General features: G+C 66.5%; 50 protein-coding genes and 1 pseudogene. 24 read left to right on the top strand and 27 right to left on the bottom strand.

Translation table 11 applies throughout. The annotated features are described in order from the left end of the window. Positions 1–511 precede the first annotated feature (511 nt). On the bottom strand, positions 512–1,024 hold the full coding sequence (locus AC30CM_RS20260) for a nuclear transport factor 2 family protein (RefSeq protein ID WP_490118698.1): 513 nt from the start codon (positions 1,022–1,024) through the stop codon (positions 512–514). Between the two features lie 147 nt (positions 1,025–1,171). Here AC30CM_RS20260 and AC30CM_RS20255 point away from each other — a divergent pair. Further along, a pseudogene (locus tag AC30CM_RS20255) lies at positions 1,172–3,505 on the top strand (FdhF/YdeP family oxidoreductase). A gap of 486 nt (positions 3,506–3,991) precedes the next feature. After that, positions 3,992–4,936, top strand: coding sequence for a LysR family transcriptional regulator (locus AC30CM_RS20250; RefSeq protein ID WP_490118697.1), 945 nt, complete (start codon positions 3,992–3,994; stop codon positions 4,934–4,936). On the opposite strand, the gene AC30CM_RS20245 is transcribed toward AC30CM_RS20250, so the two are convergent. The 3 genes from AC30CM_RS20245 to AC30CM_RS20235 all read right to left on the bottom strand — a co-directional run bounded on the left by AC30CM_RS20245 (position 4,933) and on the right by AC30CM_RS20235 (position 7,556). After that, a complete protein-coding gene (locus tag AC30CM_RS20245; protein WP_490118696.1) occupies positions 4,933–5,559 on the bottom strand; it encodes an isochorismatase family protein in 627 nt (208 codons plus the stop codon). The genes AC30CM_RS20250 and AC30CM_RS20245 overlap by 4 nt on opposite strands. Positions 5,560–5,638: 79 nt before the next feature. Then, positions 5,639–6,262 (bottom strand): MspA family porin, encoded by a 624-nt coding sequence (locus AC30CM_RS20240; protein WP_490118704.1) that lies wholly within the window; start codon positions 6,260–6,262, stop codon positions 5,639–5,641. 658 nt (positions 6,263–6,920) lie between these two features. Then, positions 6,921–7,556 carry a cutinase family protein gene (locus AC30CM_RS20235; RefSeq protein WP_490118703.1) on the bottom strand — a complete coding sequence of 212 codons (636 nt, stop codon included), beginning with the start codon at positions 7,554–7,556 and terminating at the stop codon, positions 6,921–6,923. Between the two features lie 333 nt (positions 7,557–7,889). Here AC30CM_RS20235 and AC30CM_RS20230 point away from each other — a divergent pair, with 333 nt between their 5' ends. Together AC30CM_RS20230 and AC30CM_RS20225 are read left to right on the top strand one after the other, a co-directional pair. After that, positions 7,890–8,345, top strand: coding sequence for a DUF1348 family protein (locus AC30CM_RS20230; RefSeq protein WP_490118702.1), 456 nt, complete (start codon positions 7,890–7,892; stop codon positions 8,343–8,345). Continuing rightward, positions 8,342–9,403 (top strand): multidrug effflux MFS transporter, encoded by a 1,062-nt coding sequence (locus tag AC30CM_RS20225; RefSeq protein ID WP_490118695.1) that lies wholly within the window; start codon positions 8,342–8,344, stop codon positions 9,401–9,403. The genes AC30CM_RS20230 and AC30CM_RS20225 overlap by 4 nt, the downstream gene beginning before the upstream one ends. A 249-nt stretch (positions 9,404–9,652) precedes the next feature. Here AC30CM_RS20225 and AC30CM_RS20220 read toward each other — a convergent pair whose 3' ends face one another. Further along, positions 9,653–12,355, bottom strand: a complete 2,703-nt coding sequence (locus AC30CM_RS20220; RefSeq protein WP_490118701.1) for a helix-turn-helix transcriptional regulator — start codon at positions 12,353–12,355, stop codon at positions 9,653–9,655. Between the two features lie 189 nt (positions 12,356–12,544). On the opposite strand from AC30CM_RS20220, the gene AC30CM_RS20215 reads away from it, so the two are divergent. Beyond that, positions 12,545–12,676, top strand: a complete 132-nt coding sequence (locus tag AC30CM_RS20215) for a hypothetical protein (RefSeq protein WP_490118694.1) — start codon at positions 12,545–12,547, stop codon at positions 12,674–12,676. A 28-nt stretch (positions 12,677–12,704) separates the two neighbouring features. On the opposite strand, the gene AC30CM_RS20210 is transcribed toward AC30CM_RS20215, so the two are convergent. Beyond that, on the bottom strand, positions 12,705–13,217 hold the full coding sequence (locus AC30CM_RS20210) for a MarR family winged helix-turn-helix transcriptional regulator (protein WP_490118693.1): 513 nt from the start codon (positions 13,215–13,217) through the stop codon (positions 12,705–12,707). 204 nt (positions 13,218–13,421) lie between these two features. Here AC30CM_RS20210 and AC30CM_RS20205 point away from each other — a divergent pair, with 204 nt between their 5' ends. From AC30CM_RS20205 to AC30CM_RS20185, 5 genes are all read left to right on the top strand, one after another. Further along, positions 13,422–14,504: an alkene reductase gene (locus AC30CM_RS20205; protein ID WP_490118692.1), complete on the top strand. Its 1,083-nt coding sequence runs from the start codon at positions 13,422–13,424 to the stop codon at positions 14,502–14,504. Between the two features lie 23 nt (positions 14,505–14,527). Next, positions 14,528–15,301, top strand: a complete 774-nt coding sequence (locus tag AC30CM_RS20200) for an SDR family NAD(P)-dependent oxidoreductase (RefSeq protein WP_490118691.1) — start codon at positions 14,528–14,530, stop codon at positions 15,299–15,301. A 43-nt stretch (positions 15,302–15,344) separates the two neighbouring features. After that, the gene (locus tag AC30CM_RS20195; RefSeq protein ID WP_490118690.1) at positions 15,345–15,740 is read left to right on the top strand and encodes an ester cyclase; all 396 of its coding nucleotides are present in this window, start codon (positions 15,345–15,347) and stop codon (positions 15,738–15,740) included. A gap of 132 nt (positions 15,741–15,872) precedes the next feature. Beyond that, complete coding sequence (locus AC30CM_RS20190; protein WP_490118689.1) at positions 15,873–16,874, top strand: NADPH:quinone reductase; 1,002 nt, start codon at positions 15,873–15,875, stop codon at positions 16,872–16,874. Between the two features lie 107 nt (positions 16,875–16,981). Then, entirely contained in the window at positions 16,982–17,872 is an 891-nt protein-coding gene (locus tag AC30CM_RS20185) for an LLM class flavin-dependent oxidoreductase (protein WP_490118688.1), read from the top strand. A 136-nt stretch (positions 17,873–18,008) separates the two neighbouring features. Here the strand turns inward: AC30CM_RS20185 and AC30CM_RS20180 are convergent, their stop codons facing one another. From AC30CM_RS20180 to AC30CM_RS20125, 12 genes are all read right to left on the bottom strand, one after another. Beyond that, the gene (locus tag AC30CM_RS20180; RefSeq protein ID WP_490118700.1) at positions 18,009–18,626 is read right to left on the bottom strand and encodes a class I SAM-dependent methyltransferase; all 618 of its coding nucleotides are present in this window, start codon (positions 18,624–18,626) and stop codon (positions 18,009–18,011) included. A 380-nt stretch (positions 18,627–19,006) separates the two neighbouring features. Continuing rightward, the gene (locus AC30CM_RS20175; RefSeq protein ID WP_490118699.1) at positions 19,007–19,600 is read right to left on the bottom strand and encodes a TetR/AcrR family transcriptional regulator; all 594 of its coding nucleotides are present in this window, start codon (positions 19,598–19,600) and stop codon (positions 19,007–19,009) included. A 340-nt stretch (positions 19,601–19,940) separates the two neighbouring features. Further along, complete coding sequence (locus tag AC30CM_RS20170; protein WP_490118687.1) at positions 19,941–20,672, bottom strand: maleylpyruvate isomerase family mycothiol-dependent enzyme; 732 nt, start codon at positions 20,670–20,672, stop codon at positions 19,941–19,943. A gap of 6 nt (positions 20,673–20,678) precedes the next feature. Then, the gene (locus tag AC30CM_RS20165; RefSeq protein ID WP_490118686.1) at positions 20,679–21,500 is read right to left on the bottom strand and encodes a fumarylacetoacetate hydrolase family protein; all 822 of its coding nucleotides are present in this window, start codon (positions 21,498–21,500) and stop codon (positions 20,679–20,681) included. Positions 21,501–21,502: 2 nt separating this feature from the next. After that, entirely contained in the window at positions 21,503–22,576 is a 1,074-nt protein-coding gene (locus tag AC30CM_RS20160; protein WP_490118685.1) for a cupin domain-containing protein, read from the bottom strand. Further along, entirely contained in the window at positions 22,573–23,493 is a 921-nt protein-coding gene (locus AC30CM_RS20155; protein WP_490118684.1) for a VOC family protein, read from the bottom strand. The genes AC30CM_RS20160 and AC30CM_RS20155 overlap by 4 nt, the downstream gene beginning before the upstream one ends. Before the next feature lie 30 nt (positions 23,494–23,523). Continuing rightward, complete coding sequence (locus AC30CM_RS20150; protein ID WP_490118683.1) at positions 23,524–24,630, bottom strand: quinone oxidoreductase family protein; 1,107 nt, start codon at positions 24,628–24,630, stop codon at positions 23,524–23,526. Beyond that, the gene (locus AC30CM_RS20145) at positions 24,627–25,517 is read right to left on the bottom strand and encodes a fumarylacetoacetate hydrolase family protein (RefSeq protein WP_490118682.1); all 891 of its coding nucleotides are present in this window, start codon (positions 25,515–25,517) and stop codon (positions 24,627–24,629) included. The genes AC30CM_RS20150 and AC30CM_RS20145 overlap by 4 nt, the downstream gene beginning before the upstream one ends. Positions 25,518–25,572: 55 nt before the next feature. After that, on the bottom strand, positions 25,573–26,325 hold the full coding sequence (locus tag AC30CM_RS20140; protein ID WP_490118681.1) for an SDR family NAD(P)-dependent oxidoreductase: 753 nt from the start codon (positions 26,323–26,325) through the stop codon (positions 25,573–25,575). 16 nt (positions 26,326–26,341) lie between these two features. Continuing rightward, positions 26,342–27,106, bottom strand: a complete 765-nt coding sequence (locus AC30CM_RS20135; RefSeq protein ID WP_490118680.1) for an SDR family oxidoreductase — start codon at positions 27,104–27,106, stop codon at positions 26,342–26,344. Further along, the gene (locus tag AC30CM_RS20130; protein ID WP_490118679.1) at positions 27,099–27,458 is read right to left on the bottom strand and encodes a nuclear transport factor 2 family protein; all 360 of its coding nucleotides are present in this window, start codon (positions 27,456–27,458) and stop codon (positions 27,099–27,101) included. The genes AC30CM_RS20135 and AC30CM_RS20130 overlap by 8 nt, the downstream gene beginning before the upstream one ends. Positions 27,459–27,470: 12 nt before the next feature. Further along, positions 27,471–27,941 (bottom strand): SRPBCC family protein, encoded by a 471-nt coding sequence (locus tag AC30CM_RS20125; RefSeq protein ID WP_490118678.1) that lies wholly within the window; start codon positions 27,939–27,941, stop codon positions 27,471–27,473. 223 nt (positions 27,942–28,164) lie between these two features. Between AC30CM_RS20125 and AC30CM_RS20120 the strand changes: the two genes are divergently transcribed. The 5 genes from AC30CM_RS20120 to AC30CM_RS20100 are packed head-to-tail and all read left to right on the top strand — an operon-like array spanning position 28,165 to position 33,785. Next, positions 28,165–29,253, top strand: coding sequence for an aromatic ring-hydroxylating dioxygenase subunit alpha (locus AC30CM_RS20120; RefSeq protein WP_490118677.1), 1,089 nt, complete (start codon positions 28,165–28,167; stop codon positions 29,251–29,253). A gap of 11 nt (positions 29,254–29,264) precedes the next feature. Then, on the top strand, positions 29,265–30,263 hold the full coding sequence (locus tag AC30CM_RS20115) for a PDR/VanB family oxidoreductase (RefSeq protein WP_490118676.1): 999 nt from the start codon (positions 29,265–29,267) through the stop codon (positions 30,261–30,263). Then, positions 30,260–31,759, top strand: a complete 1,500-nt coding sequence (locus tag AC30CM_RS20110; protein ID WP_490118675.1) for an aldehyde dehydrogenase family protein — start codon at positions 30,260–30,262, stop codon at positions 31,757–31,759. Before AC30CM_RS20115 ends, AC30CM_RS20110 begins: the two co-directional genes overlap by 4 nt. Further along, on the top strand, positions 31,756–33,000 hold the full coding sequence (locus AC30CM_RS20105; protein ID WP_490118674.1) for a flavin-dependent oxidoreductase: 1,245 nt from the start codon (positions 31,756–31,758) through the stop codon (positions 32,998–33,000). The genes AC30CM_RS20110 and AC30CM_RS20105 overlap by 4 nt, the downstream gene beginning before the upstream one ends. A gap of 5 nt (positions 33,001–33,005) precedes the next feature. After that, positions 33,006–33,785 carry an SDR family NAD(P)-dependent oxidoreductase gene (locus tag AC30CM_RS20100; protein WP_490118673.1) on the top strand — a complete coding sequence of 260 codons (780 nt, stop codon included), beginning with the start codon at positions 33,006–33,008 and terminating at the stop codon, positions 33,783–33,785. 19 nt (positions 33,786–33,804) lie between these two features. On the opposite strand, the gene AC30CM_RS20095 is transcribed toward AC30CM_RS20100, so the two are convergent. Both AC30CM_RS20095 and AC30CM_RS20090 read right to left on the bottom strand, forming a co-directional pair. Next, on the bottom strand, positions 33,805–34,554 hold the full coding sequence (locus tag AC30CM_RS20095; protein WP_490118672.1) for a GntR family transcriptional regulator: 750 nt from the start codon (positions 34,552–34,554) through the stop codon (positions 33,805–33,807). A gap of 262 nt (positions 34,555–34,816) precedes the next feature. Then, positions 34,817–35,671 carry an SDR family NAD(P)-dependent oxidoreductase gene (locus tag AC30CM_RS20090; RefSeq protein ID WP_490118671.1) on the bottom strand — a complete coding sequence of 285 codons (855 nt, stop codon included), beginning with the start codon at positions 35,669–35,671 and terminating at the stop codon, positions 34,817–34,819. Positions 35,672–35,881: 210 nt separating this feature from the next. Here AC30CM_RS20090 and AC30CM_RS20085 point away from each other — a divergent pair, with 210 nt between their 5' ends. Further along, the gene (locus AC30CM_RS20085; RefSeq protein ID WP_490118670.1) at positions 35,882–36,451 is read left to right on the top strand and encodes a TetR/AcrR family transcriptional regulator; all 570 of its coding nucleotides are present in this window, start codon (positions 35,882–35,884) and stop codon (positions 36,449–36,451) included. A 333-nt stretch (positions 36,452–36,784) separates the two neighbouring features. On the opposite strand, the gene AC30CM_RS20080 is transcribed toward AC30CM_RS20085, so the two are convergent. Continuing rightward, the gene (locus AC30CM_RS20080; RefSeq protein WP_490118669.1) at positions 36,785–37,927 is read right to left on the bottom strand and encodes a hypothetical protein; all 1,143 of its coding nucleotides are present in this window, start codon (positions 37,925–37,927) and stop codon (positions 36,785–36,787) included. A gap of 658 nt (positions 37,928–38,585) precedes the next feature. Here AC30CM_RS20080 and AC30CM_RS20075 point away from each other — a divergent pair. From AC30CM_RS20075 to AC30CM_RS20065, 3 genes are all read left to right on the top strand, one after another. Then, positions 38,586–39,467 carry an alpha/beta fold hydrolase gene (locus AC30CM_RS20075; RefSeq protein WP_490118668.1) on the top strand — a complete coding sequence of 294 codons (882 nt, stop codon included), beginning with the start codon at positions 38,586–38,588 and terminating at the stop codon, positions 39,465–39,467. Between the two features lie 323 nt (positions 39,468–39,790). Beyond that, entirely contained in the window at positions 39,791–40,432 is a 642-nt protein-coding gene (locus AC30CM_RS20070; protein ID WP_490118667.1) for an SGNH/GDSL hydrolase family protein, read from the top strand. Positions 40,433–40,487: 55 nt separating this feature from the next. Continuing rightward, complete coding sequence (locus tag AC30CM_RS20065; RefSeq protein WP_490118666.1) at positions 40,488–41,843, top strand: dihydrolipoyl dehydrogenase family protein; 1,356 nt, start codon at positions 40,488–40,490, stop codon at positions 41,841–41,843. Positions 41,844–41,895: 52 nt separating this feature from the next. Here the strand turns inward: AC30CM_RS20065 and AC30CM_RS20060 are convergent, their stop codons facing one another. Then, positions 41,896–42,831: a LysR family transcriptional regulator gene (locus tag AC30CM_RS20060; RefSeq protein ID WP_490118665.1), complete on the bottom strand. Its 936-nt coding sequence runs from the start codon at positions 42,829–42,831 to the stop codon at positions 41,896–41,898. Positions 42,832–43,013: 182 nt separating this feature from the next. On the opposite strand from AC30CM_RS20060, the gene AC30CM_RS20055 reads away from it, so the two are divergent. Then, on the top strand, positions 43,014–43,631 hold the full coding sequence (locus AC30CM_RS20055; RefSeq protein WP_490118664.1) for a TetR/AcrR family transcriptional regulator: 618 nt from the start codon (positions 43,014–43,016) through the stop codon (positions 43,629–43,631). A 415-nt stretch (positions 43,632–44,046) separates the two neighbouring features. Here the strand turns inward: AC30CM_RS20055 and AC30CM_RS20050 are convergent, their stop codons facing one another. The 4 genes from AC30CM_RS20050 to AC30CM_RS20035 form a co-directional block, all read right to left on the bottom strand. After that, entirely contained in the window at positions 44,047–45,552 is a 1,506-nt protein-coding gene (locus tag AC30CM_RS20050; protein WP_490118663.1) for a hypothetical protein, read from the bottom strand. Between the two features lie 13 nt (positions 45,553–45,565). After that, positions 45,566–45,742 carry a hypothetical protein gene (locus AC30CM_RS20045; RefSeq protein WP_490118662.1) on the bottom strand — a complete coding sequence of 59 codons (177 nt, stop codon included), beginning with the start codon at positions 45,740–45,742 and terminating at the stop codon, positions 45,566–45,568. A gap of 131 nt (positions 45,743–45,873) precedes the next feature. After that, positions 45,874–46,782, bottom strand: coding sequence for an ImmA/IrrE family metallo-endopeptidase (locus AC30CM_RS20040; RefSeq protein ID WP_490118661.1), 909 nt, complete (start codon positions 46,780–46,782; stop codon positions 45,874–45,876). A gap of 16 nt (positions 46,783–46,798) precedes the next feature. Next, positions 46,799–47,137, bottom strand: coding sequence for a helix-turn-helix domain-containing protein (locus tag AC30CM_RS20035; RefSeq protein ID WP_490118660.1), 339 nt, complete (start codon positions 47,135–47,137; stop codon positions 46,799–46,801). 132 nt (positions 47,138–47,269) lie between these two features. On the opposite strand from AC30CM_RS20035, the gene AC30CM_RS20030 reads away from it, so the two are divergent. The 4 genes from AC30CM_RS20030 (at position 47,270) to AC30CM_RS20015 (ending at position 51,293) form a co-directional block, all read left to right on the top strand. Beyond that, positions 47,270–47,695, top strand: coding sequence for a hypothetical protein (locus tag AC30CM_RS20030; protein WP_490118659.1), 426 nt, complete (start codon positions 47,270–47,272; stop codon positions 47,693–47,695). A gap of 2 nt (positions 47,696–47,697) precedes the next feature. Continuing rightward, entirely contained in the window at positions 47,698–48,072 is a 375-nt protein-coding gene (locus AC30CM_RS20025; RefSeq protein ID WP_490118658.1) for a hypothetical protein, read from the top strand. Between the two features lie 4 nt (positions 48,073–48,076). Beyond that, entirely contained in the window at positions 48,077–49,576 is a 1,500-nt protein-coding gene (locus AC30CM_RS20020) for a ThiF family adenylyltransferase (RefSeq protein WP_490118657.1), read from the top strand. A gap of 322 nt (positions 49,577–49,898) precedes the next feature. Next, positions 49,899–51,293 (top strand): FAD-dependent oxidoreductase, encoded by a 1,395-nt coding sequence (locus tag AC30CM_RS20015; RefSeq protein WP_490118656.1) that lies wholly within the window; start codon positions 49,899–49,901, stop codon positions 51,291–51,293. 250 nt (positions 51,294–51,543) lie between these two features. Here AC30CM_RS20015 and AC30CM_RS20010 read toward each other — a convergent pair whose 3' ends face one another. Further along, positions 51,544–52,368 carry a hypothetical protein gene (locus tag AC30CM_RS20010; protein WP_490118655.1) on the bottom strand — a complete coding sequence of 275 codons (825 nt, stop codon included), beginning with the start codon at positions 52,366–52,368 and terminating at the stop codon, positions 51,544–51,546. Positions 52,369–52,495 lie beyond the last annotated feature (127 nt).

Raw genomic sequence — 52,495 nt, 5'->3', positions numbered from 1 at the left:
CTGCACGAAACCCTCGGCTACGTTCCACCAGCTGAGTACGAGGCCGCCCTCACCGGCACCTCACACCCCGCGAGCCAGCCAACCCCGGCCCTCGCACCCGAGTAGGAACAAAACCTGGGGTAGTTCATTGTCCCGCGGACCTATTCGCCACCCAACTAGCCTCAGAAAGTCCGTCGGTGTTGCGACGTTGACTAGAACCCGCCCCGGAACCACCTGCTCACTTTTCAACCGGAGCCGACATTCGCACCGAAGTTACGTGACATAGCGATTGTGGAAAACACTCGTTATCCATATTTAGAGTCGTTCGGTTGAGTTGCTACCTAGCGGCAAGAAGCGTGTGGTTAGTCGGCGGGGTGTAAACGGGGCTGCGGAGGGCACGGCTGGTGGCGGGTGCGGTGGTAGGCGAGGCGGCTTGGGGTGACGGTGCGTTGAGGGTGGCGACGGCAGGAGGCGGACTAAAAGGTGGTGGACGACGAATGTGGCCGTGGTGTCGAAACAAACTCCCCCCTCCTCAGTCCAGGGGCGGTGGGAACTGTTGACTTCGGTGGATCAGTGTCCAGTCACCGCGGAAGATGGGATGGATTTGGTGAGTCCTCCACCGCCATATTCCGTCCAGGAGTTCGAATCCGTTGTCGAACCAGGACGCCGAGACCAGTTGCGCCACACCTGCACCGTCGAGGGCGGACAGGCTGAGGTAGTTGCGGACCCGCGCCGCGCCAGGGGCCTGGACATCGTCGAGTTCGATCGAAACGGTCGAGATAGCGTGCTGAGTGACTGCTGTGTCCTTGACTGTTGCTTCGCCCCAACGGATCACCGCCTCACTGCCGGGGGCATCGGCGAAGAAGAAGCGGCCGTGGGTGAACAGCTCGCCCAACCGCGGCCAGTCACCGCTGTCTGAGGCGAGTGCGTATTCGAACAGTTGCCTGCTGATCTCTTGATGAGCAGCCAGCGCCAAGTGGCTCGGGAGCATCCCGCCAGCCTGTGTTGCACCGCGGCGGCGTTGGCCGATATAGGTGATTATCACCGAGTCGACTGGAACTGCGAGGCGCCGCCTCGGCGCTAGGCTGCAGTGAAGACGGGGCTGTCTTGATCTGCCTTCGGGACTATTCGCACCGCTTCGGCTTGGGAGGTCGATACGCCTGTGATACAACGCGTTTCACCTGGCGACGACTTGGGTCGCGGTGCGCCGGGCTCGCCAGCGGCTGGCCGAGCGCCGAACCGGGGTGGTGCGTTCGCCCAGAAGGACGACGACGCGCCGGCTGCCGGTTGGGGAGCTGCCCGCAGCGTCGCGCGTGTCGTCGCGCGGGCGCGGGAACCGTTTCGTGGACCACGCGCGATGCTGCAGATGAACCATGAGGACGGTGGATTCGATTGCCCCGGCTGTGCATGGCCCGACGACCGCAACGGGCTGCACCTCGACATCTGCGAGAACGGCATCAAACACGTGACGTGGGAGATGACGCGCAAGAAGGTCGACCGGGAGTTCTTCGCCGCCCACACCGTGACCGAGCTGTCGAGCTGGACCGATTTTCCCTCGAAGACCAGGGCCGGCTGACCGAGCCCATGAGCTACGACGCCGACAGTGACACGTACGTGCCGATCTCCTGGCACGACGCGTTCGCCATGGTGGGAGAGCACCTCAGAGGCCTGGACAGTCCGCACGAGGCGGCGTTCTACACCTCGGGCCGCCTGTCCAATGAGGCAACCTTCCTCTATCAGTTGTGGGTGCGTGAGTTCGGTACCAACAATCTGCCGGACTGCTCGAACATGTGCCACGAGGCGACGGGTCGGGCGCTGCAGGCGTCGCTTGGAACAGGCAACGGCACCTGCGACATCGGCGACTGGAATCGCGCGGACCTGTTGATCGTGATGGCGGTCAACGCCGCGTCGAACGCCCCGCGGATGCTGACCGCATTGGCCGACGCATACCGTCGCGGCGCGCGCATCGTGCACGTGAACCCGATGGTCGAGGCGGCGTCACGGCGCACCATCGTCCCGCACGAGTTCCTCGCGATGGGCACCTTCCACGCGACCAGCACCGGAACGATGAACGTGCAGCCGCGTATCGGCGGGGATCTGGCGCTCCTGCGTGGAGTGGCCAAGGCGGTTCTCGAGCGGTCACAGGACGATCCCACGGCAATCGACCGGGACTTCATCAGGAATCACACCGCCGACTTCGGGTCGTACCGCGATCTTGTGATGGGCACGCAGTGGCCGGAACTCGTTGAGCAGTCGGGGGTTTCGGAAAGTGACATCCGAGCGTTGGCCGACACGTACATGGCATCAGACCGGACCGTGATCAGTTGGTGCCTCGGCCTGACACAGCAGGAACACGGTGTCGACACCGTACGCGAGATCGTCAACCTTCTTCTGCTGCGCGGCAATCTGGGACGCGAGGGCGCCGGGCCGTCGCCGGTCCGCGGGCACAGCAACGTGCAAGGCAACAGGACATGCGGCATCGACCACCGGCCGACTGCGGCGTTCCTCGATCGACTCGACGAGGTCTGCGGGATCTCCTCGCCCAGGGAGCACGGCCTGGACACGGTCGCCACGATCGAGGCGATGCGGACGGGCCGAGTCAATATGTTCGTCAGCATGGGCGGCAACTTCAGCCTCGCCGCACCCGACACCGCCGCCACGTTCGAAGGTTTTGCGCAACTGCGAGTTGACCGTTCAGGTCAGCGCCAAGCTAAACCGCAGCCATCTCGTGCACGGCCGCAAGGCCCTCATCCTGCCGTGCCTGGGCCGAACGGAGAAGGACGTCCAACACAGCGGCGAGCAGGGCGTCAGCGTCGAGGACCTGATGAGCATGGTTCATCTGTCCCGCGGCAGCCGGAAACCGCCGTCGCCGGATCTGGAGTCCGAGTGCGCGATCCTCGCGGGCATGGCCAGGGCGACACTGCCGGAGTCGACCACTCCATGGGAATTCTACGTGCAGGACTACGACCGCATCCGAGACACCATGGCGGCGGTCCTCGACGGCTTCGAAGACTTCAATCGTCGGGTCCGAATGCCGTTGGGATTCCGCATCCGCCAACCCGCGCGAGAGCGGGTGTTCCTCACCCCTTCCGGCAGGGCCGAGTTCGCGGCGTCGCCGCTGCCCGACGCGTGCCCGCCGCCGGATCGGTTGATGCTGTCGACGGTGCGATCCCACGATCAGTGGAACACCACGATCTACTCCGACGACGACCGCTACCGCGGGGTGCGCAATCTCCGAACCCTGCTGTTCATGAACAGCGCCGATATGACCGATCGAGGACTCGCCGAGTTCGACCTCATCGACATCACCAGCTACGCCCGCGACGGCAGCACCCGCACCGTGTGGGGGTACCGGGCGGTCGAATACGACATCCCCGCAGGCAACGTGTGCGGCTACATGCCCGAGCTGAACGTGCTCTGCGCGTTAGGCGACTTCAGCGCTCAGAGTGAACAGCCGCTGATGAAGCATCAGATCGTCTCGGTGACCAAGTCCACTACGGATGACGCGCGAATCGCGCCCGAGTGACTACGGGTGAACGGAAGTGGGGGTTCGGGTCTTCAATCGGTCGAGTGCAGACCGTAGTCGGCGACGGTTGCGCCACCACCGATCGCGCGTGATCACTCGGCTCGATCGTGGTGGGTAGGTGGACCGCTCCACTCGCTCGGCGCGGTAGCCCTGAGGCCGTCGCAGTGAGTCGGCTGACGGTGTCGGGGAGGTTGTCGGCCTTTGGACGCCCGCCGGGTTCCCTTCGGGTGCGCGACGCTGTCCGACGCGGCGGATGAGGGCGCGATCCTGGGGCCCAGATTGCTATGGACTCAAACGCTCACGGAATCTACTCACCGACGGCGGGATGGAACCGTCGACTTCGGCGGGCCAGACGACGGCATCGAGCAGGCGCGGCGGTTCCACGGGCGGTGGTGCCCGCAGTAGGCACTAATGCTGTCGAACGTCACCCCGCGGCACCGCCACCAACGTGAAAGTGATCTGCGCTGGCTTATCTACGATGGGGGCGTGGAGTTGCGTCAACTGGAGGCCTTCGTGGCCGTTGCCACTGAACTGCACTTTGGACGGGCGGCCGAGAGGTTGGGCATTGGGCAGCCGACGCTGAGTGACATGATGCGGCGGCTGGAGCGGGAGATGGGGACCGCGCTGCTGACACGGAACACCCGGCGCGTGGCGCTCACTGCGGCAGGCGCCGATCTGCTCGATCGAGCGAAGATCATCCTCAACGAGGTCGCTGTTGCCGGGGCTGCGGTGCAGCGCATTGCGCAGGGCGAGGCAGGAACGGTCAGATTGGGGATCACGCCGCTGGCTGCCCCGATCCTGGCGAAGCATCTGCGGGAAGTGCTGCACTCGCACGCCCCAGATGTCGAGGTGATCGTCACGCGGATGTGGCTGTTCCATCTGCAGGAAGCGCTGGTAGATGAGTCGGTCGATGTCGCCATTACCTGCGGGGTCGTTCCCGATCCTCCGTACGCCACTAGCGAGGTCATCTGCGCTGAGCCGCTGCTCGCCAGCGTCCGGCCCGAACACCGGCTCGCGCACCTGCCGCAGCTGGACCTGACTGAGCTCGCCCACGAGACTATGGGCATCCAGAGTGACTTCCTCTTCCCGGCATGGGTGCAGGCGCAGCGGCAGGCACTCGCAGCAGCGCGGATTTCGCCACGTACGGTCGAGCTGGACGATAACCACGTCTCGGCGGCGACGTGGCCGGCGCAGACCGACGTCGACTGGATCTTGACGACCGGTTCGATTGTCGATGAGGGTATGGCCGCCGTGGTGCGTCCGGTGACGATGCCGCGTTTCGTGCCCTACACACTGCAGTGGATTCCGGATCGCGCACCGACCCAGGCGGTCAACCGCTTCATAAGCATGGCACGCGATGACCCCGCTGCGATTCCACCCGGTTGGGCCAAGTCGGGCGATCCGAATGACGCGGGGCCATCGCCGGGCTAGGCGCCGGTGAAGGCGAGCAGTGACGAGTACGCAGGGATGGCGTACTTGCCGAAGATTCCCGCGATAGCCTCGCCGCCCTCGGTCCGCCAATCGCCGAGCAGTTCTGCGGCGACGGCGACCGTGCTCGTCAGTGTTACGCCGGCGCGCGCCATCCGGTCGCAGGCGGCGTCGGCTGCCAGGGTGCTCCACGTGCCCGAGGCGTCGGTAACCGCCCACGCACCATATCCCGCTGCCACGGCCGACTGGGCCACGAACGACACGCAGACGTCGGTGCTGATGCCCGAGAGAATCAGTTGATCGCGACCGCTATCGCGCAGCGCCGCAGCGAAATCGGGATTGTCCATGGCGTCGATCTCTCCGGGTCGGCGTACGATCACCGCGTCGGGGGCCGCATCGGACAGGTCGGCGATGATCGGCCCGTTGGGGCCGTCGTCGGCACTGGTGGTCATGATGACGGGCACGTGGAACGCCTTGGCGATGAGCGCAAGGGCGATCACGTTGCGGCGCAGCTCCTCCTTGTCGTGATCCTGTACTCCGAGTAACAGACCGGCCTGGTGGTCGATGAACACCATTGCCGCGCGGGTGCGGTCGAGTCGTACGGCTGGATACGAGGTGCTGGACATTGCTGCTCCCATCATTGCTTCCCATGAGGTATGGGGACTTCGAGTCACCACTGTGGTGAAACGTATTTTCGGTGGCTGTTTAGATCTGTACGGGGTCGCCGTATACGGCGAATTCGGAGCGTTCGACATCGGTGCCGATGCGGACGTAGGCGAACGATCTGATCGTGACCGGGCCGCCGCACGCGTCCGCCTTGACGTGCACGTTGGTCACGTCGAGCATGCCCAGACCTCCGGGACTCAAGGGCATGCTGGCCATGGGAAGGTCGAGGATCACCCCGGGTTGGAGATTGGTCTGCAGATACCCAGTGAGGCCGCCGCCCAGTCCGGCGTTGACGCCGGGTCCGGCGGCGGTGAGTCCGACGGAGCCGGTCGGCGCGATGGCACCCGCACCGCCGAGCTGCAATCCGCTGGAAACATCGGTCTGACAACCTAATTGGTAGCCAGCCACGAAGAAGCTGTCAGTGATGGGCAATTGCCCGGCGCCGACATTGGCCGTGGCCTCGTACGAGACGAATGCTTCTCGGGAGTTGGCGGCCGCCGCCAGGTTAGGCACGGAGTTCACTGTCTCGTTGGCCAACGTCAGCGTCAAGCTGTTGCCGCCACGTGTCAATTTGGAATCGGTCTTGGACGCCATCGTCTTGACTTCGGCTCGCGCTGGGCCGGTCGCAACTACCGCGCCGGCCGAAATGATGGCGATCGCCATGACGGTTACAGTGCAGCGTATTGCGATCGCGATCGACGCGGTCATGTGCCTGATCCGATCGCGACGGGCGGCGATTGCGGTCCCGCCAGGTCGACACCTACCGAGGGTCCCAATGACGGGCGCTCGGGCTGGGCGGGCGCCACCGGAGCTAAGGCGCCGGGGTCGAGGTCGGAAAGTGTGGTGCCGCCGACGGCGCCCTGGGGTCCCGCGAGGCCTACAGCGATCCGGACGGCCGGTACCGGTCGCTCGTTGGGCATCCCGGCGACCGGCCCACCCAAATCCGAAAGAGCGCTGGCCGCGACGCCCCCTGGACCGGACCAGAGTCGGGGCGGGCCGTTGACAAAGGCCGGCGTCGTTGTCTGCAGTGGCCCGTATGGCGCGCCCTGGCTGCCGGGGACGCGAGGCTGCGATGGCGGCAGTGGTGGCGGTTCGGCGGCGGCTCCCGTGGCCGAAAGGAGTGGCGCGGCAATGCAAAACAAGGACACCGTGAGTGTGCCTGCGACTGACCGGCGTCTGATGGAGACCGAACTCGTTGACACACCGACAGTGTGGAACACCCTGCGACCGAGCGGAAGACACAGATTCACATGGCTGCGATCGAGTGCGCCGATGAATCCCTTCAAGGTGAATGCCGTCCTTCGATCGAGTCTCATCACGTTCAGATGGCCCGCGCGGCGAAATCCGCGCCTTGGTCGATCATGCCGTTGTCCAGGTAGGCGTGGTGTGCCGCGCGGTCGAGGCCTCCGGCGTCGCAGATGGGATCGCGGGGTGCGCAGAGTTGGAGCATCTTGGCGGTGTAGTCGGGACCGATGCTCATGGGGGGCGCTTGACTGGCCAGGAGATTGACCACCCACGGCTTCGGTGTCCCGAACATCACCACTGCCGCCACGTGCGGCGCGACCGTCGGCGGCATCGGACCCGTAAGGCCTTCAGGCAGAACGAATCCGGGAGGAAGTGAATCGATGACCGTGTAGCCGGCGACCGCGGCGCCTTGGGAGTATCCGCCGAGGACGATCCGGGATTGCGGGCATGCGGCGACGGTTGACTCGATACGGTGGCTGGCGTCGATGACTCCCTGCACACCCGTCGCGAAATCGTATGACGCTGGGTAGTCGACACCGTAGACGTCGACCGTTCTGCCCTGTAGTCGCGTTCGCAGGGCGTCGACGAACGCCTGCCCGACCTCGCCGACGCCCGGTGCCTCGTTTGTACCCCGTGCGAAGACGACGGCTACGTCGCTGCAGTCGGGTTCGCTCGCCGCGGACGGGACGGCTGTGACGCACGCCGCGGCCATGAGTGTGGCGAGGAGGAACCCACCGCGGCGGGTGTGTCTCCGAGGAGCCGGGTTGTTGGGGAGCTTCTCGCTACTGCCGCTGCGCCGTTGCACGAATCGTGACCCTAGGCCAGGGCGCGGCGGCTGACGGGTCGCCGACGCCGAACGTAGGTGATTTCTACCGAGTGGCCGACCGGTTGCGGTGTGTGACGGCTCCCATCGATCGTCACCACCGATTGCAGTTATCTGAACTTCGTCGTTTCCGGGACGTGGTCTTGGCGGCGACACTTGCCGTGTTCGGCCGCTGACGAGCGCGGTCGGTCATATGAGGAGGTCGTCGCCGTGCCCGTCGATGTGTCCCGCCCGCCATTCCCGCCGTTCGACGAGCACTCGGCGTTGGTGAAGGTGCAGGCAGCCGAAGACGCCTGGAATAGCTGTGACCCGGACCGAGTGAGCAGGTCGTACACGCCGGATTGTGTGTGGCGCAACCGAAGCGAGTTCGTGACCGGCCGCGACCAGATCGTCGCGTTCTTGACCGAGAAGTGGCGGCGCGAGCGTGACTACGCCTTGCGCAAGAGTCTGTGGGACTTTCACGGCAATCGCATCGCGGTGCGCTTCCAGTACGAGTGCCGGGATGAGTCGGGGCAGTGGTGGCGAAGCTATGGAAACGAACTGTGGGAGTTCGACACCGTCGGGCTGATGCGCCGCCGCGAGGCCAGCATCAACGACGTGCCCATCGAGGAGTCCGAACGGCGGTACTTCGGTCCCCGCACCGAGGCCGAGCGCGGGACGGTCATCCCGCTCGAATGAGTGGCGACGACCGCGTGCCGGCCGCGGTGCCGGCGTCCTGGTTGGCGGTGCTGGGCCTGCTCACCGCCGTAGGCCCGTTGTCCGTGGACATGTACCTGCGGTCGTTTCCTGCGATGGCCGATGAACTCGGCACATCCGCATCGGCGCTGCAGCTCACTTTGACCGCCTTCATGGTCGGCTTGGCCCTCGGCCAGTTGGTCGGGCCGCTGTCGGATCACCGGGGTCGGCGGTCGCTGATGCTGGCGGGTAACACGCTGTGCGTCGTGGCGAGCGTTGCGTGTGCACTGGCGGTGTCGGTGGAGATGCTGACGGTGTGCCGATTCCTGCAGGGGCTGGGCGGCGCGGCCGGTGTCGTGCTCAGCCGGGCGGTGGTCGCGGATCGGGCCGAGGGGCCGGCGGCCGCCCGCGTCTTCAGCCTCATGATGATGATCAACGGCACTGCGCCGGTGCTCGCGCCGTTGATCGGCGGTGCGACGTCGAACCTGATCGGCTGGCGCGGCGTGTTCTGGATTCTGTCGGGTCTGGCCGTGGTGATGCTGGTGGGCTCCACCGCGGTGCTGACCGAGACGCTTCCGGTCGAGCGCAGGGTGCGGGGTGGCTTCGGGGCGCTGCTGCGCGATGGTCGCACGGTCCTGCTCGATCGGGCGTACCCCTGGTATGTGGTGACGTTCGGTTTCGCGTTCGCGACGATGTTCGCCTTCATATCGGCGTCGCCGTTCGTGATGCAGCACGTACTGGGTCTGTCTCCGCTGGCGAACGGAATCGCGGTAGCCGCCAACGCGATCGGGCTCCTCGGGGCCAACGCTCTCAACGCCAGGATCGTCGGGCGGTTCGGGCAGGTGAGGTTGCTGTCGGTCGGGGTGGCACTGCTGGTGTTCTTTTCATCGTTGGTCCTGCTGGTGATCGTCACCGATCCGGTCATCGAACTGGTGCTGCCGGTGTTGTGGTGTGCTGTTGCCAGCCTGGGGCTGATCCTGGCGAATGCGACGTCGCTGGCGCTCGATCGGACCCGACAGACCGCCGGAACGGGTTCGGCGCTCATCGGATTGGTGCAGTAAGCGTTGGCGGCCGTAGTGGCGCCGTTGGTGGGGTTGGCCGGCGATGCGACGGCCGTACCGATGGCGGTGGTGATGACGGTGTGCGCGCTGATGGCGGCGGCGGCTCTGCTGTGGGTGAGGACACGGCCCGAGCAGCGATCCGATGGTGGGCCCCGATAACCAGGCGCTAAAACACCACGTGGAGGAGAAGGGGGGGACGTGTACTCATCGGCACCGTCGACGGCACTTCGAAGGACAGCTGACATCTCGTCACGTCATGCGACTGCGCCGAATTGACTCCAGCGCGCCGCGGATTTCGCGGCGGGATCTGATCTCCAGCTTGGCGAAGATGTTGCGCAGATGCGCGTCGACGGTGCGCGGGCTGAGCACCAACTCCCCGGCGACCTCCTTGGAGGTTTTGCCTTCTGCGACACGCTCCGCGATCGCGTACTCCTGTGCGCTGAGGGTGCCCGGCGTCGACTGTGGTTGTGGTGGGGAGATCCCGGCGGCCCGCAGTTCGCGCGCGGCGCGGTTGGCGAACAGCTCGGCACCGGCGGCCACGAAGATCTTGTAGGCGGGCCGCAGATACTCGCGTGCCTCGCCGCGTCGCTGGCGTCGTCGCAGCCACTCCCCGAACAGCAGTTGCGTACGCGCCAACTCCAGACGCGCCCGGCTGTCCGCGAGGTAGTTCACGGACTCAGCGAATCGGGCCTCGGCGTCGGCGGGATCCCCGACCAAGGCCGAGCATCGGCGCTCGATACCCAGTGCCCACGGTGTCGACGCCGCGACGGCGTGCACGCGCAATCGATCGAAGGCGGTGCGGGCCTGCTCCATTCGATCCTCGCGGACTGCCGCTTCGATCAGTTCCGGTGGCACGAAACCGTGGAAACCGGGCTCGTCCGCAGGTGGGTACGCGTCGACGGCGGCCAGCGCGGCGGCGTGGTTGCCCGTGCTGTTGTGCAGAACGAGTTCGGCGTAGACGCACCCGACGACGTGCCGCGGGTCGAACTCTCGTGCTTCCGGGGGACACAGCTCGTCGCGGGTGCGTGCCACGAAACGACGGTCGCCTCGCCAGGCTGCGATTCCGAGCTCGACCAGTACCGGTATCGACGTCGAGAACCCTCGGGCCTCCGCCACGCACTCCGCGGCCTGGTCGAGTTCGCCTCCCTGCAGATGAACCAGCGCACGCGAGGTCAGGGCCATCGGAAGCGCCGCGTTCCTGCCCGCCCGTCGCACGGCGGCCAGTTGGCGTTCGGTGATGTCGTGCAGTGCTTCGTCGTCCCACGCCAGCGATCCCACGATCCAGGCCCACGCCGGGTCGAATTGGTCGGGGTCGTCGGCGTGGTCGCGTAGCGACGCCAACGAGCTGCGGGCCGCGGGTACCACGGCTGCGCGCTCACCGGACAGTGCGCTGGCCAGCGTCGGCAATACGACGTCGACGGGTCTGGCACGCGTGGTGACATCGAGAACGAGCTCTTCGGCGCCGACGGTGCCGCTGGCCGATTCACCGGTCAGGTAGGCAGCCACCAACGCGCTGGAGTACGCGATCGTCGCCGCGGCCGGATCCCGCGTGGCCCAGCGGCGCGCGGCGGAGAGCAGCTCGCCGGCTGCTTCGGGGCGGCGGGATCGCGAGAACGCGACGCAGGCCTGGAACGCGTCCACTCTGGCGTTCTGCGTCTCGGTATCGGCGTGCAACCGGGCGGCGGCGCTCAGTTGCGCTGCGGCGTCGAGATTACCGACGTCACTGTTCGCGACAGCCGCCTGCATCGTGAGGGCGAAACGTCTGGACGGGTCCTCCGCGAGCGCGGCGCTGCGTTCGTAGAAGGCCGCCGCAGCGGCGACTCCGCCGCGGGCGCGTGCGGTTGGCGCGGTGCTCTCCAACAGCAGCGACACATCTGCGTCCGGTCCGGACGTGCTCTGACCGAGATGCCAGGCGCGCCGCTCGGGGAAGGATTCGGGTGTTGCGGCAGCCAGGGCGGCGTGAGCGGCGCGTCGCGCGGCGGGCTCGGCTCGCTGGTAGATCGCCGGTCGGAACAGCGGGTCCCGGAAAAGGACGCGAGCGCCGATGTCGAGCAGGCCTTCGTCGAGGAGGGCAACCGCGTCCGCTCGTGTGACGCTGAGCTCGCCCGCAGCTCGCCACAGGAGAACCGGATCTCCGGTGGAGTCCGCTGCAGCCAACAGGGCCAGAGTGCGCGCGGCAGACGAGAGCCTTGAAAGTGATGCCTCGACAGCGGCTTTGGACGCCGCGGGAACGTCGACGACCGCGGGGAGAAGGTAGCCTCCGGCTAGGTCGGACGGCCGGCGGATGCCCGCGGCCAACGTGGCGACGGCGGCCGGAACACCGCGCGACTCGGCGACGATCTGGTCGGTGACGCACTCGTCGAGCGGTATCGGCAGGACGGTTGACAGAAGCCGCCGCGTACCGGTGTCGGTTAGCGGAGGTAGGGACAGCGACGGCAGATCGTGCAGTGAGGCGAGCTGGTGATCGGGCCGCACAGCGAGAACGATGACCGCGGATTCCCCGTGGAGCCGACGAGCGACCAGCGCGAGGACACGGGCACTGTCCTCGTCGAGCCATTGGGCGTTGTCGATGAGGCACAGCGTCGGCTTCACCGAGCCGAGTAACGCCAGGACGGCGAGCCCGAGCCGGAGCTGATCCGGCCGTCCGGGTCGGGATCCGAAGGCCGTCTCCAGCGAGGCGCGCAACGGCGCCGGCAGGCTCGACGCCAGCGGCAACCTCGGCTTGAGCAGTTGGTGCAAGGCCGAGTAGGGCGACGAGGCCTCGAACTCCGATGCGCTGCCTCGCAGGACGGTGAAATCGCCCGATTTACCGGCTAATTCGTCGAGGAGTGCGCTCTTGCCGAGACCCGGCGCTGCGGTGATGATCAGCGTCCGCGCCGCTCCGGTGTCGGCGGCCAACAGCTTCTCGAGCGCGCTGATCTCGTCCGAACGCCCCAGAGACGCCGAGTCCACCGGCCCGAAGCGCGGTCCACGCCCGGCTCCCGGTGGGACCGCCGTGCGCACGAGCCCAAACTCTACCAGGGGGTCTCACTCGATGGAGATCGCACCGAGAGGTCTGCGGCTCGGTGAAAACCACCTAATTCTGGTTGCGTTTCGCCTCGTCGGCGGGGCGGATTCGGTGCCGCTTCGTAGGCTCCGGCCATGCCCTCACCTTCGGCGTCTGCGCCCGCCGCAGCAGCGTCTCCGCGACCGATGCCCCAGCTCGCCACGGAGCCGGGCACGGCGGCAGGCGGGGTGTCGATCCGCGTCGCCGACGGTGACGCAGGCGTGTGACGGGTCCGCGCCCCGGTGCGGTCGATGTCTAGCGCCCCAGGCCGTGTGCGGCGCGGCTCAGTCGTGTCTCCAACGTCAAGAGATCCTCCTCGATGGTCCGGCGATCCGCAGCCCCCAACCCGCCGACGGCGGCGTCTTCGAGCTGGGCCCAGATGCCCTCAACTCGCGTGCGTAGACCGATGCTCGCGGGGGTGGGTTCGATCAGCCAGGCCCGTTTGTCGGCCGGAGTGGGGACGCGGCGCACGAAACCGGCGGTCTCCAGGCGGCGAACCGTCCTGGCCATGGTGGCGGCGTCCGAGTCGAGCACGCGCACGAGGTCGGCTTGGCGTTGAGGCCCCGCCTGCCACAGGTGCATCATCACGATCTCCTGTCCGGGGTGCAGTCCCACCTCGCGCAACAGGTGTCCGGCGATCATCCGATGCAACCGCGCCACGCGGAAGATGGCGTGGCTGATGGGGCCGCTCTGCGCGGCCGCAGGGATGGGGACGCTGGAATCGAGGGGTGCGTCAATCGGGTCGCCTGGGCGGGACGCGCGTTCCATGTTCAGGCAGGTTACTTCGACGTCAAGCAAACGCTGCACAGATGCGTCCCATAAAACCGCTGAAACGTACTGCGGCGGGCGGTAGGGAATGAATGCGCGCTGATACCTGTTCGGACAGGTAACCGGGCGGCATTACCGAGCCGACGGTGAGTACGAGGTCACGAGCCCGTGGCCTGACCGACATCCAAGACAGAGGGAATGGCTATGAGCACTGTTTTCGACCCCATCGCGGTGGGGGGCGTCGAACTGAAGAACCGGATCGTCATGTCGCCGATGACGCGGAGCCGCGCCTACGGTCCCGGCGCGACCCCGACCCCGAGCATGGCCGAGTACTACGGCCAACGGGCGGGCGCCGGACTGATCATCACCGAGGGCACGCAGCCGTCGGTGATCGGCCAGGGGTATCCGAACACCCCCGGCCTGCACTCCGACGAACAGGTCCAGGCGTGGAGGGTGGTCACCGACGCGGTGCACGCCAACGGCGGTGTGATCTTCGCCCAGCTGATGCACACCGGCCGCATCGGCCATCCGAGCCTGCTCCCTGCGGGCAGGGTACCCGTCGGGCCGTCACCGGTCGCTGCGGCAGGTGAGGTGTTCACCCTCGACGGCATGCAGCCCTACGTGGTTCCCGAAGAACTCGACGAGGAGCAGATCACTCAAACGGTGCTCGACTTCGCCCAGGCGGCGCGCAACGCCGTTGCCGCCGGGTTCGACGGCGTGGAGGTGCACGGAGCCAACGGGTATCTGCTGCATCAGTTCCTGTCCACCAACGCCAATCTGCGCACCGACCGGTGGGGTGGATCAGTAGACAATCGCATCCGCTTGACACTGCGCGTCGTCGACGCCGTGACGGCCGCCATCGGCGCCGACCGCGTCGGTCTGCGCATCTCACCGGCCAACCCGCTCAACGACATTCACGAGGACGACTATCACGACACGTACCGCGCCCTGGTGGACGGCCTGGCGTCGAAGAACCTGGCCTATCTGCATGTCATGGAAGTGGGTGATCGCGACTTCACCAACGAGCTGCGCCGTCGCTTTGGCGGGACGTTCATCCTCAACCCGGCAACTCCCGGAAGTATCACCGGTCCCGGCGAGGTCGGCCTGGTCGAGGACGGCACCGCCGACCTGGTCGCATTCGGGGCGGCGTTCCTGGCCAACCCCGACCTGCCTCGCCGCCTCGCCGAAGGTGCTCCGCTCAACACTCCCGACCGCGCCACCTTCTACGGGGGCGACGAGCACGGCTACACCGACTACCCCGCGCTCGACGCGGTACCGACGGCCTGACATCGAAATCTGAGGAGACTGATATGAGTTCGACATTCGACGGCCGCGTCGCGCTGGTAACCGGCGGCAGCCGAGGCATCGGCGCCGCGATAGCGGCTCGACTGGCCGACGCCGGCGCCACGGTCGCGGTCAACTACCGCTCCAACGCCGGCGCCGCCCAGGAACTCGTCGAGGACCTGCGCTCACGCGGGCACCGCGCCGAGGCGTTCGGTGGGGACGTGACCGACCCGGCTCAAATCGCCGATGTGGTCGCCCACGTCGTCGAGGAGTTCGGTGCCCTGCATCTACTGGCCAGCAATGCCGGCGTCGAACACTTCGCCCCGCTGGCCGACATCACGTTCGACGATTTCGAGAAGGTGTTCCGCACCAACGTCGGCGGCCAGTTGTTCGCGGTGCAGGCCGCGGCGGCAGTGATGCCCGCGGGAGGTCGCATCGTGTTGACCTCGTCGGTCAGTGCCCGTATCGCCGTGCATCACCACACGCTGTACGCCGCCAGTAAGGCCGCGGTGTCCGCGATGGCGCTCAACCTGGCACCGGAACTGGCCGAGGCGGGCATCGCCATCAACGCCGTCGCTCCCGGTGGAACGGCCACCGACATGGCCGCCGAGAACGGAGCCGACTACGTCCATCCGGCCCTGGCGGACGTTGCGCCGCACGACGTGACTCGTTCGATGAACGCCCTGGGCCGGCTCGCGCGGCCCGAGGAGATCGCCGATGCAGTCTGTTTCCTGTTGTCGCAGCAGGCGTCGTACATCACCGGCTCCACCCTCGACGTCGCGGGCGGGTGGATGCGGTGATGCCGGATCCGTTCGCGCTCCGGCAGCGGAAAGGAGACGGTCGATGAGCACGCGCGCCGAGCTCGAAGAGTTGTACAGCGCGTATCTGGACGCGTGCAACGCTCATGACCTCGACCGGATGACGACCTTCTACGGACCGGCGATTCGGGTCAACGACATTGCGATTGAGCGCGATACCGTGGCGGCGCAGTTCGCTCCGATCTTCGCCGCGTTCCCGGACTGGCATTGGGACGTGCGCAATCTCGCGATCGACGGAGCCCTCGTCTCGCTGCACTTCACCGTCACCGGTACCCACCGCGGCACCTATCTCGGTGTGTCGGCGACGAATCGCCGCGTGGCGATCGCGCAGTTCACCGTCTACCGGGTGGAGAACGGCCTGTTCGCCGACGTGTGGGACCTGGCCGACATGGCCGCCATCCCCGCGCAGCTCGGCGTGTGAGCATCGCGTGTCCTGAGATCAGTGAACGGCTCAATCGGGCAGCGCGTTTGCGGTGACCACCGGAAATGGTGGGTCGACGAAGGCGCTGTCGCGGAGCCGTTTCAGAACACCGGATAGGGAGAGGGGAGTGGCGTGCGCGCCATCTACTACGACAGTCAGGGCCCGGCAGGGGATGTCCTGCGGTTCGGCGATCTGCCTCGTCCCCGAGCCGGCGCAGGCGAGGTGCTCGTCCGCGTGCACGTCTCGGCAGTCAACCCGAGTGATGTCAAGAATCGGACCGGGTTCACGGGGCCCATGCGGTACGCGCGGGTCGTCCCGCACCAGGACGGCGCGGGAGTCGTCGAGGCGGTCGGCGCGGGCGTCACGCCCGAGCGCATCGGCCAGCGGGTGTGGATCTACGAGGCTCAGACGGGCAGGGCGGCAGGCACGGCCGCGGTGTACGTGGCCGTGCCCGCGCAGAACGCCGTGCCACTGCCCGAGGGGGTCTCGTTCGAGGTTGGTGCCACTCTGGGGGTGCCGGCGATGACCGCGCACCGATGTCTGTTCGCCGACGGGGGGCTCGAAGGTCGGCGTGTTCTGGTGCACGGGGGAGCAGGGGCCGTGGGCACCGCAGCCATCCAGCTCGCGACCTGGAGGGGCGCCGAAGTGGTTGCGACGGTGCGCCGGGCCGAGCAGGTGGATGCCGCCCGGCGGGCCGGCGCCGAGTCGGTACTGGTCACCGCAAGTATGGACACGGCGAACCTGCGAACGGCGCTCGGAGGCCGCGGAGCCGATCGCATCGTCGACGTCGCCCTCAACGAGAATCTGGATGTCGATCTCGCCGCACTGGCCGACGGCGGTGTCATCAGCGCCTACGCCACCGCGTCCCCGTCGGACGAGGTCCGTCTCCCGATGGTGCGGGCGATGGTCGCCAACGCCGCGGTGCGCTTCGTCTACGTGTACACGGTGCCTGCGCAGGGAAAGGCGGCCGCCGTCTCCGACATCGGCGCCTGTCTGCGCGACGGGGGTCTTCGACCCAGGATCGGTCTGGTGGTTCCGCTCGCGCGGACCGTCGAGGCGCACCTGGCCGTGGAGGCAGGCGCCGCGGCCGGCAGGGCGCTGATCCGCGTCGCCGACGATCAGGCCGATGAGTGAACGTCGGTGCCGGCGCGATCAACGGTCGCAAGACGCGCACCGTGACGCGCAGCGCGAGGTCACGATCCCGTGGCCCGCAGAGACGAAGATGAGTGAAAGGACCAGACATGACCGACTACGGACGAGAACTGCAATTCGGGGTGTTCGTGACTCCGAGTCCGGACCTGCTCGCCAACAGCTATGCCATTGCCGAGATCGCCGATGAACAGCTGGATTTCATCGGCGTACAGGACCATCCCTACCAGAAGCACTTCTTCGAGGCGTGGGCGTTCATCGCCACCCTGCTGGCCCGCACCGAGCGGGTACGGGTGGTACCCGACGTTGCGAACCTTCCGCTGCACAACCCGGCGGTCCTGGCCAAGACGGCGGCGAGCCTGGACGTCATCTCCGGCGGGCGGGTGGAGTTGGCCCTGGGCGCGGGAGCATTCTGGGACGCGATCGTTGCCATGGGCGGGCCGCGGCGGACGCCGGGCGAGGCCGCCCAGGCGCTGCGCGACGCGGTGGAGGTGACCCGGCTCATGTGGTCGGGCGAGCGGTCGGTCAAGTACGCCGGGGAGATCTATGGACTGCACGGCGTGCACCCCGGACCCCAGCCCGCCCACGACATGCAGATCTGGCTCGGTGTGGGTGGGCCCAAGCTTCTGCGGTACCTCGGTGGGCACGCCGACGGCTGGCTGCCGTCGAACTCGTATTTCCCGCCGGAGGCACTGCCCGGCATGAACGAGCAGATCGACCGCGGCGCGGCCGACGCCGGGCGCGACCCGGCGTCAATCATCCGCGCGTACAACGTCTTCGGCGAGATCACCGAGCGAGAGTCCGGCGACCCGTTCAGAGGAACGGTCTCACAGTGGACCGACGAGTTGGCAACGCTGGCCGTCGACACCGGCATGGACACGTTCATCTTCGGCGCCCCCGACGACGACCTCACGCAGACCAGGCGTTTCGCCGAGGAAATCGTGCCCGCGGTACGTGCCGCGGTTGCGCAGAGCAGACGATAAGGCCGATCGTGACTGACCGATCGTGCCCCCGCACTGCCTGGCGTCACCACGACTGACCGAGCAGACCGTGTCACAGCCGAGGCCGCAGTTCGGGTTCTCGGCTGTGGGAGACGGCCGCCGTGGTGACTCGCCTGGGCTACGACTTGTGTGCGGCGAGAAGAAGTCGCGGCAGCTTCACGTGACCGTCCGCGGTGCTGTCGGCGCCGGCGACCCGGCTTCCGTCGAGACCGTTGGCGTAGAGCGCGGCCGACCGCACCCAGTCCACGGTCCACAGTGTGGCGACGGTGTCGCGCAGTTCGTCCTCGGTGAAGCTGTGGGGGCCTGGTTGGTCGGCGGCTCCTGGCCGCCGGGCGGCGGCGAGGACGTACAGTGCGGCGCCGGGGGCAGCAGCCCGGTGGATCGACTGCATGTACCGTCGCCGACGGTCCGCGGGCAGGGCGTGCAGCAAACCGCTGTCCATTACCGTGGTGAAGCGTTCGTCGTAGCCCGCGAAGTCGGTGACGTCGGCTCGGGCGAAGGACGCAGTGGTGAAGCCGCGTTCGGCCGCGGCCCTGGTAGCCGCGGCGATCGCGGTGCCGCTGGCGTCGAGGCCGACGACGGTGTAGCCACGTGCGGCCAATGCCATTGACAGTTCGGCGTGGCTACACCCGGCGTCGAGGACGTCCCCCCGAACCTCGCCCTGATCGATCAACGCGGCGAGCTCCGGCTGAGGGGCCCCTATGCTCCACGGCGGCAATACATCCCGTTGGTAGATGCTCTCCTAATCCATGTGCGCTTCTGTCACGGAGTCATCCCGTCTGATGTAGGTGAACGGCGGCCCGACCGACGCGGAACACTGTGCCCGATTTTCCAACGGTTGTCTACTTTTCTGGAGTAGGGCGCGGCTAGCGGGCCGGTGTCATCTGCGGCGCGGCAAGGAAATCCGACCTCGCCGTGCGGGCTCGGTCCCCTTCTCCTGGCCAGTCCGAAGCCACCCCTGGCGGTCTGGATGGGCCACAAGCAAGGTCTGGGCAAGAAGTGTTGTACGCCAAGGGGCGTGGGCGCGGAGCTGATGCGAGCATCGCGCCGCATCGGCCCCGCACTGGGCCCCTGGCGGCCGATGCTTCCTCGTCTGCGCCGGTGTCGCCCGGTTAGTTAGTCGACGTCGAGTAATGAGGTGAGAAGGGGAACAACGAGCCGAAGAATTGCGTCCACGTCGGCGGTGACGAGATCAGGCATACGCAGGATGAATCGCTGCGTGGCAATGCCCATCATCGCGGCGCCGGCCAAAGCCGCGCGAAGCCGCGCGTCCGGCGAATCGATGCTTGCGGCGATGACGTCGATGGCGTGCGAGGTGATGTGCCCGCGAAGTATCTCCGCTGCATCTTCGCTAGTCATGCTAGTACGCAGCAACACCGCCATCGGACTGTTCGGATCGGAAGCCCACGCAGTAAGCATGGACCGCGCGTAGTTCTCAGCGGTCGTGGCGCTGCTGGCCGTGGTCATTTCGACGATCGGAATGTCCCAGTGAACGGCCTCGATGAACAGTGCACGTTTGGTCCCGAAGTACTTGTTGATCGAGGACTTGTCGACGTCCGCCGCCTCGGCGATACCGCGGATCGTGGCGCGTTCGTAGCCGACCTCGGCAAAGACCCCGCGGGCGGCCTCGAGTATTCGCCGGCGAGTCCGCTGCCCCTTCCGTTCGGAGCCGTCGGCCACGGCGGAGGTTGGCGACGGGTCGTGTGGCACGGTGCCCAACGATCCCTCCTCGCCGTCTCGGGTCCCGTCATCGTATCTTCCGACAGCGTTGTGCACTGGGTCGCCAAGATCACTGGTCAACGGGCGCGATTCGTGACCCAGGGTCGCTGTGACATCGTCGCGACCGGCGCCACCGGACAACGCCGCCTTAGGACCGTCGGGCCGGCGAGGTATCCAACGGTTGCGTTATCCGCAGTGTTGGGGTCGGTCGCGCAGGCGGGGCGCACGACGCCGTTCCGGGTGTCGTGGACGCATCAATTCTCCCGCCCGCGCCGATATCGGCGAGTCGCAAAGTTCTCGTCCCATCGTGACCGCGGGCGGATCGCTCGGTTCACAGCCAGCGTGGTGCCGTGGGAACGACGTGAGGCGGCGAGCCTTCCGACTGAACGCCGATGGCGCCGCGTCCCGCGGCCCAGCGGACCACGGCGGGCAGCGTGCCGGTGATGGTCGTCGGCGCCGCAGTGGTGTCGCCTACCGGGATGGGTTCGCGGCAGTCGACCGCGAGGACCAGATTCGCGCCGTCGCCCCTGGTGCGCCACGTCCCCACGATGTCGGTCAGCAGCGATTCGAGGACAGGGGCTGGGAAATCCCCGAACCGGCCGCCGTTGTCCAGGTCGACGGCGTGAATCCACACTTCGCGTGTGCGCATCCACACCGTCTCCTCTGCGGGCACCTGTCGGCCCTGGGCGGTGCGCACGGTTTCCTTCCAGGCGGTGCTCGGGAGGTGGCGCCACTTCTCGTCCAGTCGGGCGCAGCTGTGCGCGAATAGGTTTCGCAGGGCGCCTGCGTTGAGAGTGGCTCCTTCGGCGATCTCGCGACTGCGCTGCTCGGCGGATGCGTACATCGGGGTTTCCTCGCCGGTTGCCGCCCAGTCGAGCAGACGGCACAGGGCCACCGCGTTGTAGGCGGTGTGGGCGATCAGGTGTCGTCGGGTCCATCCGTGGAGAAGAGTGGCGTCGTCGAAATCGGCGTCGGTCAGCTCGGCGATGCGTTGGGACAGGTAGGAGGTGCCCCGGCGTGCGATGAGGAGTCGTTCGGGGAGTGTGAGTGCGTGAAATGTCATCGGCGCTTACTTGATGATGGTGGTGTTGCGAACAGTGCCGATTCCGTCGATGCTCACCTCGACGGTTTCCCCGTTCTGGATGTAGCGCGCGGGTTTGCGGGCATGGCCGACGCCGCCGGTGGTGCCGGTGACGATGACGTCACCGGGCTGCAGGGTGACGATGTGGCTGATGTACTCGACGAGCTTCGTCGGACCGAAAACCAGGTCGTCGGTCCGGGCGCTCTGCATGACTTCGCCTTCCAGGCGTGCCTCGATGCGGGTTCCCAGGGTGTAGTCGGTGACCAGGTGCGGGCCGAATCCGCTGGTCTTCTCGAAGGTCTTGCCCTGGTCCCATTGCAGGGTGCGGTATTGGTAGTCCCGCATCGTGTAGTCGTTGATCGCCGAGTACCCCGCGATGTAGGCGTCGGCGTCCGTCTCGGCGACCTGGTAGGCCCGGGCTCCGATGACGACCGCCAGTTCGGCTTCCCAGTCGAGTTCGGCTGCCGCGTATCCGGGGACGACGACGTCGTCGTACGGGCCGGTGAGCGCTTCGGCGAACTTCGCGAACAGGGTGGGGTATTGCGGGAGGTCGCGGCCCATCTCGGCGATGTGGGTGGCGTAGTTCAGTCCGACGCAGATGATCTTGCCGGGCCGTGGTAGCACGGGGGCGTAGTCGGCACCGGTCAGGTCTACCGTGGCGCCGGCCGCGTCACGGGCCAGGGCCTCCCAGTTCGGATTGCTCAGCAGCGCCGACAGGTCGGGGAAGCCGTCGATGGTTGTGGCGGTGCTGGGATCGTCGATGCGGACGGCCGTGGTCGCGGTGGGTGTTCTGAGGGTGGCGAGTCTCATGGTCAGGCTCCTTGGCTGATGTGGCTGCGGTCGAAGTGCAGCCGTTCGACGATGGGGGCATCGGAGAAGGCGAACACGTCGAGGTCGGTGTCGGCTTCGATGGACCATTCCGTCCAGGACGGGACGACGACGAGGTCGCCGACGCCGACCTCGGTCGGGTGGTCTGCAAGGTGGAAACGTCCGGAGCCGTCGAAGACCTGGTAGACCGTGGACCCGACGTCGCGCCGTGCCCGTGTGCGGGTGCCGGCGCGCAGGCGGTGGAACTCTGCCCGGATGGTCGCCATGATGTCACCGCCGGTGGTGGGGTTGGTGAAACGCACTGCTGCGTGGCCGGGTTCGGTGGTGGCGGCGTAGCCTTCGTCTTCGAGCGCGAGCTGTTCGCGCAGTGCGGCGTCGGTGTGTTCCCACCGGTAGGCGGTGATGGGTGTGGTGGTCTTGCGGCCGAGGCCGACGAGGGGCCGCAGACCGGGGTGTGACCACAGGCGCTCAGCCCGCGAGATGTCGGGGGTGGATTCGTCGGTGACGCCGTCGGAGCCGAACTCGAAGAACCCGGTGTCGGTGTAGTTGACGAACGGGATGTCCAGACCGTCGATCCAGGCCATCGGGTGGTCGGTCTCGTTGTGGTGGCCGTGGAAGGCCCAACCGGGGGTGAGGAGCAGATCGCCTCGGCGCATCGCGACGGGGTCTCCGTTGACCACGGTCCAGACTCCATCACCTTCGACGACGAAGCGGAATGCGTTCTGACTGTGCCGATGCTCGGGCGCGGTCTCCTTGGGGCCGAGGTACTGGATGGCGGCCCACAGTGTCGGGGACGCATACGGCAGGCCGCCCAGGCCGGGGTTGGCCAGCGCGATCGCGCGTCGCTCACCGCCGCGACCGACGGGGACGAGATCGCCCGCGCGTTGGGCCAGGGGGTACAGGGTCGACCACTTCCACACGAAGGGAACAGCTTTCGGTGCCGGTGCCAGCGGCATCAGATCACCGAGTTGGGTCCACAGCGGGTTGAGGTGTTCGGCGGCGAAATCGCTGTACAGTCGGTCCAGCTCCGGACTGTCGACCTGGGTTTCGGTGCTCACCGTTCCAGCTCCGACTCGGTGACCGGACCCCACATGTTGATGGTGGCGATGTCCACCTCCCAGGTCCGGGGGTACTGCGGATAGCTCTCGTGCCACGGGCGGGGCTCGAAGTACCCCTTGGACTCGTCGTGGATGAGGTCCAGTTGGGTGAACAGTTCGATCGTGTTGCCGTCCGGGTCGCGGTGGTAGGTGAACATGTTGTGGCCGGGTCCGTGGCGGCCGGGGCCCCAGTGCAGCCGAAAGTCGTTCTTGGCCAAGTGGTCGACCATCGTGATCAGGTGGTTGGGGTCACGCATCTCGTAGGCGATGTGGTGCATGCCCGTCCTGTTGATGCTGCGCAGGAAGTTGGCGGCGTGGTGGTCGGCGTTGCAACGCAGGAAGACGAAGAAGTCGCCGATGGTGTCGGACCACCTGAAACCCAGCAGGTCCTGGTAGAAGCCCTGCAGCCGTTCGAGTTCGGTGGTGAAGGCGGCGACGTGACCGAGCTTGGTCGGGCGAAGTGTGGCCCGGCCGTCGACACCGCTGGGCGTTTGATTCTCGAACAGGTGCAGTTCGGCGTCGGTGGAGGGTTCGGCCATGACCAGGACGTCCGGCGTTCCCGGTGCGACGTCGGATCGGCGTTCGACGTCGTAGCCGGCGTCCTTGAGTCTGCGGTGGGCGTCGCCGAGTGGTCCCCACACCTCGTAGCCGACCGCCGAGCGGGGTTTGGCCTCGTCGGTCTTGCGGATCACCACGCAGTGGTGATCCGCGCCGGTGGTGAGGTAGGCGTAGTCGTGCGCCTGTTCGACCACCTCCAGGTCGAGCACCTGGGTGTAGTACCACGTCATCCGTTCCACGTCGGGCGTGTCGAAGGTGACATAGCCCAGCTTGGACACCGGGGCGGCGGGCTCGACTGGGGTCGTTGATGTTTCACTCATGGGGGGTCCCTTCTTGGAGGTTGGTGGCGCTCACGCGTCAGGTTCGGTCAGTAGGGCGACGCGGCCGACGTTGGCACTGGCCTCGACGTACTCGTGTGCCCTCGCCGCGTCGGTGAGTGCGAAGGTGCGGTCGACCACGCTGCGGAAACCCGCGGCGGCTTCGGCCCACAGCCGCCGGGCGGCGATGAGGTTGCCCGAGCGCACGCCGATGACCCGTTGTCCGAGCGAGTAGAGCCGCTGCAGATCGACCGGTACGGTCCTGCCGAGGAACGCCCCGGACGACACCATGGCGCCGCCGGTGGCCAGAGCGTCCATTCCGTGCGTCCACACCACGGGGTCGCCCAGGTTGTCGACCACGATGTCGGCGCCCTGGCCGTCGAACACGTCTCGGACGTCGTCGGCGAAGGTCGCCGTGGAGGCCTTGAGGACGGCGTCGAATCCCAGTTCGGCCAGGCGGGCGCGTTTGGACTCGTCGCGTGAGGTGACGATCACTCGGGCGCCGAGATGTCGAGCGAGCAGCGCCGTGGTGGACCCGAGCGCCGAGGACGCTCCTTGCACGACGACGCGTTGTCCCGCAACGAGTCCCGCGCGGGTGAACTGGTTCATCGCCACCACGCCGGCCAGGGCCAGCGCTACGGCGTCGGCCGGGGTCATCTCGGCGGGCACCGGCGAGACGTTGATGGCGGGCACGGCGATGTAGTCGGCGTACGCGCCCGACAGGTGGGTCCCGATGATGCGGGCGGTGGGGGAGAGTTCGGCGTACCCCGCGGCGACCATGGGGCAGTCGGGGTCGGTCAGCACGGGAAAGGTTGCCACCCGGTCACCGACGTGGAAATCGGTGACACCGTCGCCGACGGCTGCGACGATCCCGGCGTGCTCGGCGCCCAGTACGTGGGGGAAGGTGAACGTCGCGTAGGGGTGGCGGCCGGAGCGTGCGACGAGGTCGAGCAGGCGCCCGACGCTCACGGCGGCGATGCGGATGAGCACGTGACCGGGGCCCGGATGGGGGGTGGGCACCGCGTCGACGCGCAGAACCTCGGGTCCGCCGAACTCGTGGAACGCCACCGCCCGCATCGTGGTGGGGACCGGACCCGGACGCGGCCACCCCTGCGTGGTGGTGGCCGCGGGGGTCGTCATTTGGCGACGACCTTGTTCGAGATGCGGCCGATGCCCTCGATCTCCACGGTGACGACGTCGTCGGGGCGCAGGAAGTCCTTGCGGGGCATGCCGACGCCGGCGGGCGTGCCGGTGAGGATGACGTCACCGGGCTCGAGGGTGAACACCCCACTGGCCGCGGCGATCAGCCGATGCACGTCCACCACCATCTGCGAGGTGTCGGAGTCCTGCTTGACCACGCCGTTGACGTCGAGGCGGATCTTCAGCGCCTGCGGGTCGGGCACCAGCCACGCCGGGACCAGCCCCGGACCCAGCGGGCAGAAGCCGTCCTGACTCTTGTGCCCGAGCCAATCCCACTCGAACGGCGCTGCCACCGAGCCGTTTCGGTGGAAGACACCGCGGTCGGAGACGTCGTTGGCGACGAGGTAGCCGGCGATGAGCTCGGCGGCGTCCTCGGGCGCCACGTCGGCGCACCGGCGACCGATGACGACGCCGAGTTCGGCTTCCCAGTCGACCTGGGAGCGCCCGTCGTCGAAGATGGGAACCTCGCAGCTGGGCCCGACGACGGTCGTCGTCGGCGTCTTGAGGAAGAAGAAGGGCTCGGCGGTGGGGTCGGGTCGATCGACTCCCATCTCGTCGGCGTGATCGTAGTAGTTCGCGCCGGCGCAGATCACCTTGCTCGGATAGGTGACGGGTGCCACCAGGGCGGCGTCGGTGACCGGTGTCAGCTCAGTGAGGTCCAGGTTCTGCAGCTCTTCTGCCCAGCGATCCCATTGCGCCAGCAGATCCATCACGGCGAGCCCGCCGAGGGTGTGCGGCGCGGCGAAAAGCCGGTCGTCGCTGTAGATGCCGGTCTCGATGCCGCGGGCGGTGCGGTACTGCGCCAGCGCCCAGGGGGTTTCGGTCATGGTCGGTTCTCCTGTTGTCGGTGGGATCGAGGGGGTCGTGTGGTGGCCGGTGTCGTCATCCGGCCAGCCAGCCGCCGTCAACGGGCAGGACCGCGCCGTTGACGTAGGAGGAGGCCGGCGAGCACAGCCAGACCACGGCGTTGCCGACCTCCTCGGGTGTGCCGTAGCGAGCCGCGGCCGTGCGGCCGACGACTGCGTCCATGACGGCGCTGGGCACTGAGGCGGTCATAGCGGTGGCGATCGGACCGGGAGCGATGGCGTTGATGCGGACGCCGGTGGCACCGTAGTCCAGGGCGGCGGTGCGGGTGAGGCCGACCACGCCGTGCTTGCTGGCGCTGTAGGCCGCCTGGGTGGCCGCGCCGGCCTGTGACCACACCGACGCCGTGTTGACCACTGCGCCGGTGTTTCTCACGATGTGCGGGAGCTGGTACTTCATGCACAGGAAGACGCCGGTGAGGTTGACGTCGATGACCCACCGCCACTGTTCGACGTCAAGGTCCGCGGTCGGGGCCGGGCTGAACACTCCGGCGTTGTTGTGGGCGAAGTCGAGGCGCCCGAAGTGCTCGACGATCCGGGTGACCGTGGATTGCACCGACTCGGCGTTGGAGACGTCGGTGTGGAGGTAGACGGCCGACCCGCCGGTGGCGGTGATCTCGGCCGCGGTCTGCGCGCCGTCTGCGTCGAGGACGTCGCAGATGGCCACCGCCGCGCCGGCATCGGCGAGGGCGCGGGCCGACGCGGCGCCGATGCCGCGGGCGGCGCCGGTCACCATGGCGACCCTGCCGTCGAAGCCCTCGATGTCGCTCATTTTCGGTTCTCCTTGGTCATGCGGCGGTGTATCCGCCGTCGATGCTCAGTGCGGTTCCCGTGACGAACGCCGACGCGGACGAACTGAGCCACAGCACGCCCGCGACGATCTCGTCGACGGCGGCGATACGGCCGATCGGATGTGCGCGGTACATGTCGGACATGAAGTCGGGGTTGGCGGCGGCGACTTCGTCGATCATGGCCGTCTGCACCACTCCGGGGCAGACCGCGTTGATCCGTACGCCCAGAGCCGAGTACTCCAGTGCGGCGGCCTTGGTCAGTCCGATGACGCCGTGCTTGGATGCGACGTAGGACGCCTGCCGGGGTAGGGCGACCTGTCCCAGCGCCGAGGCGGTGTTCACGATGGATCCGCCACCGCGGGCGAGCAGCGCGGGCAGCTCCGCGCGCATACACTGCCACACTCCGGTCAGGTTCACGTCGATGACGCGGTGCCAGTCCTGGTCGGTCATGTCGGCGACGGCCCGGCCGGCGGCCTCGACGCCGGCGTTGTTGAAGGCGATGTCCAACCCGCCGAAGGCGTCCACCGCGACGCCGACCATCGCGGCCACCGAATCGGCGTCGGCTACGTCGGTGGCGACGAAGCGCGCCTTGGCGCCGGCGGGCAGGTCGTCGAGCGTGGCGGCTCCCGCCGCCGCGTCACGATCGGCGATGACGACCGACACGCCCTGTGCGACTAAGGCGCTGACACAGGCTCGGCCGATGCCGTTGGCGCCGCCGGTGACCACGGCGACCTTGCCCGCGAGTTCGGGGTAGTCAGGCATAGACCGGCGCCAGGTCGAAGTACACCCGGTAGTTGTCGATCTTGCCCGAGGGGTCGACGTGCCACATGGTGGCGACCGGGATGGTGACCTCGCCGCCGTCGTGACGGCGGTAGGTGACGCTCAGTTCGATGACGGTGTCCGCGCCGACCGTCCATTCGTTGACGATGGTGTGCTGCAACCCGGCGATGGTGTCGTAGAAACATCCCACGCCGTGGCGTATCTCGTCCGCGCCGACGAGGGCCGGCCGATTGGCGAAGACCAGCGATCCGCGTTCGGTGAACAGGTCGCCGAGGGACTGCAGGTCCATCGCGTCGACGATCGCGAAGACCTTCGCCGCTGTCGGTACCGTCATGGCGTCCACCGCCTAGCTCAGGACCGACGTGTCGGCGTTGACGATGCGCTCGCGCACGGCCTGCAGGGTGGTGTGGACGGCGTCGAGGTAGTCGGACTGCATCTGCTCGCCGAATGCCGCTTCCTCGGCGCTGCCCTCGGCGATCCCGTCGACGACGAGTCGGAAGCTGAACTTGAGGACGTCGTTGCCCGCCTCGTCGATGCAGATCTCGTTGTCGATCGTTCCGCGCGCGCTGCCGTGGGTCCGGACGAAGTGCACCAGCTTCTTCGGATAGAAGGTGACGACTTCGCGGACGGGACCCACGTGCTCGATGTCGCGGACCAGACCGCCCTCGAAGCGGTCGACGACCGTGCACGCACTGATCGCCTTGACGTAAGGCAGGGGGTTCTCGGCCTTTTCGACGAGCCCGGCCCACACGTCGTCCACGGTCAGAGCGGGTTGCAGGCCGTCGTCGAGGGGGATCGTGCGGCTGATGTCGATCATGGTGGCTCCTGGGTTCATAGGGTCGGTCCGGTGCGGCGCGCCGCTCGGGCGAGGTTGTGATGCAGGACACCGTAACCCACCTCACGCCAATGTGTCTACACTTTGGCGGGCCCGGATCCCGATTGGTCACGGCCCTTGTGCGATCGCGCTAATGTGTATACTCTTTGGGGCGGACGTGATCCGGCCCACATCGGCTGGACCCCCGAATCGGAAGGCTCAGACCATGACCACGGTCGAATCGCGCAGCTCCACCACCATCAAGACGCAACCCGCACCGGGTAACGGCTGGTATGCCGCCGCCTGGGACCGTGAGGTCGGCCGCACCCCAACCGCGCTGCGCGTCAACGGAACTCCGCTGGTGCTCTACCGGACGGAGGACGGTCGGGCGGTGGCGCTGGCCGACGCCTGCTGGCATCGTCTGGCGCCCCTGTCCTTGGGCAAGCTCGTCGGCCGCGACGGCATTCGCTGCCCGTACCACGGCATCGTGTACAACTCCGCCGGCCGCTGCACGTCCATGCCCGCCCAGGAGGTGCTCAACCCCAGCGCCACCGTGCCGTCCTACCCCGTGGTGGAACGGCATCGATTCGTGTGGGTCTGGCTGGGCGATCCCTACCTCGCCAAGCCCGACGACGTACCCGACATGCACCAGATGGACGAGTGGGCCGGTGACGGGGAAACCATTGCGCTGCAATGCAACTTCCAGCTCGTCCTCGACAACCTGATGGACCTCACCCACGAGGAGTTCCTGCACACCAGCAGCATCGGAGGCGAGAACATCAGCACCTCGGAGTTCGACGTCGTGCACGACGGTCGCAGCGTCACGCTCACCAGGTGGATGATCGACGTCCCCCCGGTGCCGTTCATGCGGGCTCAGATGCGCAACAAGTTCCCCGGCTTCGAGGGCAACGTCGACCGCTGGCAGATCATCCACTACCAGTACCCGTCGACCATCTGCATCGACGTCGGCGTCGCCAAGACCGGTACCGGAGCGCCGCAGGGGGATCGAAGCCAGGGCATCAACGGCTACGTGATGAACACCATCACCCCCGAGACCGACACCACGTGCCGCTACCACTGGGCGTGGATGCGCAACTACCTGACCGACAGCCAGCTGCTGACAACGCAGATCCGCGACGGCATCCGGCATGTGTTCACCGAGGACACCGCCATGCTGCAAGCCCAGCAGAAGGCCATCGACGCCAACCCCGACTACGAGTTCTACAACCTCAACATCGACGCAGGCGGCATGTGGATTCGCCGGCTGCTCACCCGCCAACTGGAGGCCGAAGGACGCCTCCACCCGCAGAACTGACGGGTCGACCCATGGCTACCACCAACAGGGAAGTCTGGCAAGTCGGCACCGTCGTCGAAACGCGCGACATCGCCACCGGCATTCGCCGAATCGTCATCGACGTCCCGAATCCGGTTCCCGCTCAACCCGGTTCGCACATCGACGTCGCCGTCCACCTCGACGGACGCCGCGACACCCGGTCCTACTCGGTGATCGAATCCCACGACGGCGGCAGGCGACTGGCCATCAGCGTTCTGCGGGCGCCGAACTCCCGCGGCGGATCGGTCCTCATGCACTCGCTGACGGTGGGCGCCTCCATCGAGCTGACCCAACCGCTGCAGAACTTCCCACTGCGCGTCGGCGCACCGAGCTACCTGCTCCTCGCCGGCGGCATCGGGATCACGGCGGTCGCCGAGATGGCGCGAGTGCTGCAACACCTGGGCGCCGACTACTCTCTCGTGTACGTCGGGCGCTCACGGCAGGCGATGGCCTACCTGTCCGCGCTACAGGAACGCCACGGCGACAGGCTCGTCGTCCACGTGGACGACGAAGGCACCTCCCTCGACACCGCTGAGCTGGTCAGCACCGTCGACCACGACACCGAGCTGTACATGTGCGGCCCGATCCGGTTGATGGACGCCGTCCGGCGGAGCTGGGCCGACGCCGACCTGCCCGCCTCGAACCTGCGCTACGAAACCTTCGGCAACAGCGGGTGGTTCGAGGCAGAGGAGTTCATCGTGCGCATCCCGCGCCTGCAGGTGGAAACCCGTGTGACGACGCATCAGTCGATGCTGCAGGCCCTCGAAGGCGCCGGCGTCGACATGATGTCGGACTGCCGCAAGGGGGAGTGCGGCCTGTGCGAGGTGAAGTTGCTCGGGGTGGACGGCGTCGTCGATCACCGCGACGTCTTCTACAGCGCCCGTCAGCGTGAGGCCAACCGCAGAATGTGCTGTTGCGTCTCACGGGTCACCCGGTCCTCGGCATCCGCGGCGGCCGGCGAGACGCCGGTCCTGACGATCGACGTCTCATGACCGCCGTCGACCAGGCCGCCACGGTCACGATCCCGCTGCTGATCGACGGACACGACGTCGACGGCCCGATCACCGAAGTCCGCAATCCGGCCCGGCTCACCCAGAGCGTCGGCGGCTACGCCACCGGAGACCGCACGACGGTCGACGCCGCGGTGGCCGCGGCCGCCGCCGCGTTCGCCGACTGGTCGGCACGGCCAGCGCACGACCGAGCCGCCGCCCTCACGGTGACCGCCGACGCCATCGACACCGACCTCACGGCCCTGTCCACGTTGCTCACCCGCGAGCACGGCAAGATCCTCGCCGACGCGAGCGCCGAGATCGCCAACACGGCGCGAACTCTGCGCTACTACGCCGGACTGGCCGACTACGCGTCTCGGGAATCGATCACCGAGGACCACCGGGGCCGCATCGTCGAACGCCGGGCCGCCATGGGAGTGGTCGCCGTCATCGTGCCGTGGAACTACCCCGTGCTCCTCGCAACACTGATGATCGCGCCGGCGCTGATGGCCGGCAACACCGTCGTGGTCAAACTGCCCGACAACTCGCCGCTGGCGCTGGCCCTGGTGCTGCGCCGGCTCGCCGCGGCCCTCGAACCCGGTGTGCTCAACGTCGTCGCCGGTTCCGGTCAGGACGTCGGAGCCGCACTGACCACCCACCCGTGCATACGCAAGGTCAGCTTCACCGGGAGCACCGCCACCGGCCGCGCCATCATGCGCGACGCCAGCGTCAACCTCAAGAACCTGAGCCTGGAGCTGGGCGGCAACGACCCCGCCATCGTTCTCGACAGCGCCACCGTCACACCGCAATTAGTCGACGAGCTGGTGCGCGGGGCCTTCACCAGCAGCGGACAGGTGTGCTACGCACCCAAACGGCTGTACGTGCACCGCGACCTGTTCGACGAATTCACCGAAGCCTTCACCGCCGCGACCGACACGCTGATCGTCGGAGACGGACTCGATCCCGCGGTCAGGATGGGACCGGTCAACAACGCCCAGCAACACCAGACCGTGACCGACCTGATCGAGGCGAGCCGTCGCGAGGGCGCCCGAGTCACCGAAGTCGGGCAGTTTCGCAGGTGCGACCCCGACGACGGCTACTTCCTCCGGCCCACCGTCGTAACCGGACTGGACCAGCAATCGCCACTGGTGCAACAGGAACAGTTCGGTCCCGTGGTGCCCATCCTCGGCTTCGACACCGAGGACGAGGCCATCGCCCTGGCCAACGACAGCGAGTACGGGCTCGCAGCCTCGGTCTGGTCCGACGACGCCGAGCACGCCTTCCAGGTCGGGAGGCGCATCCAGGCGGGTTCGGTCTTCGTCAACATCCACCGCGTCGGCGCATCGGACCCCTCTATGCCCTTCGGGGGTTTCAAGCAGAGCGGCATCGGCCGCGGTCACGGCGAGATCGCGCTCGACGAGTCCACCGAAGTGCAGATCCTCGCCGACCGAATCGACATGCACGCCAACACACCCCATCCGAAGAAGGCGCAGCCATGACCACGTCCACAAAGCCCATCACCATCATCGGAGCCGGAATCGGCGGCCTGACACTGGCCTTGGAGCTGCACGCCGCGGGTATCCCGTGCCGCATCTACGAGGCGGCACCTGAACTGCGCCCCCTGGGGGTGGGCATCAACATCCTGCCGCACGCCACTGCGGTGCTCGCCGAACTCGGCGCATTGGAACGGCTGGAGGCCATCGCCGTCGAAACGCGGGAGTCCTCGTTCTACAACCGGTTCGGTCAGCACATCTACACCGAGCCCGCCGGCCGGTACGCAAGCTATCCCACACCGCAGTTGTCGATCCATCGCGGACACCTGCAGCTGACACTGGCTGAGATCGTCAGGGAACGATTGGGCGCCGACGCCATCGTCGGGGACCATCAGTGCCTCGGCATCGAGCAGGACGGCTCCGATGTGACCGCTCGGTTCCGGTCGGTGGCGACCGGTCAGCCACGGGAGCCCGTCACCGGAAGTGCCGTGATCGGTTGCGATGGCGTGCATTCGGCGATCCGCAAACAGTTCCATCCCGACGAGGGCGCACCGCGCTACTCCGGCGTACTGATGTGGCGCGGAACGACGGTCGGTCAACCGTTCCTCTCCGGAGCGACCATGGTGCGCGCCGGCTGGTTGCGCGACGGCAAGCTCGTCATCTATCCGATCCGCGACAACCCCGATGGCACCCAACTGATCAACTGGGTCGCCGAGATCGAGCGCCCCTATTCCGGTGACCGCGACTGGGGGAAGCCGGGTGACCCCGCCGACTTCGCCCCCGCCTTCGCGGACTGGGCGTTCGACTGGCTGGACGTGCCGGCCCTGCTGCGCGGTGCCGATACGGTGCTCGAATACCCCATGGTGGACCAGGATCCCCTGGAGTCGTGGACCGTAGGACGGGCGACGCTGCTCGGCGACGCGGCTCACCCCATGGTGCCGCGAGGCTCCAACGGTGCCGGGCAGGCCATCCTCGACGCGCAATCCCTGCGCCGCGCGCTGCAGTCCGAGAAGGACATCCCCAGTGCGCTGTTGGCCTATGAAGCCGACCGCAGACCCAAGACGTCGGCCGTGGTGTTGACCAACCGCGCCACGCCACCGGACGCGATCCTCAAAGAGGTCTGGGAACGCACCGGCGACACACCGTTCGGCCACATCGACGACGTCATCACGGCGGCAGAGCTGGACGGCATCGCGGCGCGCTATCGGCAGGTGGCCGGCTTCTCCCTACCCGACGCGGCGCGGTGACCCCGATGACGAATCCCCACGACCAGGACTCCGTCACCGGATCGGTCATCATCGTCACCGGCGGCGCCCGAGGCATCGGAGCCGACCTGGTGTCCCACCTAGCCGGCCGGTGCGCCAGAGTCGTCGTGGCCGACGTGCTCGCAGACGACGGCGCAGCGCTAGCGGCCACACTTGGCGAACGCGGCGGGGAAGCGGTTTTTCACCGCACCGACGTCGTCGACCCGGACTCGGTGCGGTCCCTCGCCGAGGCGACGGTCGACAGGTACGGGCGGATCGATGCCCTGGTCAACAACGCCGCCATTTACGAAAGCCTCGGCGCCAAGCGGCATTTCGCGGACATCCCCGTCGACGAGTGGGACCGGGTGATGGCCGTCAACGCCAAAGGCGTGTGGTTGGCCACCGCCGCGGTGTATCCGGTGATGAAGGCGCAGGACTATGGCCGCGTCGTCAACATCGCCTCGGCCACCGTGCACGCCGGCGTTCCGTTCTTCGCGCACTACACCGCGTCCAAGGGTGCCGTCATCGCGATGACACGGTCCATCGCCAAGGAGGTCGGACGCGACGGAATCACCGTCAATGCCGTTGCACCCGGACTCGTCGACAACGAATCCTCAGCGGCACTCAACGACACGTCGTACTTTCCGACGCTGGAACGCCAACGCGCCATCCCCCGTGCGATGACACCGTCTGACCTCACCGGGTCCATCACGTTCCTGTGTTCCCCGGCCAGCGGCTTCATCACCGGCCAGACACTGATCGTCGACGGAGGCCTGGTCTTCTCGTGAGCGAGGTAGGTCGCGGGGCTTAGACGGAGCCGCCAGCGCACATCTTCAGTGACTCCGCCACCGTGAGTGCCTCGAACCCGTCGTCGAGATCAGCCAACACGGTTGTGGCGGTGTGCGCGAGATGGCGAGCCATCAGCGCACCTGCTGTGTCCGCCGCACCGGCGACCAGCGCGCCGAGTATCTGCTCGTGCTCGGCCTCTGCGACGGCGAAGGCGTCCGCGTGCGCCTGCTGACCGAAACGCACGTATCGTTCCGTGCGTTCGGAATAGGACAGGATGATTCCCGCTAACGGTGCGCCGGCTCGCGCGGTACACAGAGTGTGGAACCGCCTGTGCGCCGTAACCCATTCGGTCATGTCGGCTGCGCGCTTGGTTCTACGCATCCGCCGAAGGCACTCCTTCGCCTCTGCGACCTCCGTGTCGGTCAAGTGCCCCGCCGTGATCCGAGCCCCAAGCGCTTCCAGCGAGATCCTCACGCCGTAGAGCTGATCGACCTCACCGGCGTCCAACGCCCGAACAACCGCACGCTGATTGAGCGCAACGTCGATCAACCCCTCCTGCTGCAACATGCGGAAAGCCTCCCGCATCGGAATGCGACTGACGTTGAAGCGACGCGCCAGGTCGGCCTGGTTCAATTCGGTGCCCGGCGCAATGGCGCCGTCGTTGATGAGGCGACGCAGGTGGGTGTGCAACTGCGCGCTTGTCTCACGGGGATTCTCGAGGGCGGGAATCACCAGATCGTCGAGCGCCGCGTCAACGCGAACCGGCATGTCGATTCCTCCGAACGAGCCGTCACCGCAAGCGGCCCGGCCTACGATTGATAGTGTATACACAGTAGCAGCTCGCGTGTGTTGCCGCTGACTGTCGCCGTCGGCGACGACGCACCGTGACGGTCGACATGCGCGACGTGTGCCATCGCAGAGATGATCGTCAGCGACCGACTCCGGTGCTGCGCGCACCGATTCCCGCGGCGAGCTCGTACGCGCACCCCAGCTCCGACACCCGCCCACCGTCGAGCCGGCCCCCACCTGGTCAGGCGGGGTAGTCGACCGGATAGGGCTGCGAGAAATCCGCGGACCGGCCGACGTCCGCCCACTTGCGGTCCTCGGCGAGCAGGAACTCGTCCTGACGGATCGACCCCTCCACGGCGTTCACCCCCAGCGGCAGGTGATACGGCAGGTCGTCCCGGCGGGACAACCCGACCAGGATCGCCGCGGCGCGCGCGGGGTCGCCCGCGCTGATCGCCTCCGAACGGCGCCGCTCGTTCATCGCCCCCACCGTCTCGGCGTAAGCGTCGGGAACGTTGGCGATCTGCATCGACGAGCCCGCCCAGTCGGTGGCGAAGCCGCTCGGCTCCACCACCAGCACCCTGATCCCGAACGGCGCGGTCTCGGTCTGCAGCACCCTGGAGAACCCGTCGAGGGCGAACTTGGCCGCCTGATACGACGCGATGCCGGCGGACCCGCCGACCCGGCCACCCATCGAGGAGAACTGGATGATCAATCCGCCCCCCTGTGCGCGCAGCACCGGGATGGCGGCTTTCGAGACGTGGTAGACACCCCAGAAGTTCGTCTCGAACTGAGCGCGGAAGTCCGCCTCGTCGCCGGTTTCGATGGGCGCGACGTTAGCGTAGCCGGCGTTGTTGACCACGACGTCGATGCGACCGAAGTGCTCTCGGGCGGCATCGACGGCGGATGCCACGGCAGCGGCGTCGGTGACGTCCAGCGGCAACGCGATGATGCGTTCCCCGTACTCGGCCACCAGATCGTCGAGCTGCTCGGGGCGTCGGGCGGTGGCGGCGATGGTGTCACCGGCGCCGAGTGCTGCCCGTACCAGTGCGCGGCCGAATCCCCGTGAGGATCCCGTGATGAACCAGACCTTGCTCATGTCGTTCTCTCCATATCTGCGGATGGGTGGACCGGCGAGGGTGGCGGCGGTGCAGTGGGTTGCAGCCCCACGCGTCCGTCATGAGAACAGAAGATGCTTCCCCTGCGGGCTGGCCGCTGGGACAATAACTGAGAGTGAAACTATCATATAGTGTGGAACGGGTTGGCGGACACTCTATTCCCGTGCGTGCCCAGTCAGGGAGGGGTGCGTGTGCGCCGTGATGCCACGAACAACCGGGAGAGACTTATCGCCGCGGCCGAAGAGGTCTTCGCCCAACGGGGACCAACGGCAACGCTCGACGACGTTGCTGCGGCCGCCGGGGTGGGTCCGGCCACGCTGTACCGCCGGTTCGCCAACAAGGACGCTCTGGTCCGGGAGGTCCTCTCGGCGTTCTTTCAGCGCCTCATCGATGCCGCCGAGATCGCGGAGCAGGCACCCGCGGAAGACGGTGTGGAGCTCTTTCTGCGGACCGTCGGGGTCGAACTGGCGGAGAAGTCGGGGCTGTCGGCTCCGGTTTGGGGCGATCTCGCACCCCGCGACCTGGTGAAGGAACTGCGCCGCCGGGCAGCCGAGCTCCTCACTCGAGCTCAGACCGCCGGGGCGGTGCGCGCCGACCTGACGCCGGACGACATCACCATCGCCGTGTGGGCGTTGCGCGGGGTCGTGCAATCCGAACGGATCGACCCGGCGCACCGCGGCAGGCGGCGCTGGGAACGCCACCTGGACACCATCATGCGAGGGTTCAGCCCCGACAGCGCTGGGTCGTCGTCCGAGTCGTGAGGTGGACCGAGATTCAGCCATGTTGTCGGTCTCAGTCGAAAAGACCGCCGCCGCAGCCGTTCAACGACACAACCGGGTAGAGACGCCACGTGCGGTGGCGACGATGGCGCAGCCGCTGCGGATGGGCGCAGGCGGCCCTGTGTAGGTGTGCTCGCTCGGGCGCACGGTGACATCGGCACTCCTCTATCGGTCCGGGTGCGATCGTGTCGTCAATGAAAAAACCCACCTGCGCCCTGAGCCGGCACCCTCGGGTGATTCTCGGTGGCCACCGACCGTCGAACCATCCGCCCCGGCCCAGCGTCCTGGTGCGCCATGTGCTCCACCGGATCAAGCTCACACGAGGCATCGCCCCACAATCAGTACCGTCGCGACCAGTGTCGTCCCAGTGGTCATCGCGACGACGTTGCCGATGAACGGATGGAAGTCTGCGGGCAGTCGACGGGCGATCGCTGCTGCCAGCGGCGGTCCGACCAATGCGCCGAGGACCGCGCCGACCACGATGGACTGCAGCGAGCCGCCCCACATGAGGACGGTTGCCGGAGCGATGGAGACCACCGGGACGAAGCTGGGGTACCAGCCGTACTTGGCCCACTGTCGGTGCCACAGCGTTACCGAAAGCGCAGAAGTCATGATCTGCACGGCCAGCACCCGCGGCAGCAGCTCGCCGGCACCGCTGGCCAATGCGGGGGATAGGAGAAACGAAAGCACGGTGCCCAAAAGGAGTGCAGCGCCCGCCCATTCGTTTCCGATGAACTGCGCCTCGGTGAAATCGGCGAGTATGCGGCGAGCCAACCACTTCGGCCCCTGCGGCGCAGTGTCTTCGAATGTGTGTGGTGACCTCGAATGGCAGCGGGGCACGGCGATCAGCCGTACGGGCATCCACGGAAAATGACGACACAGTGCGAAGGCGATGAGCGCACTGACCCACATCCCCGTGGTGGCACCGATGACGTTGGGCAGTCCCAACGGACGACAGCCGAAATTCACGACTGCAAGTGCGATCGGTGTGGTCAGGCTCGCGCCTAGTACGGCACCGGTGAGCAACACCGGCGTACCGCCACCGTAGATCAGCACGACCGCGGCTGGCACCGAGGCGAATGGGACGAACGTGGGCTGCCAGATTCCGGACGCGGCGATCGTCCAGCCCCACGCCAAGTTGCTGAACACCAACCCCACAGCTGCGCTGCCCAGCGCCCAAGGGAACAATCCGGTGCCGGACGAGACGGGGAACCCGGCCCGGCGGCTCTCCTGCACATGACCGCGGTGCGCGGCGTATCCGCCGAGCAGCATGAGGGCGCCGGCCAGTGCTGCGTGAGCGAAGCCCGGCTCGGTGGTGTCGCCGAGTGTCCACAGAAGGGAGGCCACGACATCCGTGTAGTTGCCATTCCAGGTCGCGGCTGCTGAGAGTGACTTCGCTATCGACGCCTGCAGGAACTGGAGACCCATCAACAGCACCATCGCCAGACCGACGATCACCGCGGCGCTTGACCACAGGGTCGCCGGCCGAGATCGCGGTCGTGAGTTCGGCGGGGCGGACGCGGCCCCATTGCGGCCCGGAGTCGGGGGGGTCACCGCGGCGAGACATCGCGTGAAGTCCGCGTCCGCTCATTGGCTCGACCAGTGCAGGCCATTGAGCTGAACTGGCGAGGGCGCCTCTGGTGTTCGGGAGCGTCCTCGGCGGATTGTGCGCTGCGCGTGGCGGTCTGCAGTTGGCGCGGTGGCTGGGATGGTCGCGAATGGGCCATCGCCGAACCCCTCCACTCGATAAGTGGCTCCCCGCGCCGACTGCCGACCGCGGTGCAGAGTCGTGCCACGGCACCCGTGCACCGCCGGTCATCACACTGCGTCGTGTGAGTCTGCACGCGAGCGTGATCGCGGTAAAGACCCAGTATGCGATCGCTGCCATGGGCTTTGACGATCAATTTCCCTGAGGCATGGTTTCAACCCGCCATGTCATCCTGGGGACCACACGCATCCTGCGACTGCTCTGCCGGGCGCAGGGGGTTGCGTTGTGCGCGGCGTTGTTTGATCGGTGTGGGCGATGGCTGCAATGGGGTTTTCCGTCTTGCCATGCGTGACCGCTGCCGTGCAGCCTTGAGCGCGCAATCATGTATCGAGTTCGAGAAGGCGTCCCGTGAACCCATTCAGTACCCGCTATCACACCGTGACCATCGATGGTCAACAGGTCTTCTACCGCGAAGCCGGCGACCCCACGAAACCGACAGTGCTGCTGCTTCACGGCTTTCCGTCCAGTTCCCACATGTTCCGGAACCTGATTCAGTCCCTGTCTGACGAGTTTCATCTGGTCGCCCCCGACCACGTCGGATTCGGTCGCTCATCAATGCCCTCGGTGAACCAATTCACCTACAGCTTCGACCGACTGACGGAAATCACGGAGAAACTGATCGACCACCTCGGGCTGGAGCGCTTTGCGATCTACATCCACGACTACGGCGCGCCGATCGGCTTGCGCATCGCCACCGCCCGCCCCGAACGCATCACCGCCATCGTCAGCCAAAGCGGGAATGCCTACATGGAGGGCTTCACCCCGTTCTGGGACGTGCTGTTCGCTCACGCGCAGGACCGCGCCGCCAATGAAGACGCCGTGCGCGAGTACTTGACCGCCGACAAGACACGGTGGCAGTACACCCATGGGGTGCCCGCGGACCGCCTCGACCGCATCGCCCCGGAGACGTGGCTGCTCGATCAAGCCGGTCTGGACCGCCGCGGCAACGACGCCATCCAGCTCCAGCTGTTCTGGGACTACCAGTTCAACCTGGATGGCTACCCCAAGTTCCAGGAGTACTTCCGAACCCACCAACCGCCGCTGCTGGTTACCTGGGGCAAGAACGACGAAATCTTCGGGGCCCCGGGCGCCGAGGCGTATCGCAAGGATCTGCCGAACGGCGAAATTCACCTGCTCGACGCGGGGCACTTCGCGTTGGAAACGCACGGCGACGAGATCAGTGACTACATACGGCGCTTTCTGAACCGTCTCGACGACAACGAGCGATGACCGGCGGCCCTGTCGTCCCCCCCGGCTCGGCGGGGGATGACGGGACCGATGCGCAGGGTCCCGCTACCAGAACAGTGGACTCGTTGTGCTCATCGGAGCGCGAACGCACCGTCGTGGGCACTCCGGTGCCCGATGACGCGTGTCGGAGATGCTCCGCAGTTCACCGCGATTCCGACCCGTCCCACCGCCGTCCGATCGCACGTCCCGGCGAAGCAATTCGCGAAGGCGTTGTCGCACAACTACTGGCGAACAGAGACTTCCGGGTAGCGCTGGCGGCCCTGCGTCTCCCCGGCGGAAACCGTGTCGGGGTCCTCGGCGCTTCCATGAGCGTTGATGCTGTCCATTGGGTCGCGCTGCTGAGCGACGTATTGGCGGCGGCACGACCTGATGTCGAACTCGTCAATCACTGCACGATCGACTGCACCACAGCCGAGGCGCTCGTGGCCTTGCCGGGGCTCTTATCGCAGCGCCCCCACCATATTCTGATCTTGCTCGGGGTCCACGACGCTCGCCGCCACGGCGTCACCTCTGGCGTCCTGCGGGTCTCGACGGCGGAAACGCACCGCAACCTGTCAGCACTGCGAGCCATGGCCCAAGTCGATGCCCGCGTGGGGACGACGCTGATCACCCCTCCGCCAGCTCATCCACGCCGCAAGCAGATTGCCGATTCCTACTGGCTGGCAGAGGATCTGAGCAGCGTAGCCAACATCGTCAGGAGCATCGACCCCGACGCGATCTGTCTCCGTACCGGTACACCGCCGAGCCGCGACTACTGGCTGGCCGACGGCGTACACCCGTCGGCGGTCGGACACACCGACATCGTCCGCAGGATCATCACCCACTTCAGTCGGCCACATCAGCCTGAGGGGAGTTGTCGAACTCGACGAGCAGACGCAGCGCCGTGTCAGCCGCAACGCGCCCCAACGATGGCAGCCAACACCCCGTCAGTAGCCTCGCGTGCCTGAAGGACGGATTCGCCGTGGGGGTTCGACCCGTGCCTACGACAGAAGAATTCGGCTGATGGCGGCACAGAAGCGTATCGAGGCCGACGTGATCGTCATCGGCTTCGGAACAAGCGGCAAGACAGTCGCCGCGACGCTGGGCCGGCAGGGTACGCGTGTCGTGATGGTCGAGCGCTCAGATCGCATGTACGGCGGGATATCCGCCAACGTCGGCTGTGTGCTCACCGCATCGATGGCCTTTCACTCCGAAAAGGGCAGTGCTGCAACTGAAGAAGCATATTCATCGGCGTTGCAGGCCACTGCCGAGCTGAGCGCGGAGATTCGCTCTGACGCCTTCACCTTGCTCGATGCGTTTCCGGGAGTCGAAGTCCTGACAAGGATCGCGAGCTTCGTCGATCCGCACACCGTCGAAGTTCAGCTGCGATCTTCGACCGTGATCGTCACGGGCCCCACCATCGTCATCGCAACCGGATCCGAACCCATCTGGCCCAACGTTCCTGGGTTGCGCGGCAATTCACGCGCGTTGACCAGTGCGGAGTCGCTCTCCGCTGTGAAAACGCCTCGTAGGATCGCCGTGCTCGGCGGTGGGTATGTCGGGCTTGAATTCGCCGCGATGTATGCCGCCTACGGCAGCGAGGTCACCGTTCTCGAGCGACGGTCGGCGATCCTCGAATCCGAGGACGACGACGTCGTTGATTGTGCAGCGCAGGCTTTGGCGAAGGCCGGCGTGGAGTTGATCACCGCGGCGACGCTGACCGCCGTCGATGGGCCGGCCGTCACCTATCAGGTAGACGGCGCGACCGCGAGCGTGCAGGCCGACACCATCCTGGTCGCCGCGGGGCGGCGGGCGATGACTGCGGAATTGAATCTGCGCAATGCCGCCATCGTTACGCGGGCTGATGACTCCATCGTGGTCGACGATCATCTGCGTACCAGCCAATCTCACGTGTTCGCCGTCGGCGACGTCAATGGCGGACCCCAATTCACCTGCATCTCACTCGACGACTGTCGGATCGTGTTGGACCAGTTGATCGGTGACGGCACCCGCCACACCGCGGACCGTCGCGCCGTGCCGTACGTCCTGTTCGTCACTCCGCCGCTGGCGCGTGTCGGGATCACCGAACGCGACGCCAGACGATCCGGATATCAGGTGAAGGTGGCCGCCCTCCCCGTCGTTGCTATCCCGCGCGCGCGGGTTGCACGCCAGTCCAGCGGCCTGATGAAGGTCGTCGTCGATGCCGACACCGACCTCGTGCTAGGCGCCGCGCTCCTCGGTTACGACTCCCAGGAGGTCATCAACACACTCGCCTTGGCCATGCGCCACAGCGTCACGGCTAGTGAACTGCGAGAGGGGATCTACTCTCATCCGTCGATGACGGAAGCGCTCAATCAGCTCCTCGGTGCGCTCACCTAGGTCGCGTGCCGACATGGCAGAACTGACACGCACCGCTTTACGTAGCGTGCCGTCAAGAAGCTTCGCTGCGCCTCGGCTCGTTGGTCAGTCTGACCATTCCTGGAGGCAGGTCGCCGTTCAAGGCCAACCGGACAAATCGGCCCACCGCGGGATTGGCGGCCCGGCCGGGGGCCCAGTGCAGCATGAAGGGGACGGCCTGCCGTGGTGTGACGGGTGTCCTTGTGGCTGTGCCGTCTGTTACTGCTACCGACGCCGTCGTGAGGATCCAGTCCACGTCCGACTGCGCCGGCCATTTCCAAGCAGCCAGATCGGTGTCGTCGAGTTCAACGATCCTGGGGCGTACCCCCGCGGCGCGAAGCACCTGCTTCTGCGCCTCGGTCCACGCGGGGAACAAAGCCTCACTGTGCATCCCGAGCGTTTCAGCGCCCAGATCCGACAGAGTGACAGCTTCACGCACTGCAAGGCGGTGTCCAGGACGCAATCCCACCAGCCACGGCTCGCCGCAATACACCGCGCTGACCACGCCCATCATCGCGGGCACAGGGCCACAGGTGATCGCGACATCAACGGTGTCGTCGGCAACCGCCCGTTCCAGGTCGTAAGGCCACATGCGACGGACCTGCAGTTCGACATCGGGAGCGTCGGCATGCAACGCCGCGGCGAGATGAGGGGTCAGCACGGGCGCAACGGGCGGGGCGATTCCGAGGCGTACGATCCCAACGTCGCCGTCGGCCCACTGGTGCATCGCTGCGACCGCTGCGCCGGCCTGTTCGAGGATCAGCTTGGCTCGTTGAAGCATCTCCACTCCGGCGTTGGTCAATGCCACCCGCCGCGACGTGCGCGTCAGCAACGTGGCGCCCACTTCGCGCTCCAACCGCCGAACCAGGTCGCTGAGGGTGGGCTGGCCGATGTGCAGACTCTCAGCAGCACGGCCGAAGTGCAACTCCGTCGCGACGGCAACGAACGCGTCCAGCTGGCGCAACTCCATCCCCGCAACTTACTTGTCTGTATTCAGACAAGCAAGACTTGTGGTGGTGCCAGCGGGGGACTATCGTCGCAGCATGACGCCGGTCTCTGCGAACGTGGGTGTCCGCAGCCTGCGGTGTACGTCGGTCATGGGTGGGGAGTTCAACGGCTCACACCAGTGCAAGCGGTTGTAGTTTGTCACCGATGACCAAGGCTAAGCAGCGCCGCACTCAACGCGAGCGTGTCGATGAGTCCTCTCGGCGGCTGGCCGCAGCGGCCATCGAACTCATCGTCGAGAAGGGATATGCCAACACGACGGCGAAGGACATCGGGCTGCGGGCCGGATACAGCCGGGCGATGGTGGCCGAACGCTTCGGCAGCAAGGAGGCGCTTCTGGACGCGGTGTTGAGCGAGTACGAGAGCCGCATCGACGTCGGCGTCGCCGCAGATGCAACCGGGTTCGACAAAGCCATCGCGCCGGTCGATGCCGTCTGCCAGTTCGTCGCCGACGACCCCACATTTCTGCGGGCCATGTTCATCCTCAACTTCGAAGCGGTCCACGACGCCGGAGCGCTACGCGAGCGAATCAGACAGTGGCTATTGGGCGTACGCCAATCAATCGCTGAGGGTCTTCGCGCCGGCATGGCCGACGATTCCATCACTGTTGAGGTCGATGCCGACGACTTCAGCCGAGAGATCCTCACCACCGGAATCGGCTACTGCTATTGGTGGGTAGTGCTGCCGGATCACATCGACTTTCCGTCAACTCTATCCCGGTGGCGGGAACGCGTCGCCGAATCCCTTGCGCCACAGAAGCAATGACGTCGTTTCCGGTGTGATACGAGCACCACGGCGGTGGCCCGACAAGATGCGATGGCCCGACTCCTCGCTCTCTCACGTCTGACCGGCCGCCGTCCAGCTCGGCCTAGGCCTGTGAACATGACCGACGGCTGATCGGATCAACGAACGACCCGGCAGAGGCCATCCTCGCAGCTCGACGAACTGCTCAATCGATGCCTGAGTGCCGTCGAAAGACGTTGAGCGGCAACTTCGAGTCGGTCTCGTCCGGCGTTCGGTGCCAGTCGGAGTGCAGCAGAGCTCGGCTGTCGGCGTGACGCCGAGTCAACAGAGCCTGGACGCTAGGAGCCACCCGTAGGTTGGTCGTCCAATGTGGCCGGTCCTGAATTGATTGCGACGTCGACGCGGGTCGGTCGGCGCGTCCGGAACCGTCTTGCGGTCACGGGCGGCCAACCCCGCCGCTTTCATACGGCTGGGCGTTTCCGGTGATGGGAAACCGGACGTCGCCGTTGGTCTGCTGTAGCCACATCACCCCATGGATGTGAAGCGCAAGCTCTTGTGGGGCATGGTCTGATGACGTCGCGTCGAGCACTGCCTCACCCACTACGCAGGGCCGTCCAGCTTTGCGTAGCTGTCGGTCGATGGCTTCCACCACCCAAATGAAGCGCGGTAGGCGGGCCAGGCGGTATTCGTTTTGGATCGCTGCGGATACGCCCCTGGCGGCGAGGCCTGCTTTGAAGCCGTTGGAGCGGATGGCGTAGGTGCGCAGTGCCAACTGCTTGGCGTCGATGAGATCCTGCAGCGGGGTGAAGGGGAAAGGGCGGCCTGCGACGCTTGCGATTTGGTCTGAGGCATTGAGCAGGAACTGCCCGCCCTTTCGCTCGGCCGCTTCGGGAGCCAGCCAGAGCTTGTCTGGCACGGGCACGTGCATGGTGCGCCACGGTCCGTAGGTCTTGCCCGTACGTTGGTCGACGTCGTTGAGGACATCGTTGAGAACGAGATACGGGCCGGCTTGGTCGTCGTGGCGAATGAATTCGATCCAGCCGGGTTTCGGTTGTTGAGCACGGCGGTAGCCGCACAGAATGAAGGCGTGGTTGTGAGTACCGATCAAGATGGGGTTTCCGGAGTTCAAGTGCCGGCACGCGACAGCGACGATCCGATGGTCCCACGTTCCGGCCAAGTGAGGTGGGCCGGTGGGATCGGGCGACTGCCACGGCAACTGCGGGCTGGGCAAGTCGCCTACGAGGTAGTACATCGCAGGAATTTCGAATGTGCGAAATAGTTCGCTGAGCTGGGTCACGGTGAGCCCTCCGGTCGGGAGGGCGCGGTTCGGTTGCAAGCTGGCGTCGGCCTTCAGTGAGAAGTCGGCCTTGGTGCGCCTGGCCGTGTCGCCGCGCAGGAAGGCGGTGAAGTGGCACATCCATGCCGCTGCCTGCGCGCAGGCGCCGAGTTGAGCGTCTTGCTGTGCGAACGGCACGCCGCGAACCTGAAATTGCTGCCCGAAGACGTTCACGTGTTCGGTCACCGACGTACGGACAGCCGACTCTAGTTCTGGTGGCGGTGGGAGGAGGGCTCTCGAGACCAGGCCGGTCGCTGCGGGGCGCCCGACGACGTAGCCGATGTAGTCGTGCTCGGCGCCCAACTTCCACAGCGATTGCGTTTCGAGGTGTTTACCGAAGAAGTGCAAGCGGTGAGCAGAGTCGGGGACGTCGGCGAACTGACGGGAATAGTAGGCCGAGAATTCGCTGCGGTAGTCGATGTCGAGGTATCTGGTCTCGATTACGAGGGTTGCGGCGCCGTGCGATCGGGCGACCTCAACGCAGCGCTTCAGCGGTGCGTCGTTCAGCGATTCAAGGTAGCGGGAGAGGGCCGCGTCCCATTCGGCATCTGTGGTGGGGTGGTGGACCTCTGCTGGATCGGGGTCGTTCCAGCCCGCCAGCTGCACAGTTCGTCTTCAGTCAGGCCAGACGCAGACTCGCCGAAGCGGTTTCGGCGTCGCGGCGAAGGTCGGCGAGCTTCGCGAGATCCTCGGTGAGCTTGTGCTTCTCGCTGGCGCTGAGCAGATCGTTCGGGTTGGAGGGCAGCTGAGCGGTCGTGTCGTTGGTGGACAATTGCGGCAGCACTGCTTCAGACATCGGATCTTCCTTCTGCGGCTTGCGTTGTTCAAGCGTACGGCATGTAATCACGTGGGACTGACATCTTCGTACCCACGGGATGGTTGGTGGACTGGACTCGACTGGCCCGGTGGTGGTGTGACTTCGCCGCGTCAGCCCACCACGAGATGCGGCCGAGCTCGGTGGCGCGCGATGAACGATTCCCTGGTGGGCAACCACATCAGCACGAAAACTCGGTAAGTGTTGCTGAGTGACTGAACGTTCACTGTTGTCATCTCGGCATTGCGGTCGGTCACGCCCCAGGAGAGGTTGATGTCAGTCGACCCCGGCAACCCCAAAGGGGCTAGGAAGCCGTGCGTGCGGGAATCGAGCCGGGCGGGAAACCGGTTGGGTCCGTAGCGTCGTGCCCACGACTCGGATTCCACGAGTTCGTAGCGGCGATAGGTCGGCGGAGTGCTGATCAGCGGTGTGGGGTCGATCACCAGCCCGCACACCGGATGGGAACTGGTCTCGACCCAGCGTCGAAAAGTCGAGTGGATCGAGGCACCGAAAAGGGTGGACAACTGCACCGGTGTCGTGATGTCGATCGGGTAGTCGCGCGCCATCCGCGTCAGCAGATCGAGCTGAAACAGCAGTTCAGCGCCTCCCTGGTTGGCTTCGCGTTCGAAAATCAGCTCGACGCTGGGCAACAGCGTGCGTGCGGTGTCGCCGAGAACGAGCAGATCGCGTTGCCAGGGCAGTGCATCGTGCATCGCCTCGTGGCATCTCACGAATTGTCGTTGAGCTGGATGGTCCACCGACGGGTTGACGTGTAGCACTCGTTCCCGCCGGTCGAGGGCTCCACGGATCTTCCGCCCTGCGGCACGCAGGATTCTGCGCAGCTCGAGCGGGGCCTGGGCGATCTTGCTCTCCGACAAGACGTAGTCATCGGACTCGAGTAGTCCGCAACTGGCGATGATGTCGTCGACGGGCGTCGGGAGCCGTTCGGCTACCTCCGCTCTGCGCAGCACCTTTTGCGCGACGTCACGAATGTCGTCGAGGTTGTCCAGCGGCCTGATCACGGTCCTCCGATGCTGCTCAGCGTTGGTCTCGAAGCAGAGCAATGAACGCGGCGACCGCCTTACGTTCCTCGGCACTCAGATCCGAGCTGCTCAAGGCGTGGTCGAAGGTGTTGGCGGCCAGGACGCCGCCCGCTTCAGGCACGACATAGCCGGCCAACTCCATCAGCACGGCATATGGAATATCGAGCACTGCAGAGAGTCGGTGAAGCACGTTCGGATTCGGCTGTTGAACGTCGCCGCCCTCCAGCTTCTGCAGATAAGCGATCGAGATCTTCGCCGGCTCGGCGACCGCCTTCAACGACAGCCCGCGAACTCGTCGGACCTCGCGCAATCGATCGCCCAGCGGGTTACCCATCTCAACCACCCTCTATTTATACCATAGTGGTAATAAGACACCACAGTGTTGACACGAAGTGGAGACATCCACTACGGTGTACTCCAGATACCAGAGTAGACGGTATCGCCTTACGAGGAAAGGACCTCCAGCATGACTGCGCACGACACCCGGATGCGATTCACGCTCGACGATCGCCAGTTCACGACCATCGACGGCGACCAGGAAGCCGCCGCGTTGCTGCGGCTGGCTGGGCGCGACCCGTCTCACTTCGATCTCGCCCGCGTCGACGACGAGGGAGATGAGACGTTCTTCCGCGACAGCGACATCGTGCGGATTCACCCCGGCGACACCTTCGTCAGTCGGGCCCTGCTGCCGTTCACGATCGACGGCATGGGATTCACAACCCACGACGAGGACCAGGAGGTTGCCGCCTTGCTGCAGCTGGCCGGCGTCGACCCCGAGAAGCACCATCTGGCGCGGGTCGGCGAAGCCACGCACCTCAATCCGGCCGAGCTGGTCACGATTCACGCTGGCGACGAGTTCGTCACCGTTCGCCACGCCAGCCCGGTGGCATAGCGGTGACCGACGCCCGCCATGGCCCCGACCGGTTCCTGGCAGACCTCGCCACCGCGGGAGTGCCAGGACACCGGGAGGGACCGGTCATCGTTTACACCGTCGTGCCGGCAACCGGGCCGCTGGCCGGGCACCGGATCGACACGGCAGCCAGCCTGAGCGAACTGCAGTCGTGGCCCACTGTGGTCCCGCACTGGCTGCACTTCCCAGAGGCGATCACCTTCCCGCACACCAATACCGACACCAACGACTGCCTGCCCGGCTGGCTGCGACACTCTCGTGACGTCGGGCAATGGGACACCTCCGCTCCACCCGCCCGTGCGTGGTTGGCCCACGTTCGGGGGGTGCTCAGCGCGGCGACGAAGAGGAATCAGGAGTGAGGCCGTGAAGTACTCAGTGGCCATGACCGAGGCGGTAGCTGAACAAGCGCGCCAACATCTATTACGGTCCGATGGACAAGAAGACGTCTGCCTGGCGACCTACACCGTCTCCACGGGCATGCACCGCACGACGTACCTGCTGACCGCTCTGGTGCTACCCGGAACCGGCGATCGCCTAGTCCACGGCAACGCCTCGTTCACCGGTGAGTACCTACTGCGCGGTGCCGCACACGCCGCCAACCAGAACTGCGGTCTCGCGATGTTGCATTCACACCCAGGTGGAAGCGGCTGGCAGCGACTCAGCTCGACCGACTACGACACCGAACTCGGTTATGCCCACCTCGCCCACCAATACACCAGAGGTCCGCTCCTCGGAATGACACTCGCCGGCGCCGACGACACATGGTCAGCGCGAGTTTGGCAACCGGGGGAGGCATCGCCACACTGGGCTGAAGCCGTTCGCGTCGTCGGCCCCATGCTGAAACCGTCGTGGAACGACGACCTTCGACCGCCGCCACCTCGAACAGCGGCACAGGTGCGCACCGTGTCCGCCTGGCCGGCCAACCAGGAGTCCATCACGCGGTTACGCGTCCTGGTCGTCGGGGTGGGCAGCGTCGGCCTCGATGTAGCCCAACGACTCGCCGCCACCGGCATCACCGACATCGGCGTCATGGACTACGACATCGTCGAAGAGCTGAACCGGGACCGGATGATCGGCGCCACCCGGTCAGACGCTAGTCGCGGCCGCCGCAAAGTCGACGTCGCCTACCGCCAGATGCTCGTCGCGGCAACAGCACGACACCCACGGTTCAAGCGCTACCACATGAGCATCGCCACCCCCGAAGGGCTAGCTCACGCACTCGACTACGACGTCATCGTCTCCTGCGTGGACCGCCCGTGGCCGCGATCGATCCTCAACACCCTTGCCTACGCCGACCTCATCCCGGTGATCGACGGGGGCCTCACCCTGGCCGTCTTCCCCGACGGCCACATGCGCTCAGGCAGTTGGCGCGCCCACACCCTGGTTCCGGGACGGCCCTGCATGGTCTGCACCCGACAACTCAACCCAACCGATATACAACTCGATCGTCAAGGCCTGTTAGACGACCCCCAGTACATCGAGCAGTCCGGCCGCGAAACAGAAGCCGGCGCACCGAATGTGGCCCTCTACTCCGCGTCGGTCAGCGCGGCGCTGCTCGCGCAGTTCGTCAGCCTGACCGTTCACCCCGGCCGCCGCGGTGTCCCGCCACCACTGAGGTACCTACTCTCAACCCACAGCCTGCAGCCACTAACGGACACCACCGGCCCGTTTTGCCAATACGAACTCGACACGGCAATCGGCGATGGTCGAACCCCTTTAGTCCTACCCGAAGCGCCGCCCGAACCAGACAGCGCAACAGGACGACGGAGACGTGTACTTCCTGCCCTGCGATCACGCTGCAGAGGCCTGGGCTCGTCTTTCACGGCGTTACTCCGACGGGTTCCGCACTCAGTCGAGCAGTGATTGCTTCGGACCATGTCGCACGTGCTTCGGGCCGAGGAAATTGGGATTGTCGGCACCCCTGGCTCGGCCCCCACCCGGCCGCGCTGCCACGACAGTCATCTGACTCCTGCCGGGAACCCCCTTCACTCTCCCTGGGTCACCGCACGGTAGGAGGGCGGCTCGCCAGCATAGGCGGGGATCACCGTTGGCCTAACCCGACGTCGGCGGGCGGTGGCCCCAATGGCACGCTTCCCGTCCTAGGTGACTTCGGCCTAGACAATCCTCAAGAACGAGTGGCCACAGTTATCGTCTGCAGCACGCCCCCGATGGCCAGGAGATGCAGATGACTCGAACGACCGACGTCCGTTCCATCGCGGCCGACTTGGCCGCGATCGGCTTCGGCAAGGGCGCCAAGACGCTGGCCGCCGCCCTCGGGCGCAAGGGCCAGCGGGTGGTGATGATCGAGCAGTCCGCGCAGATGTACGGCGGCACCTGCATCAACATCGGGTGCGTCCCGACGAAGTCCCTGGTCTATCAAGCCGAGCAACTCGTCGAGCGCGGCCCCGGCGCCTACCGCCGGGCGGTGCAGAACGAGCTGGCGCTGACCGCGACGCTGCGGGCCGGCAACTTCGCCATGCTCGACAACATCGAGTCGGTGACGGTGCTCACCGGGCGAGCCGAGTTCGTCGACCCGCACACCGTGATGGTCACGCTCGCCGACGGGGGCGGCACCGTGGAGGTGACCGCCGAACACCTCGTCGTCAGCACCGGGTCCGAACCCCGCATTCCCGACGTCCCTGGGCTGGCCGACAGCGGCGTCATGGCCACCAGTACCGACCTGCTCGCGACGCCGGACCTTCCCGGCCGGTTGGTGGTCCTCGGTGGCGGTTACGTGGGCCTGGAGTTCGCGGCGATGTACGCCGCGTACGGCTCGACGGTCACGGTGCTGGAGCGTCACTCCGAGATCCTCGGTCAGGAAGACGACGACGTCGCCGCGTGTGCCCGAGACTTGTTGCGCGACAACGGTGTCACCATCGTGACCGGCGCCGAGGTAGTCGAGGTGCGGACCGGCGGGTCTGCCCCGGCGACGGTGTCCTATCGGCGTGGCGGCGCAGTCGACTCGGTCGAGGCGGACGTGATCCTCCCCGCCGCCGGCCGGCGTCCGGTCATCCATGGTTTGCGGCTGGATGCCGCGGGGATCGAGCTGACGCCGGACGGAGCGGTGGCGGTCGACGAACACCTCCGCACCAGCCAGCCCCACGTGTTCGCAATGGGGGACGTCAACGGCGGACCGCAGTTCACCTACGTGTCCCTCGACGACTACCGCATCGTGGCCGACCAACTCCTCGGATCCGGCACCCGCAGCACGCGGGACCGACGGGCGGTGCCCTACGTGCTCTTCATGACGCCGCCCCTGGCGCGGGTCGGCCTCACCGAGCGCGACGCCCGCGCCTCCGGTCGCGCGGTGCGGGTCGCGGCGATGCCCGTCGCGAAGATGGCGACGGTGCCGCGGGCGCGCATCGTCGACGAGGCGCGGGGGATGATGAAGGTGGTCGTCGACGCCGACGACGACGCGATTCTCGGGGCGGCCCTGCTGAGTTACGACTCCCACGAGGTGATCAACCTGGTGGCCCTGGCCATGCGCCACGGCATCACCGCCACGGCTCTTCGGGACGAGATCTACACCCACCCGTCGATGACCGAGGCGTTCAACCAGCTCCTGGGCGCATTAGCCTGAGCCGTCGCCTGCCGCCGTGCGTGTCCGATCGTCGAAAAGGGTCTCAGGGGCGCGCAAAACTCACCGCACCAGCAAACGACATTCCCACTGCGCGACTTGGCGCGGAGCCCTACAATTCGCTTCCACACGGCGAGGTTGCTCGTCAGACCCGGTGTCCGGACCCTGGCAGTTGCACCCTAGTTACTGACTGCTGGACCTTATTTCGTGCCGCGACGATCGAAATTGAGCCGATCCCGCCAATGTCGTCGCACTACGGGAACACCAGCTCGGTATCCCCGCGAGCGCCGTGAGGCTGACTCGACAACAAATCGCAGAAGGCCGCGATGCTTCTGAATCCGAGACTGGAGGCAGTTCGTTGGGCTGAGAGCAAATACTCGCTTGAACGAATTTCGTCGCGCTCCCATTGTCCACGCAAGGCGTACGCGACGGCGGCGTGAACGGGGAAGGTGCTGTGGCATAGCGGCACAACGATTCGTTGTGCAACATCGACATCGTGGCACTTATAGGCAAGCGCCTGTGCAAGTTCCAAAATGAGCGCCTGACGCCCGAATGGTTTCAGGGGGTCGCTGCGATCTTCGTATTGCAGAGACGACGCCGCGGCGGTGTATCGACCCATGTCGCCGACCAGTCGTAGGGCCGTCAACTGCACGGTCCGCACGTCGACGAGACCGGTACGGTGACCTTCGGCAGCGAATCGTGTTATTGCGCTGTCCAATCGCTCAAGTGCCCGCGCCGAATCACGTTCGTCTGAGTCGGCAAGCATGAGGCAAGATTCGATGTAGTCCGCCCATGCCATCCACCGGCTGTCGGTGATCATTGCGATAGGTCTGAAGTAACTTTCAAATGCCCACCGCAATTCGCTGAATCGTCCTGCCCACACCAAGCTATGACACCAGTGGAACGCCGCAACGCACCGCAGCGCGCTATTGGTTGACCGGCCTTCGCGAGCAGTCGTTCCGGCTTCTTCGATGACATCGGCGACGTTTCCCAGCATCTTCTGCGAGCCCCACCTCAAACCAAGGAGCGCATCCGGTAGTTGATTTCGCCGCGTCAGCCCGTCGGTAAGCCGCACCACTGAACTACCCCAGGTTTTGTTCCTACTCGGGTGCGAGGGCCGGGGTTGGCTGGCTCGCGGGGTGTGAGGTGCCGGTGAGGGCGGCCTCGTACTCAGCTGGTGGAACGTAGCCGAGGGTTTCGTGCAG

Source organism: Mycobacterium sp. DHQP2018-32-09 (assembly GCF_058148405.1).
This window is presented reverse-complemented; position numbering and strand designations above follow the sequence as displayed.

Coding starts and splice junctions, on each gene's coding strand:
- AC30CM_RS20225 (WP_490118695.1), top strand. CDS start 8,342: ATGAGTGGCGACGACCGCGTGCCGGCCGCGGTGCCGGCGTCCTGGTTG.
- AC30CM_RS20125 (WP_490118678.1), bottom strand. CDS start 27,941: ATGATCGACATCAGCCGCACGATCCCCCTCGACGACGGCCTGCAACCC.
- AC30CM_RS20030 (WP_490118659.1), top strand. CDS start 47,270: ATGACTGCGCACGACACCCGGATGCGATTCACGCTCGACGATCGCCAG.
- AC30CM_RS20110 (WP_490118675.1), top strand. CDS start 30,260: ATGACCGCCGTCGACCAGGCCGCCACGGTCACGATCCCGCTGCTGATC.
- AC30CM_RS20170 (WP_490118687.1), bottom strand. CDS start 20,672: ATGACATTTCACGCACTCACACTCCCCGAACGACTCCTCATCGCACGC.
- AC30CM_RS20100 (WP_490118673.1), top strand. CDS start 33,006: ATGACGAATCCCCACGACCAGGACTCCGTCACCGGATCGGTCATCATC.
- AC30CM_RS20135 (WP_490118680.1), bottom strand. CDS start 27,106: ATGCCTGACTACCCCGAACTCGCGGGCAAGGTCGCCGTGGTCACCGGC.
- AC30CM_RS20245 (WP_490118696.1), bottom strand. CDS start 5,559: ATGTCCAGCACCTCGTATCCAGCCGTACGACTCGACCGCACCCGCGCG.
- AC30CM_RS20200 (WP_490118691.1), top strand. CDS start 14,528: ATGAGTTCGACATTCGACGGCCGCGTCGCGCTGGTAACCGGCGGCAGC.
- AC30CM_RS20150 (WP_490118683.1), bottom strand. CDS start 24,630: ATGACGACCCCCGCGGCCACCACCACGCAGGGGTGGCCGCGTCCGGGT.
- AC30CM_RS20015 (WP_490118656.1), top strand. CDS start 49,899: ATGACTCGAACGACCGACGTCCGTTCCATCGCGGCCGACTTGGCCGCG.
- AC30CM_RS20055 (WP_490118664.1), top strand. CDS start 43,014: ATGACCAAGGCTAAGCAGCGCCGCACTCAACGCGAGCGTGTCGATGAG.
- AC30CM_RS20155 (WP_490118684.1), bottom strand. CDS start 23,493: ATGAGTGAAACATCAACGACCCCAGTCGAGCCCGCCGCCCCGGTGTCC.
- AC30CM_RS20215 (WP_490118694.1), top strand. CDS start 12,545: ATGCCCTCACCTTCGGCGTCTGCGCCCGCCGCAGCAGCGTCTCCGCGA.
- AC30CM_RS20145 (WP_490118682.1), bottom strand. CDS start 25,517: ATGACCGAAACCCCCTGGGCGCTGGCGCAGTACCGCACCGCCCGCGGC.
- AC30CM_RS20130 (WP_490118679.1), bottom strand. CDS start 27,458: ATGACGGTACCGACAGCGGCGAAGGTCTTCGCGATCGTCGACGCGATG.
- AC30CM_RS20205 (WP_490118692.1), top strand. CDS start 13,422: ATGAGCACTGTTTTCGACCCCATCGCGGTGGGGGGCGTCGAACTGAAG.
- AC30CM_RS20070 (WP_490118667.1), top strand. CDS start 39,791: ATGAGCGTTGATGCTGTCCATTGGGTCGCGCTGCTGAGCGACGTATTG.
- AC30CM_RS20140 (WP_490118681.1), bottom strand. CDS start 26,325: ATGAGCGACATCGAGGGCTTCGACGGCAGGGTCGCCATGGTGACCGGC.
- AC30CM_RS20095 (WP_490118672.1), bottom strand. CDS start 34,554: ATGCCGGTTCGCGTTGACGCGGCGCTCGACGATCTGGTGATTCCCGCC.
- AC30CM_RS20090 (WP_490118671.1), bottom strand. CDS start 35,671: ATGAGCAAGGTCTGGTTCATCACGGGATCCTCACGGGGATTCGGCCGC.
- AC30CM_RS20120 (WP_490118677.1), top strand. CDS start 28,165: ATGACCACGGTCGAATCGCGCAGCTCCACCACCATCAAGACGCAACCC.
- AC30CM_RS20210 (WP_490118693.1), bottom strand. CDS start 13,217: ATGGAACGCGCGTCCCGCCCAGGCGACCCGATTGACGCACCCCTCGAT.
- AC30CM_RS20035 (WP_490118660.1), bottom strand. CDS start 47,137: ATGGGTAACCCGCTGGGCGATCGATTGCGCGAGGTCCGACGAGTTCGC.
- AC30CM_RS20105 (WP_490118674.1), top strand. CDS start 31,756: ATGACCACGTCCACAAAGCCCATCACCATCATCGGAGCCGGAATCGGC.
- AC30CM_RS20195 (WP_490118690.1), top strand. CDS start 15,345: ATGAGCACGCGCGCCGAGCTCGAAGAGTTGTACAGCGCGTATCTGGAC.
- AC30CM_RS20185 (WP_490118688.1), top strand. CDS start 16,982: ATGACCGACTACGGACGAGAACTGCAATTCGGGGTGTTCGTGACTCCG.
- AC30CM_RS20045 (WP_490118662.1), bottom strand. CDS start 45,742: ATGTCTGAAGCAGTGCTGCCGCAATTGTCCACCAACGACACGACCGCT.
- AC30CM_RS20235 (WP_490118703.1), bottom strand. CDS start 7,556: ATGGCCGCGGCGTGCGTCACAGCCGTCCCGTCCGCGGCGAGCGAACCC.
- AC30CM_RS20065 (WP_490118666.1), top strand. CDS start 40,488: ATGGCGGCACAGAAGCGTATCGAGGCCGACGTGATCGTCATCGGCTTC.
- AC30CM_RS20240 (WP_490118704.1), bottom strand. CDS start 6,262: ATGGCGATCGCCATCATTTCGGCCGGCGCGGTAGTTGCGACCGGCCCA.
- AC30CM_RS20165 (WP_490118686.1), bottom strand. CDS start 21,500: ATGAGACTCGCCACCCTCAGAACACCCACCGCGACCACGGCCGTCCGC.
- AC30CM_RS20115 (WP_490118676.1), top strand. CDS start 29,265: ATGGCTACCACCAACAGGGAAGTCTGGCAAGTCGGCACCGTCGTCGAA.
- AC30CM_RS20060 (WP_490118665.1), bottom strand. CDS start 42,831: ATGGAGTTGCGCCAGCTGGACGCGTTCGTTGCCGTCGCGACGGAGTTG.